The 57,671-nt window shown below is 34.8% G+C and carries 52 protein-coding genes, 1 tRNA gene and 2 pseudogenes (2 of these 55 running past the window's edge); 34 read left to right on the top strand and 21 right to left on the bottom strand.

All coding sequences use genetic code 11. The features are described from left to right. The 4 genes from atpA to ABWU40_RS04490 all read left to right on the top strand — a co-directional run. Nucleotides 1-416 carry the 3' portion of a F0F1 ATP synthase subunit alpha gene (atpA, locus tag ABWU40_RS04505; RefSeq protein WP_012673176.1) on the top strand. The gene continues 1,126 nt to the left of window position 1, outside the view, so only the last 416 of its 1,542 coding nucleotides appear in the window; its start codon lies off the left edge, out of view; the stop codon is at nt 414-416. A 9-nt stretch (nt 417-425) separates the two neighbouring features. After that, nucleotides 426-920 carry a transcription elongation factor GreA gene (greA, locus tag ABWU40_RS04500; RefSeq protein WP_007549342.1) on the top strand — a complete coding sequence of 165 codons (495 nt, stop codon included), beginning with the start codon at nt 426-428 and terminating at the stop codon, nt 918-920. A 6-nt stretch (nt 921-926) separates the two neighbouring features. Next, entirely contained in the window at nt 927-1,571 is a 645-nt protein-coding gene (gene ribB, locus ABWU40_RS04495) for a 3,4-dihydroxy-2-butanone-4-phosphate synthase (RefSeq protein ID WP_007549343.1), read from the top strand. 71 nt (nt 1,572-1,642) lie between these two features. Beyond that, complete coding sequence (locus ABWU40_RS04490) at nt 1,643-2,923, top strand: M48 family metalloprotease (protein ID WP_012673175.1); 1,281 nt, start codon at nt 1,643-1,645, stop codon at nt 2,921-2,923. A 27-nt stretch (nt 2,924-2,950) separates the two neighbouring features. On the opposite strand, the gene ABWU40_RS04485 is transcribed toward ABWU40_RS04490, so the two are convergent. Both ABWU40_RS04485 and fabG read right to left on the bottom strand, forming a co-directional pair. After that, nucleotides 2,951-3,286: a TrbC/VirB2 family protein gene (locus tag ABWU40_RS04485; protein WP_007550269.1), complete on the bottom strand. Its 336-nt coding sequence runs from the start codon at nt 3,284-3,286 to the stop codon at nt 2,951-2,953. 95 nt (nt 3,287-3,381) lie between these two features. Beyond that, nucleotides 3,382-4,116 carry a 3-oxoacyl-[acyl-carrier-protein] reductase gene (fabG, locus tag ABWU40_RS04480; RefSeq protein ID WP_015589136.1) on the bottom strand — a complete coding sequence of 245 codons (735 nt, stop codon included), beginning with the start codon at nt 4,114-4,116 and terminating at the stop codon, nt 3,382-3,384. A gap of 266 nt (nt 4,117-4,382) precedes the next feature. Between fabG and ABWU40_RS04475 the strand changes: the two genes are divergently transcribed. From ABWU40_RS04475 to ABWU40_RS04435, 9 genes are all read left to right on the top strand, one after another. Continuing rightward, on the top strand, nt 4,383-5,903 hold the full coding sequence (locus ABWU40_RS04475) for an HlyD family type I secretion periplasmic adaptor subunit (RefSeq protein WP_174516815.1): 1,521 nt from the start codon (nt 4,383-4,385) through the stop codon (nt 5,901-5,903). Between the two features lie 142 nt (nt 5,904-6,045). Then, a complete protein-coding gene (locus ABWU40_RS04470) occupies nt 6,046-6,330 on the top strand; it encodes a transposase (protein WP_041573518.1) in 285 nt (94 codons plus the stop codon). Nucleotides 6,331-6,351: 21 nt separating this feature from the next. Continuing rightward, nucleotides 6,352-6,693 (top strand): IS3 family transposase, encoded by a 342-nt coding sequence (locus ABWU40_RS04465; RefSeq protein WP_095866567.1) that lies wholly within the window; start codon nt 6,352-6,354, stop codon nt 6,691-6,693. 238 nt (nt 6,694-6,931) lie between these two features. Further along, nucleotides 6,932-7,096 carry an IS3 family transposase gene (locus tag ABWU40_RS04460; RefSeq protein WP_081600771.1) on the top strand — a complete coding sequence of 55 codons (165 nt, stop codon included), beginning with the start codon at nt 6,932-6,934 and terminating at the stop codon, nt 7,094-7,096. Nucleotides 7,097-8,327: 1,231 nt separating this feature from the next. Then, nucleotides 8,328-9,092 carry a cytochrome c oxidase subunit II gene (gene coxB, locus ABWU40_RS04455; RefSeq protein WP_015589127.1) on the top strand — a complete coding sequence of 255 codons (765 nt, stop codon included), beginning with the start codon at nt 8,328-8,330 and terminating at the stop codon, nt 9,090-9,092. 15 nt (nt 9,093-9,107) lie between these two features. Further along, nucleotides 9,108-10,658 carry a cytochrome c oxidase subunit I gene (gene ctaD, locus ABWU40_RS04450; RefSeq protein ID WP_353279143.1) on the top strand — a complete coding sequence of 517 codons (1,551 nt, stop codon included), beginning with the start codon at nt 9,108-9,110 and terminating at the stop codon, nt 10,656-10,658. Between the two features lies 1 nt (nt 10,659). Beyond that, entirely contained in the window at nt 10,660-11,547 is an 888-nt protein-coding gene (locus ABWU40_RS04445; RefSeq protein ID WP_015589125.1) for a heme o synthase, read from the top strand. Nucleotides 11,548-11,723: 176 nt separating this feature from the next. After that, nucleotides 11,724-12,161 carry a ribonuclease HI gene (gene rnhA, locus ABWU40_RS04440; RefSeq protein WP_015589124.1) on the top strand — a complete coding sequence of 146 codons (438 nt, stop codon included), beginning with the start codon at nt 11,724-11,726 and terminating at the stop codon, nt 12,159-12,161. Then, complete coding sequence (locus ABWU40_RS04435; protein ID WP_141456947.1) at nt 12,154-15,279, top strand: AsmA-like C-terminal domain-containing protein; 3,126 nt, start codon at nt 12,154-12,156, stop codon at nt 15,277-15,279. Before rnhA ends, ABWU40_RS04435 begins: the two co-directional genes overlap by 8 nt. A gap of 294 nt (nt 15,280-15,573) precedes the next feature. Here the strand turns inward: ABWU40_RS04435 and ABWU40_RS04430 are convergent, their stop codons facing one another. The 4 genes from ABWU40_RS04430 to ABWU40_RS04415 form a co-directional block, all read right to left on the bottom strand. After that, on the bottom strand, nt 15,574-15,981 hold the full coding sequence (locus ABWU40_RS04430) for a transposase (RefSeq protein WP_007548764.1): 408 nt from the start codon (nt 15,979-15,981) through the stop codon (nt 15,574-15,576). Between the two features lie 19 nt (nt 15,982-16,000). Beyond that, complete coding sequence (locus ABWU40_RS04425; protein WP_010082383.1) at nt 16,001-16,201, bottom strand: hypothetical protein; 201 nt, start codon at nt 16,199-16,201, stop codon at nt 16,001-16,003. Further along, entirely contained in the window at nt 16,185-16,514 is a 330-nt protein-coding gene (locus ABWU40_RS04420; RefSeq protein ID WP_007548762.1) for a transposase, read from the bottom strand. Before ABWU40_RS04420 ends, ABWU40_RS04425 begins: the two co-directional genes overlap by 17 nt. 191 nt (nt 16,515-16,705) lie before the next feature. Continuing rightward, nucleotides 16,706-18,664 (bottom strand): hypothetical protein, encoded by a 1,959-nt coding sequence (locus ABWU40_RS04415; protein WP_353279142.1) that lies wholly within the window; start codon nt 18,662-18,664, stop codon nt 16,706-16,708. A 700-nt stretch (nt 18,665-19,364) separates the two neighbouring features. Between ABWU40_RS04415 and ABWU40_RS04410 the strand changes: the two genes are divergently transcribed. From ABWU40_RS04410 to lpdA, 3 genes are all read left to right on the top strand, one after another. Continuing rightward, nucleotides 19,365-19,532, top strand: coding sequence for a hypothetical protein (locus tag ABWU40_RS04410; protein WP_153296805.1), 168 nt, complete (start codon nt 19,365-19,367; stop codon nt 19,530-19,532). Between the two features lie 448 nt (nt 19,533-19,980). Further along, nucleotides 19,981-20,286: a transposase gene (locus ABWU40_RS04405; protein WP_051062205.1), complete on the top strand. Its 306-nt coding sequence runs from the start codon at nt 19,981-19,983 to the stop codon at nt 20,284-20,286. A gap of 75 nt (nt 20,287-20,361) precedes the next feature. Further along, nucleotides 20,362-21,735, top strand: a complete 1,374-nt coding sequence (lpdA, locus tag ABWU40_RS04400; RefSeq protein ID WP_015589121.1) for a dihydrolipoyl dehydrogenase — start codon at nt 20,362-20,364, stop codon at nt 21,733-21,735. A 5-nt stretch (nt 21,736-21,740) separates the two neighbouring features. On the opposite strand, the gene ABWU40_RS04395 is transcribed toward lpdA, so the two are convergent. Then, the gene (locus ABWU40_RS04395; protein WP_006279962.1) at nt 21,741-22,133 is read right to left on the bottom strand and encodes a hypothetical protein; all 393 of its coding nucleotides are present in this window, start codon (nt 22,131-22,133) and stop codon (nt 21,741-21,743) included. 69 nt (nt 22,134-22,202) lie between these two features. Here ABWU40_RS04395 and murG point away from each other — a divergent pair, with 69 nt between their 5' ends. Next, nucleotides 22,203-23,234, top strand: a complete 1,032-nt coding sequence (gene murG, locus ABWU40_RS04390) for an undecaprenyldiphospho-muramoylpentapeptide beta-N-acetylglucosaminyltransferase (RefSeq protein ID WP_353279141.1) — start codon at nt 22,203-22,205, stop codon at nt 23,232-23,234. On the opposite strand, the gene gshB is transcribed toward murG, so the two are convergent. Further along, nucleotides 23,219-24,148: a glutathione synthase gene (gshB, locus tag ABWU40_RS04385; protein ID WP_015589118.1), complete on the bottom strand. Its 930-nt coding sequence runs from the start codon at nt 24,146-24,148 to the stop codon at nt 23,219-23,221. The two genes, murG and gshB, sit on opposite strands and share 16 nt — an antisense overlap. A gap of 60 nt (nt 24,149-24,208) precedes the next feature. Next, on the bottom strand, nt 24,209-24,805 hold the full coding sequence (locus ABWU40_RS04380) for a BON domain-containing protein (protein WP_006279461.1): 597 nt from the start codon (nt 24,803-24,805) through the stop codon (nt 24,209-24,211). A 140-nt stretch (nt 24,806-24,945) separates the two neighbouring features. Here ABWU40_RS04380 and ABWU40_RS04375 point away from each other — a divergent pair. From ABWU40_RS04375 to recJ, 10 genes are all read left to right on the top strand, one after another. After that, nucleotides 24,946-25,027, top strand: a tRNA-Leu gene (locus ABWU40_RS04375). A 158-nt stretch (nt 25,028-25,185) separates the two neighbouring features. After that, nucleotides 25,186-26,520 carry a trigger factor gene (tig, locus tag ABWU40_RS04370; protein WP_015589117.1) on the top strand — a complete coding sequence of 445 codons (1,335 nt, stop codon included), beginning with the start codon at nt 25,186-25,188 and terminating at the stop codon, nt 26,518-26,520. 11 nt (nt 26,521-26,531) lie between these two features. Further along, nucleotides 26,532-27,158 carry an ATP-dependent Clp endopeptidase proteolytic subunit ClpP gene (gene clpP / locus ABWU40_RS04365; protein WP_006280254.1) on the top strand — a complete coding sequence of 209 codons (627 nt, stop codon included), beginning with the start codon at nt 26,532-26,534 and terminating at the stop codon, nt 27,156-27,158. Beyond that, on the top strand, nt 27,158-28,435 hold the full coding sequence (clpX, locus tag ABWU40_RS04360) for an ATP-dependent Clp protease ATP-binding subunit ClpX (protein ID WP_353279140.1): 1,278 nt from the start codon (nt 27,158-27,160) through the stop codon (nt 28,433-28,435). The genes clpP and clpX overlap by 1 nt, the downstream gene beginning before the upstream one ends. Before the next feature lie 15 nt (nt 28,436-28,450). Further along, entirely contained in the window at nt 28,451-30,904 is a 2,454-nt protein-coding gene (gene lon / locus ABWU40_RS04355) for an endopeptidase La (RefSeq protein ID WP_141456951.1), read from the top strand. A 283-nt stretch (nt 30,905-31,187) separates the two neighbouring features. Beyond that, nucleotides 31,188-32,483, top strand: coding sequence for a Na+/H+ antiporter NhaC family protein (locus tag ABWU40_RS04350; protein ID WP_141456953.1), 1,296 nt, complete (start codon nt 31,188-31,190; stop codon nt 32,481-32,483). A 34-nt stretch (nt 32,484-32,517) separates the two neighbouring features. Then, nucleotides 32,518-33,768, top strand: coding sequence for a cbb3-type cytochrome c oxidase subunit I (locus ABWU40_RS04345; protein ID WP_353279442.1), 1,251 nt, complete (start codon nt 32,518-32,520; stop codon nt 33,766-33,768). 861 nt (nt 33,769-34,629) lie between these two features. Further along, nucleotides 34,630-35,489, top strand: a protein-coding gene (locus ABWU40_RS04340; protein ID WP_156518142.1) for an IS630 family transposase whose coding sequence is annotated in 2 segments (ribosomal slippage) — nt 34,630-34,954 and nt 34,954-35,489 — 861 coding nt in all. Because the reading frame shifts where the segments join, the coding sequence is not laid out codon by codon here. A 234-nt stretch (nt 35,490-35,723) separates the two neighbouring features. Further along, nucleotides 35,724-35,945, top strand: a complete 222-nt coding sequence (locus ABWU40_RS04335) for a hypothetical protein (RefSeq protein WP_041573526.1) — start codon at nt 35,724-35,726, stop codon at nt 35,943-35,945. A 60-nt stretch (nt 35,946-36,005) separates the two neighbouring features. Next, nucleotides 36,006-37,745, top strand: coding sequence for a single-stranded-DNA-specific exonuclease RecJ (gene recJ / locus ABWU40_RS04330; protein ID WP_353279139.1), 1,740 nt, complete (start codon nt 36,006-36,008; stop codon nt 37,743-37,745). A gap of 822 nt (nt 37,746-38,567) precedes the next feature. Here the strand turns inward: recJ and ABWU40_RS04325 are convergent. Further along, nucleotides 38,568-39,374, bottom strand: coding sequence for a YgfZ/GcvT domain-containing protein (locus ABWU40_RS04325; protein WP_015589111.1), 807 nt, complete (start codon nt 39,372-39,374; stop codon nt 38,568-38,570). A 186-nt stretch (nt 39,375-39,560) separates the two neighbouring features. Between ABWU40_RS04325 and ABWU40_RS04320 the strand changes: the two genes are divergently transcribed. From ABWU40_RS04320 to ABWU40_RS04310, 3 genes are all read left to right on the top strand, one after another. Further along, nucleotides 39,561-39,842, top strand: coding sequence for a co-chaperone GroES (locus tag ABWU40_RS04320; RefSeq protein WP_173862882.1), 282 nt, complete (start codon nt 39,561-39,563; stop codon nt 39,840-39,842). Between the two features lie 100 nt (nt 39,843-39,942). Next, nucleotides 39,943-41,592 (top strand): chaperonin GroEL, encoded by a 1,650-nt coding sequence (gene groL / locus ABWU40_RS04315; protein ID WP_141456977.1) that lies wholly within the window; start codon nt 39,943-39,945, stop codon nt 41,590-41,592. 673 nt (nt 41,593-42,265) lie between these two features. Beyond that, entirely contained in the window at nt 42,266-42,769 is a 504-nt protein-coding gene (locus tag ABWU40_RS04310; RefSeq protein WP_015589109.1) for a protein-disulfide reductase DsbD domain-containing protein, read from the top strand. A 156-nt stretch (nt 42,770-42,925) separates the two neighbouring features. Here the strand turns inward: ABWU40_RS04310 and ABWU40_RS04305 are convergent. The 3 genes and pseudogenes from ABWU40_RS04305 to ABWU40_RS04295 form a co-directional block, all read right to left on the bottom strand. Beyond that, nucleotides 42,926-43,241: pseudogene (locus ABWU40_RS04305) on the bottom strand (transposase). Between the two features lie 359 nt (nt 43,242-43,600). Beyond that, the gene (locus ABWU40_RS04300; protein WP_007552972.1) at nt 43,601-43,870 is read right to left on the bottom strand and encodes an IS110 family transposase; all 270 of its coding nucleotides are present in this window, start codon (nt 43,868-43,870) and stop codon (nt 43,601-43,603) included. A gap of 208 nt (nt 43,871-44,078) precedes the next feature. Beyond that, a complete protein-coding gene (locus ABWU40_RS04295) occupies nt 44,079-44,306 on the bottom strand; it encodes a hypothetical protein (RefSeq protein ID WP_141456975.1) in 228 nt (75 codons plus the stop codon). 21 nt (nt 44,307-44,327) lie between these two features. On the opposite strand from ABWU40_RS04295, the gene ABWU40_RS04290 reads away from it, so the two are divergent. After that, a complete protein-coding gene (locus ABWU40_RS04290) occupies nt 44,328-45,671 on the top strand; it encodes an alanine:cation symporter family protein (protein WP_015589108.1) in 1,344 nt (447 codons plus the stop codon). Between the two features lie 346 nt (nt 45,672-46,017). Then, nucleotides 46,018-48,696 (top strand): hypothetical protein, encoded by a 2,679-nt coding sequence (locus ABWU40_RS04285; protein WP_174516893.1) that lies wholly within the window; start codon nt 46,018-46,020, stop codon nt 48,694-48,696. Here the strand turns inward: ABWU40_RS04285 and ABWU40_RS04280 are convergent. From ABWU40_RS04280 to ABWU40_RS04270, 3 genes are all read right to left on the bottom strand, one after another. Further along, nucleotides 48,688-49,284, bottom strand: coding sequence for a Maf family nucleotide pyrophosphatase (locus tag ABWU40_RS04280; RefSeq protein WP_007550161.1), 597 nt, complete (start codon nt 49,282-49,284; stop codon nt 48,688-48,690). The genes ABWU40_RS04285 and ABWU40_RS04280 overlap by 9 nt on opposite strands. Further along, on the bottom strand, nt 49,262-49,525 hold the full coding sequence (infA, locus tag ABWU40_RS04275; RefSeq protein ID WP_007550159.1) for a translation initiation factor IF-1: 264 nt from the start codon (nt 49,523-49,525) through the stop codon (nt 49,262-49,264). Before infA ends, ABWU40_RS04280 begins: the two co-directional genes overlap by 23 nt. 112 nt (nt 49,526-49,637) lie before the next feature. Beyond that, the gene (locus ABWU40_RS04270) at nt 49,638-51,998 is read right to left on the bottom strand and encodes a hypothetical protein (protein WP_353279138.1); all 2,361 of its coding nucleotides are present in this window, start codon (nt 51,996-51,998) and stop codon (nt 49,638-49,640) included. A gap of 49 nt (nt 51,999-52,047) precedes the next feature. Between ABWU40_RS04270 and ABWU40_RS04265 the strand changes: the two genes are divergently transcribed. Further along, a protein-coding gene (locus ABWU40_RS04265; RefSeq protein WP_156518142.1) for an IS630 family transposase occupies nt 52,048-52,907 on the top strand; the annotation gives its coding sequence in 2 pieces (ribosomal slippage) (nt 52,048-52,372 and nt 52,372-52,907; 861 coding nt in all). A gap of 25 nt (nt 52,908-52,932) precedes the next feature. Here ABWU40_RS04265 and ABWU40_RS04260 read toward each other — a convergent pair. From ABWU40_RS04260 to ABWU40_RS04250, 3 genes and pseudogenes are all read right to left on the bottom strand, one after another. Continuing rightward, nucleotides 52,933-53,076, bottom strand: a complete 144-nt coding sequence (locus ABWU40_RS04260) for a hypothetical protein (protein ID WP_353279137.1) — start codon at nt 53,074-53,076, stop codon at nt 52,933-52,935. Between the two features lie 251 nt (nt 53,077-53,327). Continuing rightward, nucleotides 53,328-54,035 (bottom strand): annotated as a pseudogene (locus ABWU40_RS04255) (IS5 family transposase). Nucleotides 54,036-54,159: 124 nt separating this feature from the next. Then, nucleotides 54,160-55,437 (bottom strand): adenylosuccinate synthase, encoded by a 1,278-nt coding sequence (locus ABWU40_RS04250; protein ID WP_353279440.1) that lies wholly within the window; start codon nt 55,435-55,437, stop codon nt 54,160-54,162. A 180-nt stretch (nt 55,438-55,617) separates the two neighbouring features. Between ABWU40_RS04250 and ABWU40_RS04245 the strand changes: the two genes are divergently transcribed. Beyond that, nucleotides 55,618-57,213 carry a hypothetical protein gene (locus ABWU40_RS04245; RefSeq protein WP_353279136.1) on the top strand — a complete coding sequence of 532 codons (1,596 nt, stop codon included), beginning with the start codon at nt 55,618-55,620 and terminating at the stop codon, nt 57,211-57,213. Here ABWU40_RS04245 and ABWU40_RS04240 read toward each other — a convergent pair. Both ABWU40_RS04240 and ccmC read right to left on the bottom strand, forming a co-directional pair. Continuing rightward, nucleotides 57,167-57,493, bottom strand: coding sequence for a hypothetical protein (locus tag ABWU40_RS04240; protein WP_015589103.1), 327 nt, complete (start codon nt 57,491-57,493; stop codon nt 57,167-57,169). The two genes, ABWU40_RS04245 and ABWU40_RS04240, sit on opposite strands and share 47 nt — an antisense overlap. A gap of 26 nt (nt 57,494-57,519) precedes the next feature. Continuing rightward, on the bottom strand, nt 57,520-57,671 hold the final stretch of the coding sequence (gene ccmC / locus ABWU40_RS04235) for a heme ABC transporter permease CcmC (RefSeq protein ID WP_015589102.1). Its footprint extends 559 nt past the window's final position; the window shows 152 of its 711 coding nt (coding positions 560-711); its start codon lies off the right edge, out of view; its stop codon occupies nt 57,520-57,522.

The following is a 57,671-nucleotide window of genomic DNA, read 5'->3' as shown; positions in this document are numbered from 1 at the left end:
TTGGTTCTGCTGCACAACTAAAGTCTGTGAAGAAAGTTGCTGGTTCTATAAAGCTAAGCTTAGCTCAGTATAGAGAATTAGAAGATTTTGCAAAATTTGGTTCTGATCTTGATGCTAGTGTTCAATTATCCTTGAATAAGGGTAAATATCTTGTCGAGTTATTAAAGCAAAAACAACATTTACCTATGTCAATAGAAGAGCAAGTAGTGCTGATGTATATTTTTTCTAACCTATATAATCAGTTAAGTAAAATACAAATAAGTTACATTAATAAATTTGAACATGATCTTATTAATTATTTTCATACTGTACACCCTGGGGTTTTAAAAAAGTTGTCAAATGACATGAGTGATGATATAAAAGGTGATATTTTTAACATTGTGAGTAATTTCGTTACTCAATTTAATTGCGTTTAGGTGGTGATTATGGCTTCATCCATTATTAATAAATTTCCTATGACGAGGGAAGGTTTTGAGAATATGCAAGCCGAACTTGAAAAATTAAAGGAAGAAAAACCTTCTGTGATACAGGCTATTTCTGATGCTCGTGATCAAGGTGATTTGTCTGAAAACGCAGAGTATCATGCAGCACGGGAAAGGTTAGGTTTTATTGAAGGCCGTATAATGGAGATAGAAAGTAAGCTCTCACATGCGGAAGTAATAGAAGTAAAAAATTTGTCTGGTGATTCAGTAATGTTTGGTGCAACTGTGACATTAAGCATGTTAAGTGATAATAACGGTGAAGTGGAATATGTTTATAAGGTTGTAGGCGAATATGAAGCTGATGTTTCAAAGCAGTTAATATCTACTAGTTCACCACTTGGGAGTGCCTTAATCGGCAAAAAAGTCGGTGAATATGTGGAAGTGACAGTGCCAAATGGAGAGAAATTGTATAAAATAGTTAAGATTGAATTTAAGTAAATTATTATGGTACAGGCCACTTATGCTTCAATGAGTCTACCAGGTATTTCTTCTGTGGAAGATGTATTAGAGGATGCTCGTTCCGGTAAATTATTCATTTTAGTTGATGATGAAAATAGAGAAAATGAAGGCGATTTGATTGTCTTAGCTGAGAAAATAAAGCCGGAACATATGGCTTTTATGGTTAGGTACGGTACAGGGGTTGTTTGCTTAGCAATGACTAAATTTCACATGAAAAGGTTGGGCCTTAATTTCATGGAAAAGAAAAATATTGGTGAAAATCATACCGCATTTACTACATCAATTGATGCACGTTATGGCATTACAACCGGTGTTTCAGCAGAGGATAGAACGAAAACTATACATGCTGCTATCAACAAGGATGGTACTCAGGATGACATCATAACTCCAGGTCATGTTTTTCCTGTAATTGCACATAAAGGTGGGGTGGCACAACGTGCTGGTCATACTGAAGCGAGTGTTGAAATGGCGAAGTTAGTAGGGTTTGATCATTCAGCAGTTATTTGTGAATTAGTGAATGATGATGGCTCTATGATGCGCTTACCTCAGTTACTTAAATTTGCTGAACAACATAAAATTAAGTTAACTACCATCGACAAACTTATCAGTTACGTTAAAAATTTAAACTAGCGTTTATAAATTTGTATAATTTAAGTGTTAAAATATAGGATTTCTATAAATTATACAAGCACAGAATTTTCATGTTTAGAGTTGCTAAGTTTTTGACCTTATTGTTCTTTTTTGCATATTGTAATAATGCTTACTCTATTAACATTATTAGAGATAGTGAAGTGGAAGCAATAGTGAAAGAGCTAGCGCAACCTTTATTTTCTGCTGCGGATATTGATCATGAGCAAATAAAAGTTTTTATAATTAATGACAATTCGATTAATGCTTTTGTAATTAACAATAACAGTATTTTCATTCATTTAGGACTTTTACAATATTCGGCTAAACCTTATGTCCTGCTTGGTATATTAGCACATGAGATTGCTCACATATCTGCTGGTCATATATTGCAAATGAGTAGTGCTATGGGTTATTTTCAATCGATAGCAATGATTAGTTATATGGTAGGATTAGTTTCTAGTATTATCATTAACCCTCAGGTTGCTGGTGCAATTTTGCTTAGTGGTGTAGCGTTTAGTTCAAGGCTATTTTTTAACTATTCTCAAGAGCAAGAAAGTGTAGCAGATAGCTATGCTTTAAGGTATCTTGATGAATCTGGCTATGATAATTCAGGTATGAAAGAGATTTTTGATTATTTTAAAAGTATTGAGCATGAGAACACCGAGGAATATTTCCGCACTCACCCACTTAGTGAGAAACGCATATTTGCTGTACAAAATTATAAGGTTAAAAACAACGTAAAACCAATTTTTGCGGATAAGTTACTAAAGTTTGAGCGTGTGGTTGCAAAGCTAGACTCTTTCTTTGCTCCTATTCATGTGTTATCTAATAAATATGAAGATAATTCTGAGTATGTAAATGCTATAGTTTGCTATAGGCAAGGAAAGATAGAAGAGGCTATTGCTAAAGTTAACTCATTGATTCAAGAATCACACAGTGATCCATACCTATATGAATTAAAAGCAGAAATGCTATACAAGGCCGGAAATTTAAGTGAAGCAATAAAAATGTATGAGGAATCGCTTAGGTATTTATCTGAGAAAAACAGTTATTTAGTGAAACTTGCATTATCTCATACTTTATTATTACACGGTGATGCAAAAAAGGCGATTTTTTACCTGGAGCAGATTTTGAATGTAGAACCAAATAACGCTTTTGTCTGGAAATATTTAAGCATTGCATATAAATGTGAAGCTGATACGGCAATGCATTATTTTGCCTTGACAAAAAAGGCTTGTATTGAAGGTGATTTAAAGCAATTTATGAAATACGCTGAGTTAGCTGTTAAAACTCTACCAAAAGATAGCCCTTATTTGTTGCAAGTTGAAGATATGAAGCGGTTTAATGGATAACAAAAAAGCATTTCTGCACTTTTTGGATTATTTTTGTCCACACTTTTCCAACATAGTTTTTGCTTCATCGCTTACGTTGGGCATAATTTTCGTTATGATAGTTTTAGCGCCAAAAAATACACCACAGAACATGCCAAGAGCAAAGAGGGCTGGCCACGGCATCCTGCCAAATATTGCAAGCAAAGCTGCACCAATTATTACTACCGTCATAAGTGGACCGCCTATCCCCCAAACATAACCAATAATATTGCATATTACTTTAGTTGTGTCATCCATATCAACACCAGGGTTATCTGCATAACCTGAGAAAGAGAAAAGCAATACTACACACAAAACACCAAAAAATCCTATTATAGAGCTCATTTTTTTGCCTCTAAATAATAAATTAACGCAAACCTAAACCTACACATATTTTTATTTTAAAGTAAAAATTATAATTTGTCCATACATAAGTGTTGCTACATAAATAACCCACCATTAATGTTAAGCACATGCCCTGTTATATATTTTGCTTCATCACTTGCTAAAAACAAGACCCCTGCTGCTATTTCTTCCCCTGTTCCCATTCTTTTCATTGGAATATTATCTAATATTTTTCCCTTTTGTCCTTCATTTAAAACTTCAGTCATTTTAGTATCTATAAACCCAGGAGCAATACAATTTACTGTTATATTACGACTTGCAACTTCTTTTGCTATGGATTTGCTCATAGCTATTATTCCAGCTTTAGACGCCGCATAATTTGCTTGCCCGGCGTTTCCTGTCAGCCCTATTATTGAGGAAATATTTATAATTCTTCCCCAATTATTCTTAATTAGTTTTCTGCATGCTTCTCTACTCAGCTTAAATGTAGAGCTCAAGTTAATATCAATTACTTTCTGCCATGCTTCATCTGTCATTCTCAATAATAAACTGTCTCGCGTAATACCCGCATTGCATACGAGCCCGTCAAAGCCTTCCATCAGCTCACTTGCTCTATTTATTAGTTGATTTACTTCCTCAGCATTTGATAAATCACAAGGGAGTACATGCATGTTTTTTTCATATTGTTTAGCAACTTCTTCGAGCACTTCTTTTTTTGTGCCAGAAATACATAAAGTTGCTCCGGCTTTGTGCATAATTTTTACAATTGCTTGCCCTATTCCGCCTGATGCGCCAGTAATCAGGAACTTTCTGCTTTCCAATTTAAGCATAATAACTTTATATTATCTTAATTCCTAACAGAATATTGACTAGTTGGCAATAGATTTCTTACATAATATAAGTAACTCAGATATTCACAAAATAAAGAAAAAGTTATAATAAAGTTAAACGTCAAAAAATTTTAAAAACATAGTTGATGCAGGAATTGTTACTAAATAGTTTATTCTGGTGCTCTACAGTCTAAATGGAATGCTTAAATTATAGATTCTTTGTTTTTGTGTGTTATCTTGAGTTAACACAAATTCACAGTAGTATTATGATAAGTAAGTTAAAAAAGCTTAGCGCTGGATTTTCTTTGACAGGCTTGATTGGCCATGGTGATAATATAAATATGCAAGGAGCAAAAAATAAAAAGAAGAAGTACCCAAAATTTTTGGATAAGACGTTTGCATTGATTGATGCAGTGATAAATTTTATTTTAAAACGCGAAAGTAATAACGTAAATGAAGTCCTGAAAGTAACGTGGGGACCACTATTTTTTGGTCTGGTAGTAATACTCATCTTTTTTGGGATAGGTGGTATTTGGTCGGCTATAGCTCCAATTGACGGTGCGGTGCATGCAAGTGGAGAAGTTATTGTATCTTCAAATAGAAAAATAGTTCAACACTTGGGCGGAGGAATAATAAGCAAAATTTTAGTAAAAGAGGGTCAAGCAGTTAAAAAAGATGAGCCTCTAGTTTTGTTGAGTGATGTTAACGAGAAGGCGAATTTAAGTATCATCAAAGAGAAGCTCTTATCATTTTTAGCAACAGAAGCAAGGCTTCTTGCAATCAGAGTAGATTTGGACACGCTCGAGTTTCCTGATGAGGTTAAAAAATTATCTCACGATGAACTTGTAAATAAAGCGATAAAGAATCAAGTAAAGTTGTTCAACTCTCAGAGAAAGAGCATATTGGGAAAAACAGACATACTGCAACAACGTATAAAGCAGTTAAATGATGAATTAGCGGGGCTAAACTTTCAACTAAATGCAGCTCATAAGCAATATGACTTGATAACTGAGGAGTTGGAAACAAAAAGACAATTACTTGATAGTGGCCATATAAGCAAACCACACATTTTAGCTTTAGAAAAGCAGTTTGCTGAAATTGAAGGCAGAGTTGGACATTACCGTTCTGCAATATCTCAAGTGCAGCAAAAAATTGGAGAGAACGAATTAGAAATTATAAACGTGAGAAATGATTCTCAAGAAAGAGCAAACGCTGAACTTAAGGAAGTTAGTACGTCTATTGCAGACTTGAAAGAGAGACTGATGGTTGCTGAAGATTCATTAGCACGTACAATAATTAAATCGCCTCAAGATGGGATAGTCACAGATATAAGATACCATACTGAAGGTGGTGTTATACAATCTGGAGTTCCAATCATGAGCGTAGTGCCATCGGATGATGACCTAATAATAGATGCTAAAATTCAGACCAGAAACATAGAAGAGATACTGTCAGCACAAAAGAAAGATAGCAACATAGTCTCTATTGATGGGCTAGAAGGGCTAAAGGTTAAAGTTCGTTTAAGTGCTTACAGTGCACGTCGTTTAAGTTTAATTAATGGTATAGTAAGCAATATTTCTCCCGATGCCCTTGATGATCCAAGGCTAGGGCGTTATTATTCAGTACGTGTAGTGATACCAAAACCAGAGCTTGCTCAGTTTAAAAACGTATACCTATACCCTGGTATGCCAGCAGAAGTGTACATAGTTACTCAATCTCGTACTCTTTTATCATTCTTGTTTACGCCTATAATTGCAACAGTCGATAGGTCTTTTATAGAAAGGTAGCTCACTCGTTAAAGTAGTAGTGAAAGTGCCGTAATAAAATTTAGGTACATAATTAGACAATAGGCTTCTTGACCTTACCCAGAAAAAGTGGAGAGAAAGAAAAGAGTTTTTTCGGGTAAAATAAAATTTTGGAGGATTAGAAATGGTAAGAGAATATACGGCAGAATTCAAATTGGAAGCTGTTAAGCTGGCAAATGAACAAAGAAAGGTAGGTCAACCAGTTGCAAAAGTAGCAAGAGATCTAGGAATAAGGGATAGTGTATTAGGAAAATGGATGAAGAAATATAACGAAAAAAAGTCAGCGGCAAATGCATTTCCAGATGTAGCACCTTATGACAAAGAGAGATTTGATTTACAGAAAGAGTTAGCAAAAGTAACAAGAGAAAGAGACATTTTAAAAAAAGCCCTGGCCAGTCAAAAAGAGTAAAATATTTTTTCATAAAAGAGCATAGTAAACACTATAAAGTGCAGGAATTATGTAGGGTTTTCTGCTAGTGGCTACTATAAGTGGACTACAAGGAAAATAAGCAGTAGAGAATCAGCAAATAAAGAGTTATTAGCAGATATTCAAAAAATATATCAAGCTTCTAAATGTAGATATGGAGCTCCTAAAATTCATGCTGAATTAAAGGCTTTGGGTAAAAGTTGCAACTTAAAAACAGTGCAAAGTATTATGCAGAAAAATGGTATTCAGGCTATATTGAGAAGAAAATTTAAAATTAAGAAACAACAAACGGACAGTAGCTCCCAATATATTAGACCAAAACTTTATTGTCGATCAACCAAATAAAGTATGGGATTACTTATATAAAAACCAAAGAAGGATGACTATATTTGGCAACAATAATCGATCTATATTCACGCATGGTAGTTAATGAGCAGTTCAATAAATAAACAATTGGTTATGGACTCTTTATTAATGGACGTTAACAAGCGTAAACCTGCCAAAAATCTACTATTACATAGTGATCAAGGTTCACAATATACTTCGCAAGGTTATCAATATCTCTTATCCATAAAAAACATAGATGAGTCATAAAGGTTGTTGTTACAACAATTCTGTTGTGGAAAGCTTCTTTAGCTCATTGAAAAGAGAAATACTTATTGATACTTCACAACACTCTGCTCAACAAACTAGAACTGCAATATTTGAATACATAGAAATTTTTTATAACAAACAACGTCACTATTAACTATTGCATTCCAGAACAATTTGATGCATCATTCTTTTTGTAAAAAACATTCCAAACTTTCTCTCCACTTTTTCTGGGTAAGGTCATCATAGCATTAGTTAGATGCATTAGAATTGATCATGATGATGTACATATAATGTTTAGGTTTCAAGAACTTGCTCTGGAAATGCAAAAAAAAATGTTCAACATTATGTCGCGAGTCAAACTTAGGGTATTTGGCGTCTCATGTTTAATTTTTCGCACTACGTGCATCGCATGTCTTTAAAAATTTCTGGGTTTTTACCTATATAAGCCGAAACGCGCTTATATAGCGTTACAAGACATCAAAAAATGCCAATACTCGACAGAGATAGTAAAAGACTAGCTAACTCGGGGATTCTTTGTCTTTTTTTCTGCTTAGTAAATTTCTTAAACATTTGCAGCGTAAGTTAGTTGCAATTAAAAGCAGCTTAATCTCGCTTGTCAAGCGTTTAAAACATAAAAAACGCCAATATTTTAAAGCGGATAATAACCCCAGGGCTTCTTTTGCCTTTTTTTTATTTGGTAAATTTCTTAATATTTATGGCTAAACGACAATCGTCATCCCGCTACGTGTTAGCGGGATCTATGCTTTGAGATACTGCGAATGAATCGCGGTATGATGGTTAAGTAAGGGATCTATGCTAAGAGATGCCAAAGACCTTCATGAAACTTTGCCCATTTGGCTTCTCTAAAGATTTCGTTTACAGAATCTAGTAACTCAGCTATGCAGAATAAAAAAAGTTTGTATGGTATACAAATAGTGTGTTTTTTTTATAATTATTTTCTATAATACATAAACCTTTGGTCCAAGCTGTAAATGCCACCATAGGCATTAAAAGTTAATTAACAAACTGCAATGTATAATTAAATAAAGAAACTTGTAAGACTTTGATCTTACAGATTATAAACTTGTCATAAAGTTTAATAGTGTCTGTTACTGCTTTTAGGTGTGAGGCTAGAGGGTTATTAGCAGTAACAGACACTATTAAACTTATTATAAAATTTACTTAAAGTAAATACTTAATTTAAAATATTATAATATTTTTACTTACAATAGATTTATGTAAATGCTTTTTTCCTCAATTAGTATTGTACTATTATACTTGTTGAATGCTAAAAAATTATTAACCATCACTAATCTCTATTTGCATAGTAAGTTTATATATACTATTATACAGTATATCACTTAGTTTTATAGCAAACAAAAGATATGGTGAAGTTATTTGCACTATTGATAATATTTTACTCAAATATATCTGTTGCCTCTGCTCCTACTTCCTGGCAATTTGGATTTCCTGCTCCTGCAACTGAAGTAATGGAGGCTGTAGTTAGGTCACATTCGTTTGTGATGCTTGTGATGGTTACAATAATGCTTTTTGTGTGGGCGCTGCTTGCTTATATAGCGTTTCGCTTTCGTAAAAGCAAAGTAACAAACATAAGTAAAACTACCCATAGTGTTCCTTTAGAAATTATTTGGTTTGTTATACCAACTATCATTGTTGGTATATTAGCCTTTGAAAACGCTAAATTACTGAAGCTACAGGAAGAAATACCGAAAGCTGATATAACACTGAAAGTTATTGGCCATCAATGGTATTGGAGTTACCAATATCCAGAATATCAAGGTGTGTCATTTGATAGTTATATTAAGGGAAAAGAAGACTTTATCGAAGGAGATTTAAAGCTGTTCTCTGTTGATAACAACATCGTTTTACCCGTTAATGCTAACGTTCGTTTACAAGTTACAGCAGGAGATGTTATACATAGCTGGGGAGTACCAGCTTTTGGTGTAAAAATTGATGCGATACCAGGTAGGCTGAATGAGGCGTGGTTTAATATCAAAAAGCCTGGTGTTTATTATGGGCAGTGCTACGAATTGTGTGGTCAAGGCCATGGATTTATGCCAATTGTTGTTGAAGCAGTAAGCAAAGAAGATTTTAATAAGTGGATTGAAAATAGAAAATTAGTGAGTTAAATTTGGAGTATAGATATGAGTGACGTACCAAAGGGCATAAAGCGTTGGTTGTTTTCCACCAATCATAAAGATATAGGGACACTGTACATTATTTTTTCCATATTAGCTGGAATTATTGGTGGATTATTATCGGTGATTATTCGCACTCAGCTAATGCACATTAATATACTTAACAATAACTATCAATTATATAACGTAATGGTTACAGGGCATGCGTTGATAATGGTGTTTTTTATGATAATGCCAGCCCTCATGGGAGGATTTGGTAACTGGTTTGTACCTCTCATTATTGGCGCACCAGATATGGCGTTTCCTCGTATGAATAATTTGAGTTTCTGGTTATTAGTGTCATCTTTTATTTTGCTCATTCTCTCAGTGTTTATTGGTGAAGGTCCAGGTACAGGTTGGACTTTATATCCACCTTTATCACAGGTAATGTCCCATCCAAGTGCAGGAGTTGACATTGCTATACTTGCACTCCACGTTGCTGGTATGTCGTCAATTGTTGGGGCGATCAACTTTATAGTTACTATATTTAACATGCGCGCAAAAGGCATGTCATTAACTAAGATGCCACTGTTTGTTTGGTCTGTCTTGTTAACAGCATTTATGTTGATTGTTGCCTTACCAGTGCTTGCCGGTGCTATAACTATGCTTCTTACTGATCGCAATATTGGTACTTCCTTTTTTGATCCTGCCGGTGGCGGCGATCCTGTGTTATTTCAACATCTATTTTGGTTTTTTGGTCATCCAGAAGTTTACGTAATTATTTTTCCTGCATTTGGCATCATAAGTCAGGTTGTATCAACTTTTTCTCACAGACCTGTATTTGGTTACATAGGGATGGTTTATGCAATGATAGGTATAGCAGTATTTGGCTTTATGGTTTGGGCTCACCATATGTTCACTGTTGGGCTTAGTGCTGACGCTGCTGCATTTTTTAGCACTATCACAATTTTTATCGGTGTTATAACTGGTGTAAAAGTCTTTAGCTGGATTGCAACTATGTGGGGTGGAGCAATTGAGTTTAAGACCCCTATGCTGTTTGCACTAGGTTTTATTTTCATGTTTGTTGGCGGTGGCATAACGGGAATAATTCTTTCTCATGGTGGAATAGATAAGCTCTTGCACGACACCTATTATGTTGTTGCTCACTTCCATTATGTCATGTCACTTGCTGCATTATTTGGAGCTTTTGCTGGCTTTTATTATTGGATTGGTAAAATGTCGGGTAAACAATATAATGAGCGCTTAGGTCAAATCCACTTTTGGCTTACTTTTATTAGCACCAATATCACTTTTTTACCTCAACATTTCTTGGGATTAGCTGGTATGCCAAGACGTATACCTGATTATCCTGATGCGTTTATCCCTTGGAATTATATATCCTCAATTGGCTCATATATGTCCTTTGTTTCAGTTATGTTTTTTGTGTTTATAGTTATACATCTCTTCAAATGGGGCAAGAAAGCTGGAGATAATCCTTGGAAAGGTGACACCTTGGAATGGACGGTATCTTCACCACCGCCTTTTCATACTTTCGAAAAGCCACCAGTGGTAAAATAGAATGTACACAAGTGTTTTGCTAAATGTTGAATCAACAATACTGGATTTTTGGCGTTTGCTGAAGCCAAGGATAATGTATCTTGTGGTATTTACTGCAGTTGCCGGTATGGTTGCTGCACCAGGTGGTATGCATCCTTTTCTAGCATTAATATCTCTTATATGTGTTGCTCTTGGCTCAGGATCTGCAGGTGCTATAAATATGTGGTATGACAGAGATATAGATCTGCTCATGGAAAGGACAAAAAACCGCCCTATACCCTCAGGTAGAGTTTCTGCAGAAAGCGCGCTTGAATTTGGTATCACTCTTGGAATATTATCAGTATTTATCATGGCAATAGCAGTAAACTATATTTCTGCTGCTTTACTTGCAATCAGCATATTGTTTTACGTTTTTGTATATACGATCTGGCTCAAAAGACGCACTCCGCAGAATATCGTTATCGGTGGTGCAGCAGGTGCTTTCCCTCCAATGATTGGCTGGGCAGCTGTGACTAATTCTGTAAGTTGGGAAAGTTTCATTTTATTTTTAGTAATTTTTATGTGGACTCCACCACACTTTTGGGCCCTATCTTTAAATAAGTCTGAAGACTATGTAAAGGCATCGATTCCAATGTTCAATATTGTTTATGGTCCGAAGAAAACAAGAAAATATATATTAATTTATAGTGTTTTGCTGGTGCTAACTAGCTTGCTTCCAGCTCTATTCTTGAAAAAGGCTTTACTTTATCTAAGCATGGCAACCTTTGAAGGGTGCGTTTTTATTTGGTACGCTATATCAATTCTCAGATTCAAGAACCACAGCTCACAGAAAAAAATGTTTTCTTATTCAATTTCTTATCTATTTTCCCTATTCGCCAGTATTATTTTTTGTTCTATTGATTTATTTTAATTATGAAAGAACGGCAGAAGCATAAAAACTATTTTTTACTTTTCCTTTTGGTAATGCTCGTTGTCACACTTTTTTTTGTTTCTATAATAAAATTTAAAGGTGCAGCTTAAACTACCTTTAGAAATTGTGCTTTCATAGAAGCAACTATATACTTTATTAATTCATTACAGTTAAAGATGAGCAAAAAGGAAGTGACAATATATACGGATGGGGCGTGTTCTGGTAATCCTGGAGCGGGAGGATGGGCAGCTATCATATTATTTCAAGATTATAGAAAAGACATTTATGGTAGAGAAGAAAATACCACAAACAATAAAATGGAGTTAACAGCGGTGATCAATGGGCTGAAAGTATTGAAATTTTCTTGTAATATTAATTTATATACGGATAGTCTCTATGTTAAACATGGCATAACAGAGTGGATAAATAAGTGGAAAATGAATGGTTGGAAAACAAGTAATAAAAAATCAGTAAAAAATATGGAATTGTGGAAAGAGTTAGACAACGTTGCTTTACAACACGAAATTGATTGGAAGTGGGTTAAAGCACACAGTGGCGATAAGTATAATGAGGAGGCTGATAGTTTAGCAAGAAAAGCAATAATCAATGCTTAAAAAAATTACTGTATTATTTTCCGTAGCTTTATTGTTCATATTGTGCTTCTTTATTTTTTTAAAGCCTTTAGAAATCAATATTAATTATGTTAATTTTTATGTTAAACATAAAATATCAAAAATATTTGTTGGCTCAAGCGTTAATGTGGAGAATACCTCAGTTGTTTGGCAGAAAGGTAGCAAAGATCCGTATTTAGTCATTACAGATTTGGCAATAGCAAACCCTAATTTTACTATAAAAGTTCCTGAGCTTTTTGTACATTTTAAGTTAAGTTCCTTATTTAAAGGTAACATAAAATTTTCTCAAGTTTTAGCTGATAATGTGCATGTATATATCAAGAGAGAAGAAATTAATGTTAATCCGCAAAACTCATTAGACCTTTTGGATAATCATTATTTAAGTAATAACCGCCTTCCTTCGGTGTCATTCCAGCGCGTGACGCTGGAATCTAGAAAAAAAGAAACAAGTAGTCAAGCTACTTGGATGACAGGAAAAAAAGATATTGGGATGACAGGAAAAAAAGATACTGGGATGACAGGGAAGAATTTCAAGATGACAGAAAGCAGTGCAAAAAATCTATTAAAAACAATAAGGGAATTTTTTTTTGACTTAAATGCGGATTCAAAAATTGAATTTACTAACATCGCTATTAATAAAGGCACGGAAGATGAATTTTTTATTGATAAATTGTATATAGGGAAGGGGGAAGATTTTAATGTTTTAGATATTCATGTGAATACAAAAGATGAAAAGGGATTTTTGGATGATTTATCAATTACGATAAAAAATCGCAACAATTTGCTAAATGTGTACGGGACATTTTATGATCTAAAATTGGGACTATTAAGCGAGTTTTCTACATTAGTTAAAAGCTACAATTTGGACAAAAATATAGGATTCAAAGGAAGCTTCTCAGTGAAAATTAATAAAAAGGATGAAATTGTAGATGGAAATATATACGTATTGAATACAGAAAATTATTTGAACAAAAATTTGGCCTTAACTAATGTAAATATAAATTTAACATATAGTAATGGAATTATTAGTGTAAAAAACTTCCATTTTAAGTTAAATGACACGTATCTCTCTTTAATAGGCAAAATGAACTTTGGTACAAGTCATGCTTTGCTTAGAATTAATATTAGTAAGTTTGCTGCAAAGGATTTATGTACTTATATACCAGATAGTGTAGTAAATAGTAAATTTAAAAGCTGGTATTGTGATAATATTGATGGGGATGTTTTAAATACCATTGTAAGTTTCAATGGCAAAATTAACAATTTGGTTGATGACGATCTGTCAGACATTGTAATTGTTGCTGATATAGAAAACGGTAGCGTAAAATTTGATGAAGATTTTGAGCAAGTAAAGGAATTAAAGGGTGATTTGATCATCAAGAATAACGATCTTGAAATTACTGTAAATAGCGCTAAGTTTCAGAATTTCACTGTTAATGGTGGTGATATTGAAATGAAATCTCTAAATAAGGAAGATTCAGTTCTAACCATTAATGGCAAAGCTGTAAGTGATGCGTATGGTTTATATGAGCCTATAAGATTTAAGCTGGATGATGTGGTGAAGGTTGAAAGGGATAAAGTAAGTGGAATGGCAAAATCCGTATTTAATTTTCGCATTTTTAATCTAAATGCTGATGACAAAAAAGTAGACTTCTCAGCAAATTTTCATTCTGAAATTGACAATTTGGCCGTCTATAATGCAAGTCTTGGTAAATATGATATTAAGCTTAGTTTTGGCAGTGACTTTATAGATTTAAATGGTAGTGGTATGGTGAATAACACACAGCTATTATTTGACCTGAAAAGTAGCAATAGGAATGAAAGTTTCGCCTGGAATTTGACCGGAGATTTACCCGCTCAAATATTTAATTTTGATAGTGGCTATGTCAGTGCAAATTTAGAGTCAGTGATAAATCAAGATAAGACGGGGTATGTTAATGGTGATATAGATTTATCAGAATTTGAATCACATTCAAGCTACTTAGGGTGGAAAAATCGCTTTGAAGATCACAATAAAATTTTGTTTTCTACAAGGTTAAAAGGAGCAGGTGAATTGTTAGTAGATAAATTAGACATTGTAGGAAATGACCTAGATATAAAATTCAGCGGAAGAGTAGAAAATGGAAATTTATATTTAAATTCTAGTAGCTTTAAATTGCCTGATAATGATTTTAGTATAGAAATTGAATCAGGTAAGGAGAAAAATGCCATAACTATTTATGGTGAGGAAATTAACTTAAGTGATATTTTAGGCTTGCTTGGCAAAAACAGTAATGGATTAAATAAAGATATAGAGATTAGTATGAATGTTGACAATGTAATTATGAAAGAAGGCATCGTTATCAAAAATGCTAAGCTGAATGTAACCTGTACTAAAGGTAATTGCAATGGAAGTCAATTTACAGGGCAGTTTCTGGAAGATAGCAGCAACATACTAGCAGAATACAGTGGAATAGGGCTCGAAATATATGCGGATAATTCAGGTATGCTTTTGCGTTCCTTAGGCATTAGTAAATCAATTAAAAACGGCAAATTGTCTTTTTATCTCTCTCCTCAGAGAGAAAGTGGAGAACATTATGGTACGTTATCCATTAGCAATTTCTACATCAAAGATGCTCCACTACTTACTACTTTATTGTCGATGTCTTCATTGCCTGGCATTGTAAATGCCATAAAAAATGAAGGTGTATACTTTTACAAATGTAATGCACCTTTTTCATACAAAGATGGCACTATTGAAATTGAAGAATCTTGGCTTGAAGGGGCGGAGTTAGGTATTAGCACTGGTGGTAAGCTCGATATTAGAAATTATAAATTCCAGGTTGCAGGACAAGTAATACCAGCATATTCAATTAATAAATCTTTGTTAAAAATTCCTATAATTGGAAAACTTCTTACTGGTGGGAAAAGTAGGGGAATCGTTTCAATAGACTATAAAGCAAGTGGTGATGACAAAAACAATAACGTATCTGTTGATCTTATCTCTTCGCTAACTCCAAACCTATTAAAGAGGTTATTGGGAGTGTTTGATCGCATTATGACAAAAACTAACGAAAGTGGCTTAAAAGGTGGTGTGAAAAAGAAATTTGGTTCGATATGACCAAAAGGGAAGTTATTTAACAAAATTATGGACAAAAATGCAAGAATTTCAGAATGATCTACCTGGTTTTTTATTTAGTTGTTTAAGTAATACCACTCCCTTTAACCTCTCTATATTTGCTGAACAACTAAAAAGGGTAGGGGGGTGGTTGTAAATTGTATCTGTTCAGCAGAGTGGCAAAATAAGGTAGACGAGAAAAGACAACTATAGGAACAAATGGGTGTCATCCCAGTGCTTGACACTGGGATGGCTTTGTTGCATCGCTCTTCGGATAGTAGGTAACGCACAATAAATTTATGAAGCTATCTCAAATTTAGCCATACCAATATCAGTGAACTTATTGAGCAAATAGCATTTAACAAGTAGTTCCTTCTCTCTATTTGTCTCAGATTTATTCCTAAAACTAAACCCGAATGTTTGTTTCAGTCGCGAGAAAAAACTTTCTATATAAGATCTTTTTCCATAACTCATCTCTTTTTTCCACTTCTTTATACCATCTTCATCATATGACTTTATGAGCTTGACTGCAGAATTTCTCTCAGCCATATAGTCTAACTTTGGATGCTCTGCTGCGTTGTTTTTCGGAGGAATTTTCGTTTTTATACCATATTGATTACACAGCTTATAGAGCTTTTCTCTGTCATATGCCCTATCTGCATATAGTACTTTTATGACATACTGAAAATCGACTTCTTTTAGCAAATCACAAGCTCCATAGTGATCAGCCGTTACTGTATTTTACAGCTATGGCTTTTTTGCTGTTTGTATTCAACATTACATGCAATTTTCTTGTCTGTTCATAGCTGCGATACTTTCTATCTTCGCTATTTTCTTTGCTATGACCAGGAGTGTTGTTGTATATACTAATTCCTGTACTGTCTATAGCAATTTCGATATCTTCCATATTATTTTCTGCAATCATTGATCTTAATATTGAGTTTCTTAAACCTTCTTGATGATTGTGAATAGCTGATAACTTGCAAATTTTTCCCAATTTGCTCAAGGTATCCTGCTATAAACCCAACTGTTTGCCTCAGGCCTATTCTAAATAAACAAGTTATTATGTGCACCAAAATTACAACTTTATCGCTATAAATATTGTTGCCACCTGGTATTTTTGGACCATTCTCGTACCACTTTTCTATGGCTTCGTTGATATAATGAAAAATATTTCCTCTTTTTTCTAGAAATTTGTTATATTCGCTATGGTTACTGACCCTCATTTTTTGTGGCATATTTTTTCTTTCAAGGTTAAATGGCTATTTTATAATGAATTTTGTCAGTAGCCACCAGATTTTTTCAGTTGCTATGCAACAAAGCCATCCCAGTGTCAAGCACTGGGATGACATCACAGGGGCACTGGAATTTTTGTTTCAATATTTGTACATTAGCCATGCATCTGAACAGATACTGTAAATTAGCTATATTACATTAGCCCATCAGATGAGTTGTAATGGTTATAATTGTCTGATAAGTGATCTCTAACATCGTGACCTAACTCATTGGCATCAGGCTTAACTTCGTGATCTAACTCATTAGCATCGAGCTTAAACAAAGAAGGATTATCATCAGATTGTTGATTAGACTCTTTCTCTTTCGACCCAAATAACCATGAAAAGAGTGATGAGATAGAATCAATAATGGATTTAATTGCTGAAAAAATATTGGATAAGAAATTACTGGGTTGCTGAGTATCCTCTTCGGCTGATTCTGGTTCAGGCTCTTTTCCTGCTGTGTCATCCACATCTTGTTCAGGCTTACTTCTGCTTATGAGTGTCTTATCTAACCATTTGGACATATTCTTGTCTGGATTATGAAAATACATTTTCTCTATGTCCTTGTTTTCATCAACAAAAATTACTACAGTTGCATTCTGACTTAATGACCCTTCATTTAATCTATAACGTTCACTAACGAGCGATTCATGAGAGTTCTTTATATCTTGAATCAATCGAAGTTTTTCTTCTTCTACTAAAAGGTAACCTCTGTGTTGTATAGCATAATTGGTCCCTTTGTACTTAAATTGCAACATTCCTGTAACCTCTGTGTAGTCATCACCTTTTTGTTCTTCTTCTGGCTCTGGATTCGTGCGGTTTTCATTTACCTCTTCTTCAGACTTACTTCTGCTTATAAGTGTCTTATCTAGCTGTTTGAATATATTTTTGTCGGAGTTTCGAAAATACATTCGACTTATCTCCTTATTTTCATCAACGTGAATCGATAAAACTGTATTCTCATTCCCCAATCCATCACATTCACTAACGAGCGATTCATGAGAGTTCTTAATGTCTTTGATAAATTGAAATTTTTCTTCTTCTGAAAAGTACTTGCATCTTACGTTATAAGTGGTGCCTTTGTATTTAAAACTAAATATCCATCCATGGTCTTTATATTCATCTACTAGTTCATGAATATTCTTGACATTTTGTATAGCTTTAAATTTTTCATCTTCTGAAAAGTCCTTGTATCTTACGTTATAAGTGGTGCCTTTGTATTTAAAACTAAATATCCATCCATGGTCTTCATATTCATCTAGTCCAGAATTCTTGACACGTTGTATAATTTGAAATTTCTCTTCTTCTGAAAGGTTTAGGCGGTATACACTACCAGTTGTACCTATGTATTTAAAAATAAAACTCCATCCATCGTATTTATATTCATCTACACCCATCTGATTGCAAATAGCTTTATAATTTTTTTCTTCTACTTCTCGTCCAACAACATTTGCTATGAGTTCAGTATCCAGAATACTCAAAGTTTGGACTGTTGCCGATGGTGAAAAACACAATTGAAATATGTGGCCTAGCTCATGACCCAGAACAAAATCCATGGCACTTTGCTTATATGTCAGAATATTCTGACAATCTGTTACTCCTCGTGTAATATATCCTGGACTACCATCTTCATCTATGCCGAGAAGATTGTTATACTTTGTATAATCGCTTCTATTATTGAAAATGTAAACCGTTATATTTTTACTTATGCTACTATCTTTGAAGCAAAACTTTTCTTTAAATGCCTCATAGGCAGTTTTAATGTCTGTTTCTATTTGGTTTTGTTCCTGCTCAGATAAGTTGTCGTATTTTATAGTACAATTTATATACCCGTATTTAACGGTAAAGCTGTTAGACAAAACATCATGTATATTTGTGGAAAAATAATTGAACTGCTTTGACTCGGCTTCTTTATACAATTGATGCCCATATTTATCACTAGAATACTTTGGTAGTTTAGGTACTTTGGCAATTAAGTTTTTGTTACTATCAAAAAAAGAAATATCAGAATTACCAATCCTAAAATCCTTTATAGATTGCCCGCAAGTGCCATCATTTGCACAATCATGATTATCTTTCTTATTAAACCATGCGTTGGTGTATTTTTCCATTTTGATACCTCACTACCAAACCTTACTATATTATTATCTTGGTAAAAATCATAATAATTCGTTAACTTGTATTTTAAATCTGTATCAAATGTGCTTTTCTCGTAAGGTATCAATTGTGAAGTAATTAACTTTATTTGTTTAAAATTTTGCTAAAATAGCTCTTTTTATACTATGTTTTATATAGCTAAACTGACTTAGATTTACTGACAATTTGAAAAACAAAAATTCGTCATTCCGCTACTATAGTATTTTCTAAAACGAATGATAAACGTCTAAAATGGTATTACCAACTAAAAGGTGTAAGTTTGTACATTGATGCATTAGAGGTCTGAGGCGACTTTTGATGGTGTGCCAACAATGCTCTATCGGATTTAGATCTTACTATTACCCACAAATATAAATGTTTGTTGCATAGCTCTTAATGGCATAACTTTTGCTTGAAATAACTGTTTATATGGTGCAATTTACAGCTTTTAGTTGCTAAAATTATTACTCTTAGTTTAATAATTTTAGCCTAATAAGCTTTCAGGTTAATAAAATTAAATTATTTGAGTAAATACAATATTATGTTTTTATTTGTGGGTAATAGTAAGGCTTAAAGCAAAATGTAGTACGAACGGTAGGTGGATCTAAAAGATCGAATTACAATCCTGTATACAGCATTTTGCATTATTGTTTGATTATATTTATAGGTACAAAAATGGCTAGAATAATTTTCATGGGAGTAGATGTTTCCAAGGAAGCATTGGACATCTCAATTAATGGCAAGCATAAGCGCATAGCAAACGTGAGTGATGCTATATCTAAGTTTATAGAAACAAATATAGTCGATTTACCCATCAAGTTATATGTAAACTGGTGGCTATGAAAAGCTCATTATAAAATTGTTGCAAGATAACTGTCCATAAAGCTCACCCGAATCGGGTATATGCATTTGCCAAAGCTTGCAATCATTTTGCAAAAACTGACAAGTTAGATGCTAAATTACTGGAAAAATACGCTGAATTTGTCAGTAAAGACGGTGAAGTAAAAGGATGTATAATTTCACAAAAGCAAGAGGAATTAAAGGAGCTGGGGGCAGTTGAGCGTAATTTAAATGATGCAATTCATGCAAACAAGTGTCGCCTGCAAAGTGCGACGGGAAAAGCTAGAGAATACATAGAAAGACAGATAGGGTTTGCTGAAAAACAATTGAAAGAAATTAGGCAAGACATAGAAGACACAATAGATTCTGACCCTGAATTGAAAGGAAAAAATGAGCTTTTAATCAGCTATAAAGGTATTGGTCAAAGACGGCGAGCGTTCTACTGACAGAGGTGCCTGAGCTTGGTAGATTAGAGAATAGAGAAATTGCATGCTTAGTTGGAGTTGCACCTAAAACTAGTGAAAGTGGAAGAAAAGTTGGCAAAGCTCAAATCAAAGGAGGCAGGTTTTATGCAAGGAAAGCACTATACATGTCAGCTCTTGTTGCTATGCGCCACAACAGAAAAATGAAAGCGTTTTATCAGCGTTTGGTTGATTCTGGCAAAGCTGCTAAGGTTGCATTAGTTGCTGTCATGAGAAAAATTATCGTTTGTTTAAATGCCATGATAAAAAATAACAACTTTTATCTTGACTCTTAAGACGGTAGATGACAGACCATTGATTGTATGGGTTCCATCTGTTATATATAATCTTTTTGAATACGAAGAAAACTGATGAATGAGTATGATATTACGGTTATAGGTAGCGGTCCTGGTGGTTATATAGCGGCAATTAGGGCGGCACAGCTTGGGTTTAAAACTGCAATTGTGGAAAAAGAAAAAAATTTAGGCGGTATATGCTTAAATTGGGGATGTATACCAACAAAATCACTGCTTAGAGCATCTGAGGTTTATAGGCTAATAAAAAGATCAAAAGAGTTTGGTATAGAAGTAAAGGGAGCGAATTTTGATATACAATCAATAGTGAAATACTCAAGAAACGTTGTTGATAAATTGTCAAGCGGTGTTGCATATTTGATGAAAAAAAATAATATCAAAGTTCATCAAGGTTTTGGTAAACTTGCAGGCAATGGTACTATAAAAGTCGTTAGCGATAAGGAAGAACAAGAAATTGTTTCCAAGCATATCATTTTAGCAACAGGCGTGAGGGCACGGAATCTGCCTGGAATAGAGGCAGATGGAGATTTAATATGGAATGCGCAGCACGCTATGACTCCAGAGAGATTACCAAAATCGCTACTAATTATAGGGTCTGGTGCAATTGGAATAGAATTTGCAAGTTTTTATAGTACTTTGGGGGTTGATGTAACAATCATAGAGATAAAGAGCACTATTTTGCCGCTGGAGGATAAGGACATTTCAGATTTAGCACAAGAAATATTCACAAAACAGGGGATAAAAATATATACAAACAGTAGCGTAAAAGCTCTTACTAAAAGTAAAGACTCTGCTCAAGTGCTACTAAGTAGTGGTGAAAGCAAAGAATTTGATAAGGTGATTGTTGCGGTTGGAATTCAAGCAAATATTGAAAATATAGGTTTAGAAAATACAAAAATTAAATTAAGCCCTTCTGGCTTTATTGAAACGAATGAATGGTATGAAACTAGTGAATCAAATGTGTATGCAATAGGTGATGTAGCTGGCCCACCATGTTTAGCACATAAAGCGAGCCATGAAGCCGTGATCTGCATTGAAAAGATTGCTGGTAAAAATGCTCATGCGTTAAAAAAAGAATGCATACCAAATTGCACTTATTCTCATCCACAAATAGCGAGCATCGGCCTTACTGAGGAACAGGCAATAAAAGGTGGGTATGATATAAAAATAGGAAAATTTCACTCTAATTTTAATGGTAAGTCTGTTGCACTCAGTGAAACTGAAGGGTTAGTGAAAACGATTATAGATAAAAAAACCGGAGAAATTCTGGGTAGCCACATGATAGGTGCAGAAGTAACGGAGTTAATTAGCAATTTTGCTCTTGCAAAGCAACTAGAAGGAACAGACTTCGACATAAAATCTACGATTTTTCCTCATCCAACCATTTCAGAGATGATACATGAATCAGTGCTTGCTGCAGATGTTAAATAGTTGAACTAACGTTCCATCGTTTTAGAGTTGTCAATGTCTTGAGTAGTAGTTTGATTAGGCACTTTAGTTTCAATAGATTGATTACCACCAGCATCAGAATTCTGTAACTCTTCTTTCAATCCCTTAGCTGCTTCTTTAACTTCAAGCTTTGCCTTTGGATGAAGATCTTCTGGGCCTTTTCCTTTAGTATCCAAACCTTGTTGTAGATTAGTGCTTTTCATTTTATTATGCTGCTCGTGCTCAGGTAGGTCAACGACCGAATTGAAAAGAATTTTTATTATATTTTTTAGCAGTTCTAAAAAACCTCCGCTTCTGCCTTCTCTTTGTTCTTGAGGTTTATTTTTCTCATTAGGTTCTTTTTTACTATTACTTTTAGGCATTTTTAACTCAACTATCATAACGCTTAATAAAATTCTACGTGCAAATTGTTAAATAACAGTTAACAATCTAGGATTTATTATTTACAGATGGATATTATTTTAGCAACAGGTGGCACAGGTGGGCATATCTTTCCGGCCATAGCTTTAGCAAAAGGACTAAAGACACAAGGATACAATTGCATATTATTCACTGATAAAAAAACAAATAAAAATACCGACATAGAAAGCTACACCTTACCATTACGTAGACCAAGCAGCAACAAATTTAAGTTTTTCCTTTTCTTGATATACAGCTCTATGTTAGCACTGTATCAAGTAAGAAAATTAAAACCAAAATCGGTCATTGGTTTTGGTAGCTATGCTTCTTTTCCAACTCTTCTTGCAGCAAGAGTTCTTTCTATACCTATAATTTTACATGAACAAAACACAGTTTTAGGGAGAGTAAATAGATTCTTTTTCAAGAGTGCAAAATTAATTGCAACCAGCTTTCCGGAGACTAAATATGCAGAGGGCAATAAATGTATTTTTACAGGAAATTTTGTTGATATAAAAGCACAGAGCCATTCTAGCACTGAGAAAATCCTAAATATATTGGTCATAGCAGGCAGCCAAGGTGCAAATTTTTTTGATGATGTAGTAAGCAGCGTAATTTGTGATTTACCTATTAAAATGAAAAAGAAAATTAGAGTGACGCAGCAATGTACGAAGAAAAATGTAAACAAGGTCAAAAGTCTATACAAAAGTGAAAAGATCGATTGTGAATTGAGTGAATTTTTTGATGATATGGAGAATAGACTGGCCAATGCTCACTTGGTAATTAGCAGAGCAGGAGCAACTTCAATAGCAGAGATCACTCTTGCTAGGCGTTCTGCTATATATATTCCTTACCCTTACTCAAAAGATAATCACCAATTTTATAACGCAAAATATATTGAAGACTCGAGAGCAGCTATAATAGTTGAGCAGAATAGTGAAGCAAAAAAAAATCTAACAGAGGTACTATTTGATCTATTAAATAATTCTCAAAAATTGCGTGATATGACCAATAGTACAGAAAAAACAGGGATAAAGAATGGGACTACTGAGTTTGTTAAGGTGATTGTTCACAGGTTTAGTTGATGGCTGCTTGCTTTTTCTTCAAACACGTCCCAAAGATCCTTTTCTAGCGATATATTATACAATTTATTGATATAAACTACTCCCGTGGGTGAAGTTGTGTTAATTTCGAGCAGGAAGTCATCTATAATATCAATACCAACAAATATTAGCCCTCTTTTCTTTAATTCAGGACCAATTTTGTTACATATTTCATTGTTTCTATCGTTCATTTGAGCGGGCTCAAAACTTGCTCCAAGTCGCATGTTTGTTCTGATCTCTCCACTGATTTTTGGAATTCGTTTCATTACACCAATTGGTTGGCCATAAAGTAGCAATATTCTTTTATCTTTATCTATGTTTTTACAAAATGATTGTGCAATCACAGGGCATTCGTATTTTGCTATCATGAGATCCACTACTACTTGAATACTATTCTCATCTTGTATTCTTATCACATCGTTTCCTCCATAACTATACAATGGCTTCAGAATAATATCTTGATAGTTGTAGTAGAAATCTCTAATCATTGATATATTTTCAGTAATCAAAGTTGGCGGAATTAGCTCTGGAAATAATGAAGTTATCAATTTTTCAGGACAATTTCTTATTTCTGTTGGATTGTTAATTACCAATGCGCTGGTTTTTTCTAAGATATATGTTGTTGTAATATAACGCATATCAAAGGGTGGATCCTGTCTGATAAATATGATGTCCATTTCATTCAAGTTGATTGCTACATCCTCTTTAGAGATAAAACTAAAATCATCAACGCTGACTTTCTGAGCCAGAGCAATTGGATGGTTTAGCTTTAGTGCTAAATTGTTAGGAGCATAGACAAAAACTTCGTGCTTCCTCCTTTGTGCTTCCTTTATTAGCACGAATGTAGTGTCAGTTTCAAAATTTATATTTTCATCCATCTGAAAGGCAATTTTCATTTATGTTCTCTACCTATTGTCACAACTGTACAAATGTTATAATTTGAAAGCGATTTTTGCCTAATGGCGTAACTTACTGTACCTGTATCGTACATAACTTACAACTTGTTTTACTCCCTTTACTTTTCTTGCAATTGCTATTACAGCTTTTAATTCCGCTTTATTTTGGGCTATACCCATCAAATAAACAACTCTATCAACCGTATTAACGCTATAATTAATTGACTTAATATTTCTTTTTCCCAGGAGTCTTGTTCTTATTTCCGCTGTTATCATGCCATCTACAGTGGTGTCTAGCATGGAAGCCATTTGAATTGGTATTACTCTTATTTCATTTATCACTTCTTTAATTTCTTTTTGCTGCCAAGCTATTTTTTCTGCTGTAAGTTGTTTTTCAGGAGTGTCAACACTTCCAATGAGCAATACTCTTCCTTCACTTACTTTAACCTTTATGGATGAAAATAGCCCATGTTTTAAGAGCCCCTTATTAATTCTGATGACCATAGTCGTATCATCAATGATATTTCCCAAGGATTTGTCCTGCATTGTTATTGCTGTTGCTGTCGCTGTAGCCACCACACCACCTATTATAAGGGTTGTGCAACCACTTTGTGTAATCAAAAAAATTGCGAGTAAGAAGCTTGTTATTAATCTCATTATTGATTTTCATGGTTTAGAGCTTTCATTAAGAAATGTTAATAAGCTTTTTTGATTGTGTAAATACCATAAATTAAGTAAGACTTTAAACCTTGAATATTTTTAATGGAATACCTATAATAGGGTACTGAAAATTTCTTGCGGATATGGCGGAATTGGTAGACGTGCCAGGTTTAGGTCCTGGTGAGCTTGCTCGTGGGGGTTCAAGTCCCTCTATCCGCACTTTAAAGTCATGTAACTTAGGTTTTAAGGGAAAATTTATAATCACTAAATACACTTTTGTTTGTGTAAAAACCTGTTCTTAAGGATTGTGTTTAACTTAAATTCTGGTAAAATGACTCTATTAAGATATGAATTAAAATGTTAATAAATGAATTATGATGTCTAATAATATACCTCAAAATACAGTCGAAGTAAGTAGCGTATATACCTACAAAGAGCTTAGTATAGATAAACTAAAGTATGAGTATGAAATCACAGTTGGTAGTGATTATATAAAACAAAAGGTAAATTCCAGGTTGCAAGAGATAGCAGAAAATGCAAAATCACCTGGATTTAGGGCTGGAAAGATGCCCTATGACCTTGTTGTTGCAAATTATAAAAACGAGGCTTTGGAATATGTGATAAATAATACAATTGATTATTGCTCAAGTGATTTGATGAAAAAAATTGAAGTCAAGTCTCACATTTATCCTAAGGTTGATGTTATATCATTACCAGATCTGGGCAAAGAAAATGAGGAGGGCAATTTTGTATACAAGCTATCTTTTGAGTCAATGCCTGAAGTACCGATGATAGATCTTGACAAAATAAACTTAAAGAAAATTGAAGCAAAGATTGAAGAGGAAGATATAAAAGAATTTATTGATTCTATCAAAACAAAGTTCCCCAATTTTGCCTCTGTTGATGATGCTTCTTATCAAGCGAAAGATGGGGATAAATTGATAATTGATTTTGAAGGGCGGATTAGGAATAAGCTCTTTCAAGGTGGAAGTAGCAAAGATTTTGCCGTTAATTTAGGGTCTGGCACATTTATTAATGGTTTTGAAGATCAATTAACTGGTATGAAAAAGGGAGAAACAAAGAACTTTAAGTTGAAATTTCCTGAAAATTACCAAGCCATTTCCCTTGCAGGACAGGAAGCTGATTTTTCTGTGCGAGTTAATGAGATTCAAATTGCCAAAGATTTTGAAAATGATGATGAAATAGCTAAGAGTATTGGGTTTAAAGATTATTCTTTGCTAATAAATCATGCAAAAAAAATGATTGGTGATCAGTGCACCGAAATGAGAAATCTCTTAATTAAAAAGGAGCTGTTTGATTATTTGGATGCTAATTATAGTTTTGATTTACCCACAGACATAGTAAAACAGGAGCAACAAAGAATGGAAGGAGAATTGGGTGCTCAAAATGATTCTCGTAAAGAAGCTGAAAAACGTGTAAAGCTTGCTATGTTATTTATGAAATTTAGTGCAGAACATAAAATATCATTAACTCAAAATGATGTTTTGAGTGTTATTGTAAATCAATATGTCAGTAAAGATGTGCAATTTGACAGAGTAATTAAGCATTTTGAATCAAATAAACAATTTCAAGAATTAGTTAGAGGGCAAGCGCTTGAGTATAAAGTGACAGATTATATAATAGAAAAAGTTAGTAAAGAAGAGCAGATTGTTTCTGTGAAAGAATTAAAGGAATTATTTGATAATATTTAATAGGAAAAGGTATGACTCTTATACCAATTGTAGTTGAACAAACTAGTCGCGGTGAGCGCGCTTATGACATATATTCAAGACTAGTGAAAGAAAGAATAATTTTTGTAACAGGTCCTATTGAAGACAATATGGCCAGTGTAATAGTAGCACAGCTTTTATTTTTAGAATCGGAAAATCCCGATAAAGACATTTGTATGTACATCAACTCACCAGGTGGTGTTGTAACTGCTGGTTTGTCGATCTACGATACAATGCAGTATATAAACCCAGACGTTTCAACTTTATGTATAGGTCAAGCTGCGTCTATGGGTTCTTTATTGCTTGCAGCTGGTACAAAAGGTAAGCGCTACTCTCTACCTCATTCAAGAATTATGATACATCAGCCATCTGGTGGTTATCATGGTCAAGCAACTGATATAGAAATACATGCTAATGAAATTTTGCGAGTTAAGAAAAAACTAAATCAAATTTATGAAAAACATACTGGAAATTCACTGAAGAAAATTGAAGGAATGATGGAAAGAGATAAATTCATGGATCCTGAAGAAGCAAGGAAAATTGGCTTAATTGACAGGGTGATAGCTGAGCGTACAGATATTGAAATTGAAAATATTAAAGTTAAACAAAAGGTGGGTTAATGGATAACAATAATGATTTACACTACTGTTCTTTTTGCAACAAGGCGCAAGATGAAGTAGATAAATTGATTACTAACTCTTCGGATGGTTTAAAGGTGTTTATTTGTAATGAGTGCATAGAATTATCCCATAAAGCAATAAGTCAAAAGAAAGATAGATCTTTTAATTCAGATCGTATATCTGATATGAAGCTATTACTAAAGAAACCTGAGGATATAAAAAACTTTCTCAGCAAGCATGTTGTAGGTCAAGAACACGCGCAACACGTTTTATCTGTAGCTATGTATAACCATTGTCAATCCATGGTACAATTTCATGCTATAAGTGATATTGAAATCGAGAAGTCAAATATAATGCTTATTGGTCCCACTGGTTCTGGTAAGACTTTGCTAGCCAAAACACTTGCTAAAGTTTCAGATGTGCCATTTGCTATGGCTGATGCGACAACTTTAACTGAGGCAGGTTATGTGGGTGATGATGTAGAAAGCGTGTTGTCGCGTTTATTACAAGCTGCAAATTATGACGTTGTAAAAGCACAGCGTGGTATAGTGTTTATAGATGAAATAGACAAGATTACAAGAAAATCTGAAAGCACTTCAATAACCCGTGACGTTTCAGGTGAAGGGGTCCAGCAAGCTCTGCTTAAGATTATGGAGGGTACAGTTTCTTATGTTCCGCCACAAGGAGGGCGAAAACACCCGCAACAAGAGTTTATACAAGTGGATACTAGTAACATACTGTTTATTTGTGGAGGAGCTTTTGAAGGCCTCGATAAAATTATTGAAGCGAGAAAAAAGGGAACGTCAGTTGGCTTTGGAGCAGATATAAGTCAGTCTAAAGAGCAAAAGAAAAAGAATGCTTTACATGATGTTCAACCTGAAGATTTAATCAAATTCGGTTTAATACCCGAATTTGTAGGGCGGGTTCCAATAACTGCTGTTTTAGATGAGCTGGATCATGAAGATTTAATACATGTGTTGACAGAGCCAAGGAATGCACTAATAAAACAGTACAAAGCATTGCTTGCGTTTAGCAAAGTAAACCTTGAGTTTTCAGATGAAGCAATATCAGCTATTGCTAAAAAGGCTATAAGCTACAAAACAGGTGCAAGAATGTTACGTGCTATCTTGGAGTCACTTTTGCTTGACATTATGTATACATCTGGAAACGGAGGCTTTGAAGGTAGCACTATAGTAATCACTAAGAAAATGGTAGAATTAGGAAAAGCAACGGTTAATCATAATAACAATGGCAATGTTATAACGGTTAATGATTAATTTGAGGCATATATTATGAACATTGAACGTGCTGTAAGCTCTAGTTTTACTGCATTGCCAGTATTACCTTTAAGAGATGTAGTAATTTTTCCAAATATAATGGTGCCTTTATTCATAGGCAGAGAAAAATCTGTTAATGCACTAGAGTATGCAATAAGTAGTAGTAATCACCAAAATGAGATTTTTCTTGTAGCACAGAAAGATGGCTCTGTTGATAATCCAGAGCCTGAAGATCTTTATGAAGTAGGTGTGTTAGCAAGCATTGTACAACCGTTAATAAAATTACCTGACAATGCAGTAAAAGTTATAATCCGGGGGATAAGAAGGGGAAGAGTTGTAGAATATATTAGCTCTCATACTTTATTACAAGCCAGGGTAGAGTTAGACAATCATTATAAAGAAGATGAAGACAATATTGATTTAGAAGCTTTAAGGCGGTCTGTTGTAGACGCGTTCGATAGCTGGTGTAAGCTAAACAAGAAAAATCAACCCGAGGTTGCCATTAACTCCATTGATCAAATCAAAGAAGTTGATCAACTTGTAGACACGGTAGCTTCACATTTAAATATAAAAGTATCAGATAAACAAAGTATACTTGAGGCTTATGACCCAGAAGAGCGTTTAAAAAAAGCTTTTGCTTTTATTGAGAGAGAAATGAGTATTTTGAACGCACAAAACCGTTTATATAAGACAATTAAATCGCAAGTTGAAAGCACTCAGAAAGTTTACTACCTTAACGAGCAATTGAAAGCTATACAGAAAGAATTAGGCGAATTTGAGAATGGTGATGAAGGGAATATACTCAATGAATTTGAAAAAAAGATAAATGAAACAAAGCTTTCTCAGGAAGCAAGAGAGAAAGCTATAACTGATTTGAAGAGATACAAGAAAATGAATCCCATTTCTCCTGAAGCTACAGTTATATCTAGTTACTTGCATTGGTTGCTTGAGTTGCCATGGGGAAAGTACAAAGATGCAAAAATTAACTTAAATGCAGCTAAGAAAATCTTAGATGAAAATCATTATGGCATAGAGAAAGTAAAAGATAGAATAATAGAATTTTTAGCGGTATTAAAAAGAGTAAAAGAGATAAAAGGTCCTATACTTTGCTTAGTTGGACCGCCAGGTGTTGGTAAAACTTCTTTAGCTAAGTCTATGGCAAGAGCAGTAGGAAGAGATTTTGTTCGCATAGCTCTTGGTGGTGTGCGTGATGAGTCTGAGATACGAGGGCATAGGAAAACTTATATTGGCTCAATGCCTGGTAAAATCATTCAACACATGAAAAAAGCTAATTCATGCAACCCGCTTTTTCTGCTTGATGAAATAGATAAGATGGGTTCTGATTCGCGTGGCGATCCTGCATCTGCATTACTTGAGGTTTTAGATACTGAGCACAATAAACACTTTACGGATCATTACTTGGAAGTTGAGTTTGATCTTTCAAGTGTAATGTTTGTAGCTACGGCAAACAGCTTAAATTTACCACATCCTTTGCGTGATAGGATGGAAATTATACAATTGTCCGGGTATACTGAAGATGAAAAAATCAGTATTGCTACACACCACCTTATTCCGAAGTTAAAGAAGGAGCATGGTTTGTATCAGAAGGAATGGGACATAACTAATGAGGCGTTATACGAGTTGATACGTTTATATACACGTGAAAGTGGTGTGCGGAGTATGGAAAGGGAGCTTGCAAAGCTCATGAGAAAGGCAGTTAAAGAAATATTGACTGATAAAAATAAGAAAATATCCGTAGGGGTTGACAATTTACAAGATTATTTAGGGGTACGTAAATATACCTTTGGCATTGCGGAAAATGAGAGTTTAGTAGGAATAGTAACTGGGCTCGCCTATACTGAAACAGGTGGTGATATTTTGATGATAGAATCAGTCCTAATTCCGGGCAAGGGAGAAATAAAATACACAGGAAAGCTTGGAGAGGTTATGCAAGAATCTATAAAAGCTGCGTATAGTTATATTCGATCAAATTGTTTGTTTTTTGGTATAAAGCCCGAAAAATTCCAAAATAATGATATACATTTACATGTACCTGAGGGTGCAGTACCAAAAGATGGCCCTTCTGCTGGCGGCGCGGTATGTACGTCTATTGTTTCTCTTATGACGAATATACCAGTTAACAAAAATGTTGCTATGACAGGCGAAGTGACATTGCGTGGTAGAGTTTTAGCTATTGGGGGCTTAAGAGAAAAATTGCTTGCAGCGCTCAGAGGATCAATCAAAACTGTGATTATACCAAGTGAAAATGAGAAAGATATGCAAGAGATTCCGGCAAGCATCAAAGAGGGGATCAACGTAGTTTTTGCTAAGAATATTGATGAAGTTATGAAAGTTGCTTTAATGCACCCTACTACTCCAATTGATGGTGATGATAATCAAAATAGTGTGCCTTCCTCTATAGAAAGTAAAGATGATACTTTTCCTATGTCGGAAACATTGAAGCATTAGATTAAAAAAATATTATCAATCTCCATTTCTCTTTTATCTGGCAAGAATCCACCAACTTGTGCATCCCATAAGGATATGACTTGCTTTGTTGTTATGTCATTCATATTTTTTACTTATTCTATCTCCCAGTTTAATTCAAGTAGATGATATATTATAATAGTCCTTTTCATGGAAACCTTTTCTGGTGGATTGCTTTCTAGAAAAACATTGGTCAAGGTGCCAACTGTGGTTTATAATAATATAAATTATATCATAGTTGATTTGCGTTTATCAGAGCTGAGGTATGTTTTATTTTACAAATTTTTTGCCTATTTTACTGTTCCTATTTCTTTTTGTAGGAAGCGGCATATATTTTACTGTTCTTGGCGTGTCAAATGCTTTTTATCAGTTATCTCCACTAGTAGCCATTGTTCCTGCCATAGCTCTGGGTTGGGTTTTATACAAGGGCAATACTGAAGAAAAAATGTATGCCTTTCTAGATGGGGTAAGAGATCGTAATATTATCACTATGTGCATCATTTTTTTACTTGCAGGTGCATTCAGTGAAGTAACTAAAGCAATCGGTAGTGCTGATGCCACAGTTAATTTGGCTCTTTCATTTATACCAACACAATTTTTACTCATAGGATTATTTTTTGTAGCAGCTTTCATCTCCACTGCTATTGGTACATCAATGGGCACCATTGCAACAATTGCTCCTATTGCAGTTGAACTGACACAAGCTGGGATTTCTCCTTCCTTAGGAGTTGCAACCGTTGTAGGAGGAGCAATGTTTGGCGACAATTTATCTATTATCTCTGATACTACAATTGCATCTGTGATGTCTCAAAAGGCTGATATAAAGAAAAAATTAAAACTGAATGCAAAAGTGGCACTAATTGCTTCTATATTCACAATAATTATATTATTTTATAGCTCAAGCAATAGTGCTGCTATTTCAGTTAAGGAGTATTCTTTATTGCTTGTGACTCCTTACATAATACTTATATTGCTTGCAAACTTTGGAATAAATGTATTTACGGCATTGGTTTTAAGCATAACTTTTGCTGGAATCATTGGATTTATAAATAACAACAATTATGGTTTATTGTTTTTAAGCCAAAACATCACTAAGGGGTTTATGAGTATGCATGAAATTATGCTACTGTCATTGATGGTTGGCGGGCTTTCAGGACTGGTAGGTAAAAATTCTAAGGAGCTTGCAGATAAACTTTCATCTTGGGTTATGATACAACGTGGTGGACAAAAAACTGCGCAATTATTTATTGCAAAAATAGTCAGCATATTTGATATTTTACTTGCAAATAACACCATCGCTATAATTTTTAGTGGTGAAATTGCTAGAGATATTGCTAAGAAATATGAAATACCGCCTCACTATAGTGCAGCATGGCTAGGCATATTTTCTTGTGTATTTCAAGGATTAATACCGTATGGCGCTCAATTGCTTTTGGCTAGCACTATTGCTGGAGTTTCACCTTTGGCAGTCGTGCCACACGTATACTATTGCTATGTTTTAGGTATTATTGCAGTGTTATATATTGTATTGAACAAAATTGAGAAAAAAGATTGTGCTTAATATACAAGACAACGCTCCGCTCTGTAGAAAATGGATGTTCTTGGCAGTATGTGCTCTTGCTTGCTCTGGGTTACTGTCAATAATTGTTATTTTTCTACGATTGCCTTTTATCTCCTCTCTTGTTCCTTCTGCACAATATATTTTTGATAATGCGCTGGTAATACACGTGAACTTGTCAATTTTAGTGTGGATGTGCTCTATAATATCTCTGCTCTTTATCATAAACCTACAAAATACCAATAGTTGGTTTAACTTTTCATGGGTTCTATCAACCCTTTCGATGCTGCTCATGTTTATATCCGCATTCGTTCCAAACACTGAAGTTATCAAAAGTAATTATATTCCCGTGTTACAAAACAAATTATTTTTGTTTGGACTCAGTTTATTTATTGCCAGTATATTAGTAAATACAATGCTAGCATACACATCAAAAAAAAAGGTTTCATTTCTCTCTGTTGGGCAAATTGGGCTAGTTATTATACTTGTATCGTCATTTCTTTGCTTTGTTTTAGCATATAATAATATGCCTCCAGGTCTATATCACTCAGATAATAATTTATTTTACGAATATCTCTTTTGGGGAGGCGGACATTTATTGCAGTTTGCTTTTACTCAAGGAATGTTTTTAGTCTATTTAATGATCAGTGATGTTAGTTTAGCTTCAAGCAATAAAATTACTATTTTACCACTATTTATAAACACGATTTTAGCTGTAGGCGCACCGTTTGTATATTTTGTTTATCCAGTTGATAGTGCCAAGTTAATACAGTTTTTTACTTGGCATATGAGGATTGCTGGAGCAGTTTTGCCGTGCTTTTTGATAATATTAGTGTGCTGCAACATCAGAACTTTTATTAATGATAAAAGCAACTATTTATTACATTCATTTTTGTTGTTCACTTATGGAGATGTGCTCGGAGTGTTGACTATTGAAGGAAATGTCACCATTCCCGCTCATTATCACGGTTCTGTAGTTGGGATCACTATAGCTTTTATGAATTTCATTTATTGGCTGTTACCCAAATTAAACTTTAAAGAGATAAAAGGTTCCATGGTAAGATTACAGATTTATGCCTACAGTATAGGGCATTTTCTCCATATCACTGGTCTTGTGTGGCTTGGTGGATATGGTGCTTTAAGGAAGGTTGCAGATCTGCCAAGTATTTCATCAATGTTAGCACGCACGTGCTTCATTATAGGTGGCGCTATATCAGTTGTTGGTGGAATGTTGTTCGTAATAATTGTGCTTTTACATCTGTTAAAAGGCAAAGCGCGTACCAACTGACCCATAGAAACAAAAAAAACTTCCTTGACAAACTCCGCCAGCCCCCTTATCATGAAACTGAAGCTATTTATTTATCTTCTCTGTACAGATTAAATGACAAAAAAACTCACGTATCTGGCGTCCCATGTTTAATTTTTTGCACTATGTGCACCTTATGTCTTTATAAAATTTCTAGGTTTTTACCTAATATAAGCTGAAATGCGCTTATAAAGCATTTAAAACATCAAAAAACGCCGATTTAAAAAATGGATAGTGAATAACTAGCTACCCTAGGGTTTCTTTTGCCTTTTTTTCTGTTTAGTAAATTTCTTAATGTTTATAATTTAGATTAGTTGCGGCTTAAAAGCAACTAAATCGCGGTTATTAAGCGTTTAGAATAAAAAAACGCCATACTTGAAAGTATAATGTAAGTAATTAGCCAACCACGGGGCTTCTTTTGCCTTTTTTTTCATTTGGTAAATTTTTTAATATTTATACGGAAGGTAGCGCGTGACGCTGGAACCCCAAAAAAAGGATGATGTCATCCCAGTGCTCCTTTTTTTGTCATCCGAGTAGCTGACACTGTCCTCCTTTGTCATCCCAGTGCCCAAACATTGGGATCCAGCATTTCACGCAATCCCATCAAGAACGTTGTATTTTACATAACACTTTTATGCTTACCAACTTAATAAAATTCCTGGATCCCAGTGGGCTTTGTTGCATCGATACTTATGAAAGGCTAACTATAATTAGGATTATAAGCAACTTATTGAAAATCTTGTTTTTTTTGCAATCAATCTGATCAAATTTAAGAATAGTATAGCTCTTTCCACAGAAGTCCGGATATGATAAGATAAGGATAGATGGCGATAAGGAGGTTGGATGCCGGCAGCATATAGTTATGATTTAAGAAAAAAAGCAATGGAAGCACTAGACGAAGGGGAAAGCAGAGAAGCAGTGGCAGCAAGATTTAAAATTGGACGAACTACTTTGTGGGAGTGGCAGCAAAGAAAAAAAGAAACAGGCGACTTTCAGTCAAAAAAACTCGGTAATGGAGGTTACAATCAGAAAATTATCGACTGGAATAAGTTTATCGAATTTGCTAAAAAACACGGTAGAAAAACTCTGTCGGAAATGGCTAAACTTTGGGGCAACGTTAGTATCCAAACGATCCACCGAGCTCTCAGAAAAATTGGATTTACGCGCAAAAAAAGACATATGGATACAAGGAAAGGAACGAAGAAAAACGTGCTGAATTCTTAAAAATTATAGCAACAAAAGAACCAGAAAACTTAGTGTATATAGATGAGTCTGGGATTGATAACACGGAGGACTATCCATATGGGTATTGCCAGAAAGGACAGCGATTTTATGCCCTAAAATCTGGAAAAAAAACTCAACGAATCAGTATGGTTGCAGCTTTAAGTAGAAGAAAGATAGTTGCTCCATTAACATTTGAAGGCCACTGTAATATGGATATTTTTAATGGATGGTTTGAGCAATTTTTGGCACCGATCTTAGAACCTGGACAAACTGTCATTCTTGATAATGCTACTTTTCATAAGTCTGATAAGCTTATCAAGCTCGCTAAAGGAGTCGGTGCAGAAATTTTGTATCTGCCGCCTTATTCTCCAGATTTTAACAAAATTGAGCATCATTGGTTTGCTATAAAAAACAGAGCCAGGAAAAACATTCCTCTATTCGAATCCTTTCGTCGTGCTGTTGATTCTGCCTTCCTATGACCTATTCGGACTATTATGAGAAATGCTATAACTTGTTATTTATATTAATAAATTTAATTCTATTGAAAATAGCTAAAGCATTGAAATTCTTGAATTTTAGCCGGATTAGTGAGTGGTAGTGAAATTTCTTTTACTCAAATTTAGGTATTCACTGACCGTTCTTGTTATAAATACCAGAATAATAAGCTACTGATATTCTCCACCTTTTTTATCTTTAATCCATCATAGCTAGCGATGCAACAAAGCCATCATAGTCAAGGCACTGGAATGACAAAAAAAGGAGGCACTGGAACGACAAAGTGGAGTGTCTGCTTCTGTCATCCTATGATAGCTAAAAAGACCTGGTCACGCGCTGGAATGACACCGAAGGGGCTACTGCCCTCTTGGATGGAGACCAGTGTCAGCTACTTAGATGATACCTTTTTTCTACTTAGTTTAGGTTATGCAGAAGTCTAATACAATTATAGAACAAGCTTAAAAATTCTGGTAAAGTAGTTTTATTTACAAAGAAAGAATATGCTACTTGAAATTGAAAAGCGCAGCATAACAAATGCATTGTGGAAGTTGCAAGAAGCAGATCAAAGGCAAATCTTAACTCTTACACAGAGATTTGAGTTACCAGAAATATTAGCAAGAATATTGGTTACTCGTGGTGTTAACATAGAAAATGCAAGCGACTTCTTATATCCACTAATCAGATCGCTATTACCAGATCCCTTTCACCTTCTTGATATGGATAAAGCTGTTTCTCGTATAATACGGGCAATAAAAAATGATGAAAACCTTGCAATATTTGGTGACTATGATGTTGATGGTGCAACGTCGTCAGCATTGATTAACAGGTACCTGAGAGCAATCGATATACACTCTATAATCTACATTCCAGATCGTGTTGATGAGGGTTATGGATTAAACACAGATGCTTTATTACAACTTAAAAAGAATGGAATTGATTTATGTATTTCCGTTGATTGTGGTACGCTTGCATATCAACCAATAGAAGATGCAAAGGCTTTTGGTCTTGATATTATAGTTGTTGACCATCACCTTGGTACGGAAAAATTACCAAGCGCCGTAGCAGTTGTGAATCCAAACCGCCTTGATGAGAGCTCTCCTTATAATAACCTAGCAGCAGTTGGAGTGTCATTTCTGCTAATTGTTGCTCTTAATAAAAGCCTACGTGAGCAAGGATTTTTTACCAACAAAAAAGAACCAGATTTATTTGATCTGTTGGATTTGGTTGCCCTGGGAACTGTCTGTGATGTTATGCAGATCACAGGCCTCAATAGAGCACTTGTCTCACAAGGATTAAAAGTTATGTCAACAAGAAAAAACGTTGGCTTGCGTGTTTTATTTGATGCTTTGGGAATCCTTGAAAAACCAAGTGTTTCGCGGTTGGGGTTTAGCATTGGACCGTGCATAAATGCTGGAGGAAGAATTGGAGAAGCATCGCTTGGTGCAAGGTTGCTTTCCACCGATGATGATGAAGAGGCACATTCAATCGCGCTAAAATTAATAGATTTGAATAATGCAAGAAAAGTGTTAGAAAATGAGGCTCTCTTGGAAGCTACAGCACAAGCGGAAAAGTCTGCCCAATCAGGTGCGAATTTTATAATGATAAGTGGCAATTGGCACCAGGGAATAATTGGTATAATTGCATCAAGGCTAAAGGAGCAGTTTCACTTGCCAACAGTAGTGATATCTTTAAATAATGGAATAGGAAAAGCAAGCTGTAGATCAATTTTGGGAGTTGATATCGGTGCTGCAGTCCTTTCCGCAAAGTTTATAAATTTGATTATTGAAGGTGGTGGCCATAGTATGGCGGCAGGATTTTCAATTAAAGAAGACAAAATAAATGATTTGCATGATTTTTTTACTGAAAGATTTTCAAACTCTATAAATGAGAAAACTTTAAAAGCTGATAGTATAGTAACTGCTAAAGCAATAAATTTGTCTTTATGGAATCAATTGCAACGCTTGGGACCATTTGGAGTTGGAAATCCTGAACCAAGGTTTATTATCCAAGGAGCAAAGATAAGAAAGCCTGAAGTTATAGGAGTTGACCATATAAAATGTTTTATTGCTGATGATAATGTTATGGTAAGAGCTATTGCATTTCGTTCTGCAAATACTCATCTTGGCTATGCTATCATGCAGGGTAATGTTAAAGCTATTTTGGGTAAAATCTCTATGAATTACTGGAATGGCAATGAATTTGTACAATTTTTAATAGAAGATGTATTGACCATTAGTTGAGTGTATCTGTTCAGCAGAGTGGCAAAATAGGTAGACAAGATAAACCAAAAAATCGAGAAAAAGTGAGTTTACAACAACTGGTGTCATGAAATTATCTGACACTGATTTCCATCCAAGAGGGTGTCATCCCAGTGCTCCTATAATGTCATCCCAGTGCGTGACACTGGGATGACACCCTACTTAACCGTCATACCGCGATTCATTCGCGGTATCTCTTAGCCGCTAACAAGTAGCGGGATGACGAGCTTATCGTCACGCCGCCACGAACCGTCATACCGCCGCGGCGCTAACAAGAGATCCCGCTAACAAGCAGCGGGATGACGGCTGTCGCTTAGCCATAAACGTTAAAAAATTTACCAAACGAAAAAAAAGGCAAAAGAAGCCCCGTGGTTATTATCCGCTTTAAAATATTGGCGTTTTTTATGTTTTAAACGCTTGACAAGCGAGATTCAGCCGCTTTTAATTGCAACTAACTTACGCTGCAAATGTTTAAGAAATTTACCAAGCAGAAAAAAAGACAAAGAATCCCCGAGTTAGCTAGTCTTTTACTATCTCTGTCGAGTATTGGCATTTTTTGATGTCTTGTAACGCTTTATAAGCGCGTTCAGCTTATTTAGATAAAAATCTAGATGTAGATGAAGTTTTGTAAAGACATACAGTATCTATATACTGCAAAAAATTGAACATAAGACGCCGATACATTAAGTAATCCTTACCTTTTAATCTGCAGATTGGCGAAAGCAAATACAATAGCTTCACTATCATGATAAGGGCGCTGGCGAAGGGTGTCAAGTAAGTTTTTTCGTTTCTATATGCGCTACCTTAAGACTTCAACGTCTTAACGCACCTAACTCCATCTGCATATAAATTTGCATGGCTCTTTCCAGTATTAAGCAATGCAAATCCAATGTTGTCTACACTAGAGCGCAGTTCCCCTATTTCCTCATTGTTTTCATTTGTCACTTTAGTGCCAATATCTGGAAGTGCGTTATCCCCCTCAACAAGGTAAAGTTTTCTTCTGAATATTTCTTGTCTGCTCATTCGATTTACAACTTCCTGACCTATATAACACCCCTTATTAAAGCTTATACCGTTTACCTTATCGATTAAAAATTGCAGCGGAAACGATGAATTCTGCACCATATCTTTCGCTCCATCTGGAACGAGATTTTGAATTCTAACTTTTTCATACTGAGTAAAATCCCCAACCGGCTCTTTTATTTCATCTTTATGTATGATCCTCATTCCTAGCAGCTTGTGCCTTGGATCTTGAAAAATAACTTGTGACTTACCACTACACTCCGCCAACTTAGTATTAAACAAAACTCCAACCTTATATAGTGCGCTAACGTCTTTAATCTTCACTCTCAAGTAAGTTTTAAGCAAATCCAGTTTCTCGATTATTTGCTGCAAGTGCATGTTTTCGCACTCTAAGAGGGTGTATTTACCATATTCAATAAGAAAAAAATCATATAGATATTTTCCCTGAGGGCTAAGCAATAAAGAGTAAATGGCTTTTTGGCTATCCAACTTATTAATATCATTGGTTATAATACCCTGCAGAAAATCTCTAGTGTCAGGCCCATATAGCACTATCACACCACGACTTAAAAATGGTATATAACTCATGAAATCTCTATAAATAAATCTAAATTTTATTATATAACATTAGGCTCTTTTAGAAACTGCTTTTGGCGTGCATATTTTATAATGGCGTGCATATTTTACAAGCTCCAGCCCTTGAAATCTAACTTACGAGTATATATATATAAACTTATAAGTTAATTTGTTGATGAGGAAAAACAAATGTCAAGTATAAGTTTAAATGTATTAGATGATAGCGTGCTGATCAAGCCTATTAGCGAAGAAAAGCAAGGTGGAATTGTGCTTCCATCAAGTGCTGAAAAGAAACCTACTAAAGGTGAAGTTATAGCAATTGGTGAAGGTTCACGCAATTCAAGTGGCGAACGCGTAACTTTAACTGTGAAAGCTGGTGATAAAGTGTTCTATCGTCAATGGGCTGGTACAGAAATAGAACATAATGATGAAAAGCTTATCGTGATGAAAGAGTCCGATATACTTGCTGTCATTAAATAGCAGTCTTTATTTTACTAAACTTAAACAAAGCGCAACATGACGCATTGTGAATGATTTTATTATAGTTTTCTAAATTTTTTATTAACAAGAGGTGATAAAAATGACTAATGTAGTAGTATCAGGTGAGCAGTTGCAAGAAGCCTTTCGTGAAGTCGCAGCAATAGTAGACTCAACGGTGGCAATAACTGCGGGACCTAGAGGAAAAACAGTAGGGATTAATAAGCCCTATGGAGCACCAGAAATTACAAAAGATGGTTATAAGGTGATGAAGGGTATCAAGCCTGAAAAACCATTAAACGCTGTAATAGCAAGCATCTTTGCACAAAGTTGTTCTCAATGTAACGATAAAGTTGGTGATGGTACAACAACGTGCTCAATACTAACTAGCAACATGATAATGGAAGCTTCAAAATCAATTGCTGCTGGAAACGATCGTGTTGGTATTAAAAACGGAATACAGAAGGCAAAAGATGTAATATTAAAGGAAATTACGTCAATGTCTCGTACAATTTCTCTAGAGAAAATAGACGAAGTGGCACAAGTTGCAATAATATCTGCAAATGGTGATAAGGATATAGGTAACAGTATTGCTGATTCCGTGAAAAAAGTTGGAAAAGAGGGTGTAATAACTGTTGAAGAGAGTAAAGGTTCAAAAGAGTTAGAAGTTGAGCTGACTACTGGCATGCAATTTGATCGCGGTTATCTCTCTCCGTATTTTATTACAAATAATGAAAAAATGATCGTGGAGCTTGATAATCCTTATCTATTAATTACAGAGAAAAAATTAAATATTATTCAACCTTTACTTCCTATTCTTGAAGCTATTGTTAAATCTGGTAAACCTTTGGTTATTATTGCAGAGGATATCGAAGGTGAAGCATTAAGCACTTTAGTTATCAATAAATTGCGTGGTGGTTTAAAAGTTGCTGCAGTAAAAGCTCCAGGTTTTGGTGACAGAAGAAAGGAGATGCTCGAAGACATAGCAACTTTAACTGGTGCTAAGTACGTCATAAAAGATGAACTTGGAATCAAGATGGAAGATCTCACGCTTGATGATCTTGGTACGGCTAAAAATGTTAAAATTACTAAAGATAATACCACAGTTGTCAGCGAAAATAGCGATTCTGACAGTGTGAAAGCTAGAATCGAGCAGATTAAATCTCAAATTGAAACTTCAACTTCTGATTATGATAAAGAAAAGCTAAGAGAACGTTTAGCGAAATTATCAGGTGGCGTTGCTGTGCTCAAAGTTGGTGGAGCAACTGAAGTGGAAGTTAAAGAACGTAGAGATAGAGTCGAAGATGCGCTGCATGCAACAAGAGCTGCAATTGAAGAAGGTATAGTTCCAGGTGGTGGGGTTGCGCTTCTTTATGCTTCATCTGTTCTCGACAAATTAAAAGGTGCAAGTGACGAGGAACAAATAGGCATAAACATTATCAAGAAAGTTCTCAGTGCTCCAATTAGAAGGTTAGTCAAAAATGCTGGTCTTGAATCTGCTGTTATAATTGACTATTTGATTAAGCAGAATGATAAAGAGCTTATATACAACGTTGAGGCTATGAATTACGCTAATGCATTTACAGCTGGTGTGATTGATCCAGCAAAAGTGGTGCGTATTGCTTTTGAAACAGCGGTATCTGTTGCGAGTGTGCTGATAACTACTGAATCTATGATAGTTGATGTACCAAGCAAAGAAAATGCTTCATCTCCTATGGGTGCAGGAGAAATGAGTGGCATGGGTGGATTCTAAGTAGAATGAAACCGTGGAGCAATTGCTCCACGGTAGTTCCAAAAAATCTCACATTTTACTATTCGTTAAAGGTAATACGTTTGGTGCAGAAATGCACTACTGTTTGCATCCGTTTCATGCCTTTATATTGTGGTTGTCTAATAACAAAAAGGCAGCATAAAAGAACTATAATCCCTAGTATATTTATACTATAGCTAACACGTCATACCGCGATTCATTCCACAACTGTACGAACATTACAATATGGCACATAGTAAACGATGTCATGAAAGTAGCTGACACTGGAATTCAGGAAAAAGGATGATGTCATTCCAGTGCTTGACACTGGAATCCAGCATTTCCATAATCATCAAGACATTGTATTTTAACAAAAAACAGCTATTTTTATGCTTGCCAACTTAATAAAATTCCTGGATCCCAGTGTCAAGCACTGGGATGACACCCTCCTTATGGGCCAAAATCACAATGTTCGTACAGTTGTGGATTCATTCGCGGTATCTCGGCATAGATTCCGCTAACAAGTAGCGGAATGACGAATTTGTCGTTTTTCAGATTGTTGTAAGTCAGTTTAGCTATAGCATAATGCTATATTAATAAATAATCTATATAATGCTATTAAATGTAATAATTAAAATCTAAATCACTTTCTCTATAAAAGGAGAAATTTACCTTAATGAAAATATATATATATTTAATATTATTTTTATTTTTTTCTTGCGCTCAACTATATGCTGACGAGGAAATTGCAAAATTTGATTTACTTATTGGCGAGATAAATGAAGCAAGCTTCACTCTTAAAGGTGCAATAAAGGTTACAGTAGAACCAGGCTGGCACATATATTATAAAGATCCTGGAGATTTTGGCCTTCCCACGTCTATTAGTTACAAAGGTAATGCATCAGATATAAATATTCACTGGCCTATTCCAAAGGAACATAAAGATAAAGTAGGGAGAGAGACGTTTGTAAGTAACGTATATGAGGATATGGTATTATTTCCCTTTAAGATGAATATATTTTTAAATCAAGGGTATATTGACCTTAACTTCCATATAAATTATGCGATATGTAAAGATAGGTGCATCCCTAAAAATGTTGAGATAAAAATCAGGCAACCATTAAAGGATTTTATAGATTCTGATATCAATAAACTTATAAATGAGTGGTATGAAAAATAGAGTTCTCATGGGGTAGGTGTCATTCCAGCGCGTGACACTGGAATCTCATTTACTTTTTTGTTCACTATGTGAGGAACTTGGGCCTACAAGTATATAAACATAATGGTTTCACATAAAAAATTTAGATCCCAGATACTGTCTCTGCTGTCAAACAAATTATCCAACAAAATTACAATTAAATGGTTGATTCTTTTTAAGAATACCAAAAAAGACATGCATTAATTTTCGCATTAACGCAAGAACTATGACTTTTGGACATTTGCCTTTACTTGCTAGACGCTGACAAAACTTTTGAAAATGATTATTATGGTTTTTGACTACTATAGCTGGCATATAAAGAGCTTTTCGAATACGCTCAGATCCTATTTTGCATATGCAACTTCTCTTACTTACTGACGATCCCGATTGATAATGTCCTGGCAGCAAAAGCTGTAAATTGTTTAGCATTGTCAAAGTTATCAACTGATGGCATTTCTGCGACAACAGCAACAGCAGTAAGATATCCTATACCTTTTATAGTCTTAAGGTTTTCCACCATATTTTTTAGATGTGGATAGTTATTTATATGCTCATTAATTTCTTTTTCGAGAACAATAATTTGCTCCTCTATTGCCAAAATTACTTTAGATATAGCTTCTTTGCAACTGGAATGCATATTTTTGTTTTCCAAGCGATTTGTCTGTTGCACCTTATCATCTTTTAGCGATTGCATGCAACGCCCTCAAATGCCTCATTTCAGGTGCAATGGGCTTCCAAAGAGCAGGTTTGTTGGCGATACAAAATCTAGCTATCATAGCTGCATCTGATTTATCTGTCTTATTTCTGAGCAGCTCACTTTTGCCAAAAGCTTTCTGGGTTTACTATACTGACATTATGTCCTAAATCATGCATAAAAGTAGCCAAATCTTCTCCATACCAACTAGTTGCTTCAAGACATAAATGAGTAAGATTTGCTCCATGGCCATTGCACCAAACTACAAGTTTTGCAAAACCATCTTGATTATTTTGAAAGACTTTGTGTCGTTTTTTACTGTCCACTAACAAACAAACATCAAATTTCTTTTTTGAAATATCCACACCCAAAATAGCATTTACTTGCATAAAATTGCCTCCAAGACTATAAATAAACTGAGAGTTTAGACTAACCTTGTAATACGGGATATAATTCCAAAAGATACTGTTCAGTCTTTAACTCTATGGGAGGGAAGCAAAATCTGGCTTAATGGCATTAGTGTCGCATCAGCTTCACCCTCCCTGTGAGGTATTTTAGCTCTAATGCCTCACATCATAAAGATACAAGTGTCACGCACTAACTGTACGAACATTGAGATATAAGAGTAATTTGTACCAAGAAAAAAGATGTCATCCCAGTGCCCAGACACTGGGATGACATCGTCTTAACATTGTACCATATTACAATGTTCGTACAGTTATATGTCACGCTACTTGGATGACAAGAAAAGGTTTCTAGAATGACGGAAACGAAGTCATACATAGAAAATAGGTTAGGTATTTTCAATTTTTGTTGTATACTCAAATAAAAATCTCACTTTTACAGATGGATACAGTAAAGTTTGTTTTATTACTGCCAACAATATTACTCATGCTAGTTGCTGGTGTTTACCTATCGATTAAACTAAAATGGCTACAGGTATTTAGATTACCATACGCCCTTTCACTCCTTGGAGCTAAAAAAGGAGAAAATAAATTTTCTTCTATAGCCGCTCTGTTTACAATTTTAGGGGGAAATTTGGGAGTAGGAAATATTTCAGGAACTGCTGTTGCTCTAAAAACCGGAGGACCGGGCTCTATTTTGTGGATGGCGATAATTATTGTTATCACTTCTGTGATAAAATATGTCACTTGTTATCTAAGTATAAAAACCAGAAAGGAAAAGAACGGACGGTTTATAGGTGGCCCTGTAGCCTACATGGCTGATGCATTTAACTCTAGAAAAGCTACAATTGTGTTTCTAGTTGTTATGATAATGGTTTCAATAACAGTTGGTAACCTTGTTCAGGTAAATTCTCTATCAATACCACTTAACATGATAGATGTGCCTGTAGTCATTGGTGGCATTGTAATGGCCATAATATTTTTTGTTGTTGCAGCTCTCAGCTTAAAAAAAATTAAAATTTTTATATCGGCTATGATACCAATAATGACGGTAAGTTACCTCACACTTTGCGGTATCATATTATTTAAATTTAGTGAAAATATTCTTCCTTCTCTAAAACTAATAACAAGCAGTTTTTTTACAACCAGTAGCTTTAACTCTGGTTTATCTTTAGGTTTGATTTTAGAAATGTTGACTATTATTCAAGTTGGAACTTTGCGAGGTATTTTTGCAACAGATATAGGGCTTGGCCTTGAAGGAATCGTACATTCTTCAATTGTTCCTAAGAAAAATAACAATAAATTTATTATTGAGCAGAGTCTAATTACGATAATATCGCCTTTTATAGTTGCGTTTATAGTGTTTATTACAACAATGGTACTGCTTGTCACAGATTCTTGGATTACTGATTTAGAGAGCACTAACATGTGCATATTTGCTTTTAGAAAGGCAATGAATTGGCCTTATATTGACTATTTAATTATGGCCATAATGTTTTGTTTTGCTTTTACTACTATTTTTACTTGGTTTTTTTGCTCAAAACAGACAATACGCTATGTGTCTATGGATAATAAATACACTAAAATCTGGATTGTAATTTTTACCATGATCATTCCGCTTGGTGCGATAGGTAAAGTCCGGTTGCTATGGGATGTTGCTGATATCTCGATTGCTGCTTTGTTGTTTATCAACATACTCGCTATACTCAAGCTAACCTCTCAAGATCCAGAAGTGTTTACTATGAGTAGCAGATATTTGAAGTTGCAAAAACAGAGCTATAGCTAAAGCAATTTAGGCTATGCAGCTGTTGTGATATAAGAGTGATTTCCGCCAAGAAGGATGTCATCCCAGTGCCCAGACACTGGGATCCAGGAATCTTGATTGGCACTAAGTTAGTGAGCATAAAAGTAGCTAATCTTATGTTAAAACACAACATTTTTGATGGGGTTCGTGAAAGGCTGGATTCCAGACTGGAATGACAACTTAAATCGTTTGATGTTACCATAAAATAGCTTGTGTCATCACATTAGTAACACAACCTTCCTTAATAAAAATTCAACCAATGCTTGTGATAATTATATTAGCTAGTATTAGCTAGAACTAAAGGCAGAGGGTTATTAGTGAGGGATATATGGGCACTAACGATACACAACAAGAACACATTTATAATGAGCGCATTCAAGAAATTTTTCCTTTATTTGATAAAATAAGAAAGGAAGACGACCCAATTTATAATGCTAGAGTTGATTTTAACACAGTAAAGTTTTTAACAAAACACGCCAACTGGAATTGGGACGAAGAAGAAAACAAAGATAAAGCATATGGAGTTATTCTTCAGAAATGCGACAAGACAAAGAAAGCTGGACAAGACCTTGAAAGTGAAGTTAAAGAAAGGTTGAAAGAGTATGTTGATGATGTTGCAGGAGTTTCAATATACGGTAATCACGCAAGTATTACGCTGGGAAATAACAAAAAAGAGTTTAAAATCAGCGAATTTTTAAACAGTGATTTTTGTGAGAAGAATGAAATCTCGGGATTTTCAACATTGCATAGTGATGGAAAGAGCGGAATGCATGGTTTTGTTGCCGAGGAAGAAGGGAAAAAAATAAGACATTATGTCGTAACTGATGGTTCATATGAAATGACTTTAAAGTGGTATGCGGAGGGGAAGGAATGTAAGATCAAAATTAAGATTGATGCTAACGGTGTAGACCTTGTTAAAGGTGATGATTTTTCTCTAGAACGGTTAGAAGTAAACAGAGATGTAAAAATAGGTGGTTTATTCTTGCATGAAATACAATTCAGGGAGAAAGGACAAGGAAAAGTGAATGAGGTGCAACATAATAAAGACAGTAACGAGCTATCATCTGAAACTACAACAAGAATTGATGTTAATAGAGATGTTAGCGTTCAAGCTACTGATATAACTCGAAAAAAAGAAGATCACCATTCACATTTTGGACCACAATCTAACAGCAGAAGGCAGTCTTACGATAGCGGAATTGGAAAAGATTTTGATGATAAAATTAATTCTCAGGAGGCTAAAGAAAAGCGTGAGCTTAGACAAGCAGCACGAGAAGCAAATTCGGGAGGTCAAGTTTATAACCTACAATCGCTTTTTGAGGAGAATCCTCAGAACAAAAAAACTCCTCCGCCACTTCCACCTAGAACTAGTTCACTACCACCTAAAAAAGGTGTTTTCGATGAGCAAGGGGGAGCCAAATCTGGAAGCCAAAAACCAGATGACTTGCGCGAAAATGAGCAAACACCTAATAATCAGCAAAAAGGTGCAACTTCTGATTCTTCAGATAGTTCTACTTTCACCAAGTCTGTAAGCCACAATCAAGATAATAGGCAAGAAGATGAACGGTATGACAATCCTACATTTGGACATGCTGTACCTGGAAGCCAAAAACCAGATAGAAGTGAGCAAACACCTAATGATCAGCAACAACCTAAAACCCAGCAACAAGAAGGAAATAGCAAAGGCGATCTGTTACAAGACATCAGAAATTTCAAGAAAAACAACTTACGGCACATTGATGTTGATGATAGAAAAGCATCAATTGCAGGAAGTAGAAAAAATAACCCATCACCGTTAGAGACATTAAAGGACAGAATTCCTTATTCATCTTCTCCAGATAACAGTGATAACCAAGATGCTAGTGATGCTAAGTGGAAAGAAAGTGAACAGCCGCTCTCTGCTACAGCACTCAATAATAAAAGTGACTCGGGCTATTCATCTCCAACTCATGACAATAATGAACAATCTCAAGTAAATCCTGAACAGTTAAAGAAGAGCTTAGAGAACATTGAACAAAGTGATCAAACTCCACCTGAAAATCTTCTTAAAGAAATCAGAGATAGATCACAGCAGGATAATAGAGGATTAAGGCAAGTTGATCCTACTGATAAACTGTCACAAGATAAAGAAGATGGATTGCAAAAAGACGATTTAGCAGATGTAAAAATAGTGGAAGGTCCAACTGTTAGTGTCTCTGCTTCAACACCAAATAGTATAAGTGATTCAGGCTATATATCTCCAACTAATAGTGATAGTAAATCTCAAACAGATTTAAAACAGGTAGGAAGGAAATTAGAAGAACATATTAGACAAAGTAATCTAACTCTATTTGAAGAACTTAAAAATACATTAGGTCAAGAAAATCTCGGGTTAAAACCAGCTGATCAGAGTCAGATTAGCGAAGAAACTAAAAAACGCTTGAGAGAAGTTGGGTTGCTAAAAGACAGCTCAACAGACATAAAAGCAAACGATTCGGGCTATTCATCTCCAACTCATGACAATAATGAACAATCTCAAGTAAATCCTGAACAGTTAAAGAAGAGCTTAGAAAACATTGAACCAAAAGAAATCGGAGATACGAGTGAGTTAAAAGGAGCATTGGGAAACCCGGATAAAGGGTTAAGAGAACCGGCACAACAGGCTACTAAAGAAAATATTCCTAAAGATTCATTCTCAGAAAACATTTTAGAAAAGATAGGAGAAGGTAAACAATATGACCCTATACGTAAGTGGTTAGAAAAAACAGTGGCAGAACGAGAAAATAATGACACTAATCCAACTGTAGATAAAAATAGCGAACTATATAAATTACTAGAGAAAGATGAAGCACAACTGAAAGCTGGAGTAATAGAAGAAGAAAGAGGAGATACTTTAACAGAACACACTGATGGTTATGATCGCAATAGAATTGCATTAGCTAACAGAAATAAAAGACCACTAGATTGGGCTAAACAGGTTGCTGAGTCACAACAAAAAAAAGATACTAATAAAGGTATTTCAATATAAATTGAAGTTAAAATAATTGCTTAGCAAACAATAGGTTTCATGTAATGGTAACCCTATAACGGAAGAGTAGGAGCCGCGTAAGAACAATACGAACACTCCAGCTAGGCCTTGTATATTGCATCCCCCCGCCCTATTTTTCCACTCTTCTGATGCTAAATAATACTTAATTTCTTGTTCACTGAGACGTTTAAATTTCACTATTGTAACCACAGTCCTGATATGTTGTTTAGATTGATCGGGAGTTAATAGACATACACTGGTGTATACTCTATGCCTTCTTCCTGATAACAAGCGGATACATTTTTCTGCTTGCTCAACGTTTTCAGCTTTGAGCAATATCCTTCTACCACAAGCAACAACTGTATCAACACCAAGCACAAAGTAATTTGGATTTGAGCTTTGTATTTTCTCCGCTTTACTTTTTGCCATACGGATTGAGTAATCCTTCGGAAGTTCCTTTTTTAAAGGGGCTTCATCTATATCTGCTGGCAAAATTAAACCTGGCTCAATGTTTATTTGTTTTAGTAAAGCTATACGCCTTTTCGATGATGAAGCAAGAATAAGATTATTTAGAGATCGTTCTGTCACTTGTACCTTTAAGCCTTCTAATGATCCTACCCTTTCTCGCATTCCTATCGTAAATGCTCATCTCAACTAACACCCTATCCCCTATAATGATGCGTATTTTACTTCTTCTCACTTTCCCTGATACATGACAGATAATCTCATGTTCATTGTCCAGTTTCACTCTAAATTCTGCTGCAGGTAGTAAAGCAGTTACTGCCCCTTCCACTTCAAAAATTGTTTTCGATTTCTCGTCTTTTATCATATGTTATATTATAATTTAATAATCTTTTTTAGTCTACTATAGATTTTAAATTATTATCAACACAAAAGACCTTTTGCGCCCCACTTAAGTTGCAACTTAACCCCAACCATCTTCACAATGATACCCTACCTACGTTTCTACTCTCTGCCACCTTCTCAATAGAACTTATAGGACTTATGTTGAAAGATAAATCATTATCACAATTTTCTTCATCGCTATCAAGTCCACTATCAACGCTTAAAGATCTGAGTAATGTTGTCTTCTCTCTCAGTGGAACATAAGACTCATTATCAACGCTTGAAGATTTGGATAACCTTTTCTTCTGTCGTGGAGCATTACCAGACTCATTAGAAATTTCTCCCGTTAATTGATTGTTGAAGCTCCTTTGTTCATCAGCACGAATTTTTTCTTCCAGTCCATCAAGCATTCCTACCAATTCATCACCCCATTCATTTTCTTCTTCTAATAATTGTTTACACTTTTCTTTCTCACGCTCTAGCTCGTTTCTTAACTCTTCGACTTTATCTTCATCTTTAGTGAGTTCAAGTGTAAGCACCTTATCTCCTGGAAATTCCTCGTACTCGTTTTCTAGTTCTTCAATGTTGAGTTTTAGTCTCTCTTCTCCAAGTGTATCTTGTAAATCGCTATCCTGCCTATCTGATTCTTTAATCTTTTGCCCAATTTCTACTTGTACCTTATATTCCTGATCTAATTCTCTTAGCTGATCTTTCAAGCGCTCTTTCTGCTGGCGTCGTTCAACCATTATCTGTTCCGCATCTTCTCGTGCTTGATTTAGCTCTTTTTCCAAATTCTTCTTTCCTGCATTAACAATTTTCAGCTCTTCCTTTAGCTTTCTTTTTTCTTCATATACACCTTTAAGTTCTTGTGCTTTCCCTTGTAGCTCTTTTAACACACCTGCTAATTCTTCATTTTTTTGTGCCAGTTCAGTTTGCAATTCCGTGTTTTTTTGCTCCTCTTTTTCAAACCTGTCTTGTAAATCGCTATTCTGCTTCTCTAACTTTACAATTGTTTGATTAGCTTCTGCTTGGGTTGTTTCTAGTTTCTCCTGTAGTCGCTGATTTTCTTGTATTAATTCATGGTGCTTTTTATTTATCACTTGCAACCCTGCTTCTATTTCTTGCTTCAATTCAACAGCTTCTTTTTTCAAATTTGACATTTCTTGCTTCAATTCAACGTTTTTTTCGGACAGCATCTGATTATTTAAAATCAATTCATCCATTTGTTGTGAAGCAAATTCTGTCTGAGTTCCAGTGTGCTGTAAATTGACTTCCGTTTTAGTTTCGATTTGTTGTGAAGCAACTTCTGTTTGAGTTTCAGTGTGTTGTAAATTGACTTCCGTTTGAGTTGATGCATTGCTATTAATAGAAGGAGGAAGGCTATTGTCAGCATCAACTTTAGGGTCTAATTCCCCCTCTGGTTCCTTGCGATAGGCCACTATAGATTCATTTTGAAAATTGTTATTAGCAGTAGGCACAACATCAGCAGCCTTACCCTTTTCTAGTACAGCATCATATAAGGAGAGACTTTGAATATATAATTCATCATTTTGCTTTATCAATTCTAAGATCTCCTCCGATGAAACAAAATCTTCACCATTAAATTTTAGTACTTCAGTTATGCGACCGCTACTCACATTCATAATCATGGTACAAATTGAAACATTCCCGAACTCATCCTTTATAGGCCAAGTGCTTGTCATTTCATAACATGTGCCTTCTTTAAATTCATAATATCTTTTCTTATCTTCTTGATAAGCGTATATTTCATGTTTTTTATTGCAATAGATATTCAATTTTTTAATATCTTTCTCTTGCTGTAAAATGTCACTAATTCTTGTTGGCTCACTTTTATTGTAATTAATAAGGTTAACATTCAAAACTCTATGAGCATTATCAGTTTCTGTGTAATAAGCTTGAAGCTCTACGTCTTTCCTCTCAAAATATTTACTTGCAGTTTTTTTTCCCTGCTCTGCCAACTCTATGCATTTATCTATATCTTCCTTAAAGCTCTTATTAGCAGACTCTGTTACTGCTTTATCTATGTACGTTTGTTTAAAATCTCTATCGTTTATTAGGTCATAAAAACTCCACCCATCCCCAAAAGCCCCCTGCACGTAAGTGAAATTCTTTTTTTCCTTTAGTTCTCTTAAGAACCACACCTTTTCTTTCAGATTTTTCAGTTGAAAGCTTACCCTTGCCTTTACACTAGAGTTTTTGGCAGGAATACTAACTTCTTCTAATTCTTTAAGTAATTTGTTATTTTTTATAATTGAGGAGCAAAACTTTACAATAGCAGAATTTGCAAACGAAGGATCTTTTTTTATATCTTCATCAATAATTTCTTTAAAACGTGCAAATTGAGGTAGAACATAAAAATTGATTATTTCTTTTTCTGATCTTGTTTTATTAGCATAAGAGATATCACCTAATTGTGAATATATAGCTCTTTCCACAGAAGTCCGGATATGATAAGATAAGGATAGATGGCGATAAGGAGGTTGGATGCCGGCAGCATATAGTTATGATTTAAGAAAAAAAGCAATGGAAGCACTAGACGAAGGGGAAAGCAGAGAAGCAGTGGCAGCAAGATTTAAAATTGGACGAACTACTTTGTGGGAGTGGCAGCAAAGAAAAAAAGAAACAGGCGACTTTCAGTCAAAAAAACTCGGTAATGGAGGTTACAATCAGAAAATTATCGACTGGAATAAGTTTATCGAATTTGCTAAAAAACACGGTAGAAAAACTCTGTCGGAAATGGCTAAACTTTGGGGCAACGTTAGTATCCAAACGATCCACCGAGCTCTCAGAAAAATTGGATTTACGCGCAAAAAAAGACATATGGATACAAGGAAAGGAACGAAGAAAAACGTGCTGAATTCTTAAAAATTATAGCAACAAAAGAACCAGAAAACTTAGTGTATATAGATGAGTCTGGGATTGATAACACGGAGGACTATCCATATGGGTATTGCCAGAAAGGACAGCGATTTTATGCCCTAAAATCTGGAAAAAAAACTCAACGAATCAGTATGGTTGCAGCTTTAAGTAGAAGAAAGATAGTTGCTCCATTAACATTTGAAGGCCACTGTAATATGGATATTTTTAATGGATGGTTTGAGCAATTTTTGGCACCGATCTTAGAACCTGGACAAACTGTCATTCTTGATAATGCTACTTTTCATAAGTCTGATAAGCTTATCAAGCTCGCTAAAGGAGTCGGTGCAGAAATTTTGTATCTGCCGCCTTATTCTCCAGATTTTAACAAAATTGAGCATCATTGGTTTGCTATAAAAAACAGAGCCAGGAAAAACATTCCTCTATTCGAATCCTTTCGTCGTGCTGTTGATTCTGCCTTCCTATGACCTATTCGGACTATTATGAGAAATGCTATAACTCTTTTAATGTATAGTAGATAAGCGTAGAGCAATAAACCTCCCTATTCAGTGAAGTTGGTCCAATACACTTTTCAAGTTGATCACCTGTTTTTCCTGCCTCTGCTGTTTTTTCTTCTTTAGCCAAACTTCCAATCATAATACACCTCCTTAACTATATTTATATTATACCAATTAACATATATTAAAAGAAATCAAACTGTATAACCTGGTCCTACACTAACTTTTATGATTACTTAATTGTGTAAAAATAACTGCAAGTGTTAAACTTGAGCTTTTATTTTTCATTATACATTTCTTACTACATGTTTATACTGCTGTCTTGCATAATAGACTATTCGAAGTTACACAAGTATTTTTTTTATTAGATAAGAGTTAGTAAGAGCCTGTTCATAATTTTTTCAGAAGTAAGGCAGTGAAAGCCAGAACTACCATTTGTAGGCTAGTATTGAGTTTTCGCTCACAATTTTTCCACAATCTTCTACATTTTTCTAACCAAGCAAAAGATCGCTCCACAACCCATCTTTTGGGCAATACAACAAAGGAACGTAATTCATTTCTTTTGATCACTTCAACGGTTGCACCAATAATCGTTTTTATTTGAGTTACAAAATTCTTTCCAGTATAGCCTGCATCAACCAGTACATTTTTAACTCCCGAGAGGTTTTCTTTTGCATTTTCGACCATTCTCACAGCACTGCTACGGTCAGTTATCTCTGCTGTTGTTGTATAAATTGCATGCTTGCGTATCTACTGCAATACGGCCCTGAAATCTTCTTGCCTGCATCATAGCTTCAGCAGTATCTGCATTTTTTATACTCTGTGCATCAATTATGCAGAAGCTTTTCCGACCATTGTTTTGTCGCAATTATTTTTTTTTAATACCAGCTCCAGAACACTTTCTTTATTTGCATCTGGTTTTTCACTCCACTTCTTAAAATAGTCGTAACAATTGCGCCATTTTGGGAACTCTTTTGATACCATTCTCCACTGGCAACCACTTTTTAACACGTATAACACTCCACAAAATACATCATGTAAATCAAGTGTTCTTGGTTTTGTCTTCTTTCTGCAAGATTCCAGATCTGCTACAATAATCTCAAACTTTTCTCGACTTGTGTCACTTGGTTATAAACTTCGCATATCCTACTTTATATACTTTATCCTCTCACTTTATCTCTTTTTTGAGATTACGTACAGGCTCTAAGATACAAAGACGTTTTCAGAAATCTTTAAGCTTAATAACATCCTCTCTCTTTGGACTAGTTGAGATTAGATGAATTGGTACACCTATTAATTTTTCTAACCTGTCTATATATTTTATTAAATTGATAGGCAATGCTTTAATCGACCTTTTACCTTGAGTGTTTTCTTTCCAGCCAGGAAACTCTTCATATATTGGCTCTAATTCCCCTTGTATTGAATGCGATGCGGGTAAATAATCATACATTTTTCCGTTATACTTGTAACCAGTGCATATTTTAATTGTATCAAAAGAATCAAGCACATCTAATTTGGTTAATACAATGCTTGAAACTCCAGAGAGTTGTACGGCCTGGCGCACTAAAACTGCATCGAACCATCCGCAACGCCTTCTCCTATTGCTCACTGTTCCAAGTTCCTTGCCTATAGTAAATAAGCTGTCCCCCACTTCGTTCTTTTGCTCAGTAGGGAATGGACCATTGCCCACTCTTGTTGTATAAGCTTTTACCACACCAATAATGTAAGCATTGGAGGATAATCCTGAGCCTGTTATTGCTTGCGATGCTACGGTATTACTTGAAGTAACAAAAGGGTAAGTTCCGTGGTCGATATCTAAAAATGCGCCTTGGGCACCTTCAAATATTATTTTCTTACCTTCTTTCATCAAGTCATTTAATATCTTCCATACAGGTTTTTTATATGGAAGAATTTTTTCTGAAATCTCTTGAATTTCCTTTAATATTTCTTCTTTTTTAACCACCTGGTAGTTAAGGCCTTTTCTGATAGCATTGTGGTAATTCAGAAGAGTATCCACTCTTTTGTTGAGCTCATCTGCGTTTTCTAAGTCACAAAGGCGTATAGCTCTCCTGCCAACTTTATCTTCATAACATGGCCCTATCCCTTTGTTTGTTGTACCAATTTTGTGATTTCCGTTTAAATCTTCAAATAGCTTTTCCTTGTCCTTATGTACGCTAAGTATTAATGGACAGCTCTCGGATACCATCAAGTTGTTATAGTTTATGTCCACTCCTTTAACTTTCAATGACTCTATTTCTGAAACTAGAGCATGCGAATCAAGAGCAACACCGTTTCCTATAATAGATATTTTGCCTGGCCTCAAAACAGCAGAGGGCAGTAAATTTAATTTATAAACCTCATCATCTACTACTATAGTGTGCCCTGCATTATTTCCTCCCTGAAATCTCACAACTACATCTGCATTCTCAGAAAGATAATCTACTATTTTACCCTTGCCTTCGTCACCCCATTGCAGACCAATAATTACAATGTTATTCATCATTATTTTCTAAATTAATACATAAATATTAATACAGTACGCTACAAATGAAAAGAGAAATCTACGCCTTTCCTACACCCCTTAAATAAAGAAATATACTGTCGATTTTCTTAATATATTACCAAATTATTCATCATTATATGATATAACTTACAGCATATTTACAGTAAGGTGTTATTTATGAAAGAGACAAAAGGAAAAAATAATAAGAGTCCAGTAGTTAGATTAAAGGCCACAGCTAAAGAGTTCAATTTTAGTAAATTAAGAGCAGATCAAGATAATAAATTAGCGAATTCCGGTGAAACAATGTTCTTAGATTTTCAAAGGATGAATTTTATTATTAACGGAAAAGAAATAGATAAAAATCTTATTATTGCATTTAAGGAAGGAGCTAAGCACCGCAAAAGCGAACTTTTTAATAGTGATGATATATATAATGACGAAATATTTAACAAAAAAGGAACAAGAGAAATAGATACGGATCATGGCAAAGCTTTTGTTGCTTCAGTACTCGAAGATATTGAGAAAGAGCTTGTAAGTAATGCATTGGGTGAGCTATGGAAAAATCACTGTGAAAATTCCAAAACTGCCAATCATCAAAAAACCGATTCATATAAGAAAGAATTTGAAGAATTTTACAATGCTGGCCAAAGGTATATCCATCTATTACCAACAGAGAAAGATGAAAACAAGGATTACCGTTCCTTTGCAAAAGAAGTTTTCAAAAAAATGTTCAGATACGCTGGGGCAGAAGTTCCAAGTGATGCTATTTTAGAAGAGCTAGTTACCAATTGTAATCAAGCAGGGTATGAGGCTGCTCCATTTATACAAACCCAACTTGCACTTGGACAGTCGTTCATAGTAGAAAATCCTAAAAAAGTAATAAACATTGATTGTGCTAACCAAAATAATGTGAGAATTAGATCTGATATGAGGCTACCAATACTCTCTGTTAAAAATCAAGGTATGCATGTCGATAAGATATGTAATCTGTCTAGTTCATTGGAATTTACAATTGAATCTCACAATGGTGAAGACTTTGTAACATACAGAGATGGTAAATTGTCACTTACTATTCCTAAAGAGTTAAAAAATTATAAAGATAATGGCAAGAGCTTGTTTGACATTATTAAAGAATATTTTCAGAAATTCTGTGCAAAATTAGGATTTAAACCTGAGACAAAAATACAAATAGAGCATGGCTTCGGTGCTCAAAGTAACTATTTAGATGGTACAATATCAACCACAGGATCAGATGCAAATGAAGAATTTATCAATCTTTTAAGCGAAAATCTCAGAGAGAGGTTATTGGGGTCAGGAGTTGCTCTAGAAGATGAAGATGTTGATGATATTGTTGAAGTCAGAGTATCTACCGTTATAGATCTATTGAGTGATTATGCTAAATTGGAAGATAATAAAGAACACAGAGAGTTATTAATAAGTAAAGTAGCAGATAATTTAGGACTTTCCACTCAAGATAAAACAGCACCAGAAGTATTGATGGAATTAGGCTCTTTACCTTCTTTGATAAAAGGTCAGGTTAATCATAATCAAGTGCAGTCTGTTGTAAATACTTTTATTAAGTTAATTATTGAAGGGAAAAGCGAAGTATACAAAAAAGGAGGTGCGATTAATGCAATTCATAAGGAGATAGATAAGGCAATTGTTGAGCAAGAAAAAAAAGCAACCAACAAACAAGATATAGAAAATGATAAATGGACAGATAGAATCAAAAAACAGAATTATTCTGCGGAATCACATGAACATTTACCTTAAAGATATTAGTAGGCTCTTTAAATATTTTAGAGTTCATGGTTGCAACGGTTGCTATTTTACAGCGCACCTCATCGTAAAAACTACGTGCCGTTGCATCATATGTTTCAAGAACGTTGGTAAAATGTTCAAGTTGATCTCGATTCAATACCTGATCTATTCTAGTTAGTTGGTCATTGCTGCTTTTAAAATTAGTTAGATCACATAACATAGCACGTTCTTCAGTTTCAGCAGGCAAGTATTTAAAGTGACCAAAGATATTTTGCCTAATTTTCTCTAGCATATTTACCTGTATACTTACAAAGCTACCTAATACCGCATACTGATTTCTCTCTTTATCTTATATAAATTAATTAAGTAAAGTGAATACAGTATCCACACTACTAAAAAAAATGTGGCACAAAACATAAACATTGCAACCAGTGGCAACAGCAGGGAACTTTCTATTGCTATTCCACCTT

Source organism: Wolbachia endosymbiont (group A) of Cydia amplana (assembly GCF_964028495.1).
Taxonomy (GTDB): domain Bacteria; phylum Pseudomonadota; class Alphaproteobacteria; order Rickettsiales; family Anaplasmataceae; genus Wolbachia; species Wolbachia pipientis.
The sequence above is the reverse complement of the archived record's forward strand: the minus strand, read 5'-3'. Positions and strand labels throughout refer to the sequence as shown.

Coding starts and splice junctions, on each gene's coding strand:
- greA (WP_007549342.1), top strand. CDS start 426: ATGGCTTCATCCATTATTAATAAATTTCCTATGACGAGGGAAGGTTTT.
- ribB (WP_007549343.1), top strand. CDS start 927: ATGGTACAGGCCACTTATGCTTCAATGAGTCTACCAGGTATTTCTTCT.
- ABWU40_RS04490 (WP_012673175.1), top strand. CDS start 1,643: ATGTTTAGAGTTGCTAAGTTTTTGACCTTATTGTTCTTTTTTGCATAT.
- ABWU40_RS04485 (WP_007550269.1), bottom strand. CDS start 3,286: ATGAGCTCTATAATAGGATTTTTTGGTGTTTTGTGTGTAGTATTGCTT.
- fabG (WP_015589136.1), bottom strand. CDS start 4,116: ATGCTTAAATTGGAAAGCAGAAAGTTCCTGATTACTGGCGCATCAGGC.
- ABWU40_RS04475 (WP_174516815.1), top strand. CDS start 4,383: ATGATAAGTAAGTTAAAAAAGCTTAGCGCTGGATTTTCTTTGACAGGC.
- ABWU40_RS04470 (WP_041573518.1), top strand. CDS start 6,046: ATGGTAAGAGAATATACGGCAGAATTCAAATTGGAAGCTGTTAAGCTG.
- ABWU40_RS04460 (WP_081600771.1), top strand. CDS start 6,932: ATGAGTCATAAAGGTTGTTGTTACAACAATTCTGTTGTGGAAAGCTTC.
- coxB (WP_015589127.1), top strand. CDS start 8,328: ATGGTGAAGTTATTTGCACTATTGATAATATTTTACTCAAATATATCT.
- ctaD (WP_353279143.1), top strand. CDS start 9,108: ATGAGTGACGTACCAAAGGGCATAAAGCGTTGGTTGTTTTCCACCAAT.
- ABWU40_RS04445 (WP_015589125.1), top strand. CDS start 10,660: ATGTACACAAGTGTTTTGCTAAATGTTGAATCAACAATACTGGATTTT.
- rnhA (WP_015589124.1), top strand. CDS start 11,724: ATGAGCAAAAAGGAAGTGACAATATATACGGATGGGGCGTGTTCTGGT.
- ABWU40_RS04435 (WP_141456947.1), top strand. CDS start 12,154: ATGCTTAAAAAAATTACTGTATTATTTTCCGTAGCTTTATTGTTCATA.
- ABWU40_RS04425 (WP_010082383.1), bottom strand. CDS start 16,201: ATGATTGCAGAAAATAATATGGAAGATATCGAAATTGCTATAGACAGT.
- ABWU40_RS04420 (WP_007548762.1), bottom strand. CDS start 16,514: ATGCCACAAAAAATGAGGGTCAGTAACCATAGCGAATATAACAAATTT.
- ABWU40_RS04415 (WP_353279142.1), bottom strand. CDS start 18,664: ATGGAAAAATACACCAACGCATGGTTTAATAAGAAAGATAATCATGAT.
- ABWU40_RS04410 (WP_153296805.1), top strand. CDS start 19,365: ATGGCTAGAATAATTTTCATGGGAGTAGATGTTTCCAAGGAAGCATTG.
- lpdA (WP_015589121.1), top strand. CDS start 20,362: ATGAATGAGTATGATATTACGGTTATAGGTAGCGGTCCTGGTGGTTAT.
- ABWU40_RS04395 (WP_006279962.1), bottom strand. CDS start 22,133: ATGATAGTTGAGTTAAAAATGCCTAAAAGTAATAGTAAAAAAGAACCT.
- murG (WP_353279141.1), top strand. CDS start 22,203: ATGGATATTATTTTAGCAACAGGTGGCACAGGTGGGCATATCTTTCCG.
- gshB (WP_015589118.1), bottom strand. CDS start 24,148: ATGAAAATTGCCTTTCAGATGGATGAAAATATAAATTTTGAAACTGAC.
- ABWU40_RS04380 (WP_006279461.1), bottom strand. CDS start 24,805: ATGAGATTAATAACAAGCTTCTTACTCGCAATTTTTTTGATTACACAA.
- tig (WP_015589117.1), top strand. CDS start 25,186: ATGTCTAATAATATACCTCAAAATACAGTCGAAGTAAGTAGCGTATAT.
- clpP (WP_006280254.1), top strand. CDS start 26,532: ATGACTCTTATACCAATTGTAGTTGAACAAACTAGTCGCGGTGAGCGC.
- clpX (WP_353279140.1), top strand. CDS start 27,158: ATGGATAACAATAATGATTTACACTACTGTTCTTTTTGCAACAAGGCG.
- lon (WP_141456951.1), top strand. CDS start 28,451: ATGAACATTGAACGTGCTGTAAGCTCTAGTTTTACTGCATTGCCAGTA.
- ABWU40_RS04350 (WP_141456953.1), top strand. CDS start 31,188: ATGTTTTATTTTACAAATTTTTTGCCTATTTTACTGTTCCTATTTCTT.
- ABWU40_RS04345 (WP_353279442.1), top strand. CDS start 32,518: ATGTTCTTGGCAGTATGTGCTCTTGCTTGCTCTGGGTTACTGTCAATA.
- ABWU40_RS04335 (WP_041573526.1), top strand. CDS start 35,724: ATGCAACAAAGCCATCATAGTCAAGGCACTGGAATGACAAAAAAAGGA.
- recJ (WP_353279139.1), top strand. CDS start 36,006: ATGCTACTTGAAATTGAAAAGCGCAGCATAACAAATGCATTGTGGAAG.
- ABWU40_RS04325 (WP_015589111.1), bottom strand. CDS start 39,374: ATGAGTTATATACCATTTTTAAGTCGTGGTGTGATAGTGCTATATGGG.
- groL (WP_141456977.1), top strand. CDS start 39,943: ATGACTAATGTAGTAGTATCAGGTGAGCAGTTGCAAGAAGCCTTTCGT.
- ABWU40_RS04310 (WP_015589109.1), top strand. CDS start 42,266: ATGAAAATATATATATATTTAATATTATTTTTATTTTTTTCTTGCGCT.
- ABWU40_RS04300 (WP_007552972.1), bottom strand. CDS start 43,870: ATGCAAGTAAATGCTATTTTGGGTGTGGATATTTCAAAAAAGAAATTT.
- ABWU40_RS04290 (WP_015589108.1), top strand. CDS start 44,328: ATGGATACAGTAAAGTTTGTTTTATTACTGCCAACAATATTACTCATG.
- ABWU40_RS04285 (WP_174516893.1), top strand. CDS start 46,018: ATGGGCACTAACGATACACAACAAGAACACATTTATAATGAGCGCATT.
- infA (WP_007550159.1), bottom strand. CDS start 49,525: ATGATAAAAGACGAGAAATCGAAAACAATTTTTGAAGTGGAAGGGGCA.
- ABWU40_RS04260 (WP_353279137.1), bottom strand. CDS start 53,076: ATGATTGGAAGTTTGGCTAAAGAAGAAAAAACAGCAGAGGCAGGAAAA.
- ABWU40_RS04250 (WP_353279440.1), bottom strand. CDS start 55,437: ATGAATAACATTGTAATTATTGGTCTGCAATGGGGTGACGAAGGCAAG.
- ABWU40_RS04245 (WP_353279136.1), top strand. CDS start 55,618: ATGAAAGAGACAAAAGGAAAAAATAATAAGAGTCCAGTAGTTAGATTA.
- ABWU40_RS04240 (WP_015589103.1), bottom strand. CDS start 57,493: ATGCTAGAGAAAATTAGGCAAAATATCTTTGGTCACTTTAAATACTTG.